The sequence below is a fragment of the Leptolyngbya sp. O-77 genome (assembly GCF_001548395.1).
GTDB lineage: Bacteria > Cyanobacteriota > Cyanobacteriia > Elainellales > Elainellaceae > Thermoleptolyngbya.
Genome location: NZ_AP017367.1, coordinates 57672 through 112952 on the forward strand (window position 1 = coordinate 57672; position 55281 = coordinate 112952).

At 50.1% G+C, this 55281-nt stretch carries 58 protein-coding genes, 4 pseudogenes and 1 riboswitch (1 of these 63 cut by a window edge); of the genes and pseudogenes, 35 read left to right on the forward strand and 27 right to left on the reverse strand.

Features of this window, described 5'->3' with window-relative positions:
* Positions 1-831 carry the 3' portion of an iron-siderophore ABC transporter substrate-binding protein gene (locus O77CONTIG1_RS23105; protein ID WP_084781912.1) on the forward strand. Its footprint begins 171 nt before the window's first position, so 831 of the gene's 1002 nt are visible here — the last part of the coding sequence; its start codon lies off the left edge, out of view; the stop codon is at positions 829-831.
* A 41-nt stretch (positions 832-872) separates the two neighbouring features.
* Here O77CONTIG1_RS23105 and O77CONTIG1_RS00265 read toward each other — a convergent pair.
* Positions 873-1837, reverse strand: a pseudogene (locus tag O77CONTIG1_RS00265) (transposase).
* A 396-nt stretch (positions 1838-2233) separates the two neighbouring features.
* Here O77CONTIG1_RS00265 and O77CONTIG1_RS00270 point away from each other — a divergent pair.
* Positions 2234-3249: pseudogene (locus O77CONTIG1_RS00270) on the forward strand (IS4 family transposase).
* A 354-nt stretch (positions 3250-3603) separates the two neighbouring features.
* Here the strand turns inward: O77CONTIG1_RS00270 and O77CONTIG1_RS00275 are convergent.
* From O77CONTIG1_RS00275 to O77CONTIG1_RS23110, 3 genes are all read right to left on the reverse strand, one after another.
* Entirely contained in the window at positions 3604-4413 is an 810-nt protein-coding gene (locus O77CONTIG1_RS00275) for an ABC transporter ATP-binding protein (protein WP_068507082.1), read from the reverse strand.
* 5 nt (positions 4414-4418) lie between these two features.
* A complete protein-coding gene (locus tag O77CONTIG1_RS00280) occupies positions 4419-5465 on the reverse strand; it encodes a FecCD family ABC transporter permease (RefSeq protein ID WP_068507085.1) in 1047 nt (348 codons plus the stop codon).
* 65 nt (positions 5466-5530) lie between these two features.
* A complete protein-coding gene (locus O77CONTIG1_RS23110) occupies positions 5531-6949 on the reverse strand; it encodes a TonB family protein (RefSeq protein WP_084781914.1) in 1419 nt (472 codons plus the stop codon).
* Between the two features lie 442 nt (positions 6950-7391).
* Between O77CONTIG1_RS23110 and O77CONTIG1_RS00295 the strand changes: the two genes are divergently transcribed.
* The 3 genes from O77CONTIG1_RS00295 to O77CONTIG1_RS00305 all read left to right on the forward strand — a co-directional run bounded on the left by O77CONTIG1_RS00295 (position 7392) and on the right by O77CONTIG1_RS00305 (position 9541).
* Complete coding sequence (locus O77CONTIG1_RS00295) at positions 7392-8018, forward strand: MotA/TolQ/ExbB proton channel family protein (RefSeq protein WP_410503482.1); 627 nt, start codon at positions 7392-7394, stop codon at positions 8016-8018.
* Complete coding sequence (locus O77CONTIG1_RS00300) at positions 8018-8419, forward strand: ExbD/TolR family protein (RefSeq protein ID WP_068507097.1); 402 nt, start codon at positions 8018-8020, stop codon at positions 8417-8419. The genes O77CONTIG1_RS00295 and O77CONTIG1_RS00300 overlap by 1 nt, the downstream gene beginning before the upstream one ends.
* Before the next feature lie 90 nt (positions 8420-8509).
* Positions 8510-9541, forward strand: a complete 1032-nt coding sequence (locus tag O77CONTIG1_RS00305; RefSeq protein ID WP_068507099.1) for a FecCD family ABC transporter permease — start codon at positions 8510-8512, stop codon at positions 9539-9541.
* 224 nt (positions 9542-9765) lie between these two features.
* On the opposite strand, the gene O77CONTIG1_RS23115 is transcribed toward O77CONTIG1_RS00305, so the two are convergent.
* A complete protein-coding gene (locus O77CONTIG1_RS23115) occupies positions 9766-10227 on the reverse strand; it encodes a transposase (RefSeq protein WP_172799611.1) in 462 nt (153 codons plus the stop codon).
* A gap of 667 nt (positions 10228-10894) precedes the next feature.
* Here O77CONTIG1_RS23115 and O77CONTIG1_RS00315 point away from each other — a divergent pair.
* The 5 genes and pseudogenes from O77CONTIG1_RS00315 (at position 10895) to hisI (ending at position 13465) form a co-directional block, all read left to right on the forward strand.
* Positions 10895-11557 carry a hypothetical protein gene (locus tag O77CONTIG1_RS00315; RefSeq protein WP_156434774.1) on the forward strand — a complete coding sequence of 221 codons (663 nt, stop codon included), beginning with the start codon at positions 10895-10897 and terminating at the stop codon, positions 11555-11557.
* Positions 11558-11575: 18 nt separating this feature from the next.
* Positions 11576-12226: a hypothetical protein gene (locus tag O77CONTIG1_RS25085; protein WP_172799612.1), complete on the forward strand. Its 651-nt coding sequence runs from the start codon at positions 11576-11578 to the stop codon at positions 12224-12226.
* Positions 12227-12389: 163 nt separating this feature from the next.
* Positions 12390-12767, forward strand: coding sequence for a transposase family protein (locus O77CONTIG1_RS25850; RefSeq protein ID WP_225894655.1), 378 nt, complete (start codon positions 12390-12392; stop codon positions 12765-12767).
* Positions 12664-13137 (forward strand): annotated as a pseudogene (locus tag O77CONTIG1_RS25855) (transposase). The gene O77CONTIG1_RS25850 and the pseudogene O77CONTIG1_RS25855 overlap by 104 nt, the downstream one beginning before the upstream one ends.
* Entirely contained in the window at positions 13127-13465 is a 339-nt protein-coding gene (gene hisI / locus O77CONTIG1_RS23120) for a phosphoribosyl-AMP cyclohydrolase (protein ID WP_225894656.1), read from the forward strand. Before O77CONTIG1_RS25855 ends, hisI begins: the two are co-directional and overlap by 11 nt.
* Here hisI and O77CONTIG1_RS00330 read toward each other — a convergent pair.
* The 3 genes from O77CONTIG1_RS00330 to O77CONTIG1_RS00340 form a co-directional block, all read right to left on the reverse strand.
* Positions 13434-14024: a TVP38/TMEM64 family protein gene (locus O77CONTIG1_RS00330; protein ID WP_286132472.1), complete on the reverse strand. Its 591-nt coding sequence runs from the start codon at positions 14022-14024 to the stop codon at positions 13434-13436. The genes hisI and O77CONTIG1_RS00330 overlap by 32 nt on opposite strands.
* Before the next feature lie 68 nt (positions 14025-14092).
* Positions 14093-14914, reverse strand: coding sequence for an ABC transporter substrate-binding protein (locus O77CONTIG1_RS00335; protein WP_172799613.1), 822 nt, complete (start codon positions 14912-14914; stop codon positions 14093-14095).
* A gap of 65 nt (positions 14915-14979) precedes the next feature.
* Entirely contained in the window at positions 14980-15729 is a 750-nt protein-coding gene (locus O77CONTIG1_RS00340; RefSeq protein WP_225894657.1) for a class I SAM-dependent methyltransferase, read from the reverse strand.
* A 195-nt stretch (positions 15730-15924) separates the two neighbouring features.
* Between O77CONTIG1_RS00340 and O77CONTIG1_RS00345 the strand changes: the two genes are divergently transcribed.
* The 4 genes from O77CONTIG1_RS00345 (at position 15925) to O77CONTIG1_RS23125 (ending at position 21715) form a co-directional block, all read left to right on the forward strand.
* Positions 15925-16920: a helix-turn-helix domain-containing protein gene (locus tag O77CONTIG1_RS00345; RefSeq protein WP_068507113.1), complete on the forward strand. Its 996-nt coding sequence runs from the start codon at positions 15925-15927 to the stop codon at positions 16918-16920.
* A gap of 111 nt (positions 16921-17031) precedes the next feature.
* Complete coding sequence (locus O77CONTIG1_RS00350) at positions 17032-19614, forward strand: TonB-dependent siderophore receptor (protein ID WP_197673283.1); 2583 nt, start codon at positions 17032-17034, stop codon at positions 19612-19614.
* A 68-nt stretch (positions 19615-19682) separates the two neighbouring features.
* Entirely contained in the window at positions 19683-20732 is a 1050-nt protein-coding gene (locus tag O77CONTIG1_RS00355) for an iron-siderophore ABC transporter substrate-binding protein (RefSeq protein ID WP_084781922.1), read from the forward strand.
* 521 nt (positions 20733-21253) lie between these two features.
* A complete protein-coding gene (locus tag O77CONTIG1_RS23125) occupies positions 21254-21715 on the forward strand; it encodes an REP-associated tyrosine transposase (RefSeq protein WP_197673284.1) in 462 nt (153 codons plus the stop codon).
* A 273-nt stretch (positions 21716-21988) separates the two neighbouring features.
* Here O77CONTIG1_RS23125 and O77CONTIG1_RS00365 read toward each other — a convergent pair whose 3' ends face one another.
* Complete coding sequence (locus O77CONTIG1_RS00365) at positions 21989-22423, reverse strand: type II toxin-antitoxin system VapC family toxin (protein ID WP_068507122.1); 435 nt, start codon at positions 22421-22423, stop codon at positions 21989-21991.
* Positions 22420-22710, reverse strand: a complete 291-nt coding sequence (locus O77CONTIG1_RS00370) for a hypothetical protein (RefSeq protein WP_068507125.1) — start codon at positions 22708-22710, stop codon at positions 22420-22422. The genes O77CONTIG1_RS00365 and O77CONTIG1_RS00370 overlap by 4 nt, the downstream gene beginning before the upstream one ends.
* Positions 22711-22855: 145 nt before the next feature.
* On the opposite strand from O77CONTIG1_RS00370, the gene O77CONTIG1_RS00375 reads away from it, so the two are divergent.
* Complete coding sequence (locus O77CONTIG1_RS00375; protein WP_156434776.1) at positions 22856-24634, forward strand: ABC transporter ATP-binding protein; 1779 nt, start codon at positions 22856-22858, stop codon at positions 24632-24634.
* Positions 24635-24645: 11 nt separating this feature from the next.
* Here O77CONTIG1_RS00375 and O77CONTIG1_RS00380 read toward each other — a convergent pair whose 3' ends face one another.
* Positions 24646-24915 (reverse strand): ribulose bisphosphate carboxylase small subunit, encoded by a 270-nt coding sequence (locus O77CONTIG1_RS00380; RefSeq protein ID WP_068507130.1) that lies wholly within the window; start codon positions 24913-24915, stop codon positions 24646-24648.
* A gap of 11 nt (positions 24916-24926) precedes the next feature.
* Here O77CONTIG1_RS00380 and O77CONTIG1_RS27625 point away from each other — a divergent pair, with 11 nt between their 5' ends.
* From O77CONTIG1_RS27625 to O77CONTIG1_RS00405, 6 genes are all read left to right on the forward strand, one after another.
* Positions 24927-25109, forward strand: a complete 183-nt coding sequence (locus O77CONTIG1_RS27625; RefSeq protein ID WP_068507133.1) for a hypothetical protein — start codon at positions 24927-24929, stop codon at positions 25107-25109.
* Entirely contained in the window at positions 25051-25335 is a 285-nt protein-coding gene (locus O77CONTIG1_RS27630; RefSeq protein WP_317134174.1) for a hypothetical protein, read from the forward strand. The genes O77CONTIG1_RS27625 and O77CONTIG1_RS27630 overlap by 59 nt, the downstream gene beginning before the upstream one ends.
* A complete protein-coding gene (locus O77CONTIG1_RS00390) occupies positions 25332-25994 on the forward strand; it encodes a WD40 repeat domain-containing protein (protein ID WP_068507136.1) in 663 nt (220 codons plus the stop codon). The genes O77CONTIG1_RS27630 and O77CONTIG1_RS00390 overlap by 4 nt, the downstream gene beginning before the upstream one ends.
* A 38-nt stretch (positions 25995-26032) precedes the next feature.
* Positions 26033-26548, forward strand: a complete 516-nt coding sequence (locus tag O77CONTIG1_RS00395; protein WP_068507138.1) for a TIGR02652 family protein — start codon at positions 26033-26035, stop codon at positions 26546-26548.
* A 75-nt stretch (positions 26549-26623) separates the two neighbouring features.
* Positions 26624-26824 carry a hypothetical protein gene (locus O77CONTIG1_RS00400; protein WP_068507141.1) on the forward strand — a complete coding sequence of 67 codons (201 nt, stop codon included), beginning with the start codon at positions 26624-26626 and terminating at the stop codon, positions 26822-26824.
* Between the two features lie 168 nt (positions 26825-26992).
* A complete protein-coding gene (locus O77CONTIG1_RS00405; RefSeq protein ID WP_317134175.1) occupies positions 26993-27685 on the forward strand; it encodes a Uma2 family endonuclease in 693 nt (230 codons plus the stop codon).
* Positions 27686-27742: 57 nt separating this feature from the next.
* Here the strand turns inward: O77CONTIG1_RS00405 and O77CONTIG1_RS00410 are convergent, their stop codons facing one another.
* On the reverse strand, positions 27743-28153 hold the full coding sequence (locus tag O77CONTIG1_RS00410) for a site-specific integrase (protein ID WP_068507143.1): 411 nt from the start codon (positions 28151-28153) through the stop codon (positions 27743-27745).
* Between the two features lie 42 nt (positions 28154-28195).
* A complete protein-coding gene (locus O77CONTIG1_RS00415; protein WP_225894658.1) occupies positions 28196-28717 on the reverse strand; it encodes a hypothetical protein in 522 nt (173 codons plus the stop codon).
* Positions 28718-28955: 238 nt separating this feature from the next.
* Between O77CONTIG1_RS00415 and O77CONTIG1_RS00420 the strand changes: the two genes are divergently transcribed.
* From O77CONTIG1_RS00420 to O77CONTIG1_RS00440, 4 genes are all read left to right on the forward strand, one after another.
* On the forward strand, positions 28956-30086 hold the full coding sequence (locus O77CONTIG1_RS00420) for an NAD(P)/FAD-dependent oxidoreductase (protein WP_286132474.1): 1131 nt from the start codon (positions 28956-28958) through the stop codon (positions 30084-30086).
* The gene (locus tag O77CONTIG1_RS00425; protein ID WP_286132475.1) at positions 30070-30390 is read left to right on the forward strand and encodes a hypothetical protein; all 321 of its coding nucleotides are present in this window, start codon (positions 30070-30072) and stop codon (positions 30388-30390) included. Before O77CONTIG1_RS00420 ends, O77CONTIG1_RS00425 begins: the two co-directional genes overlap by 17 nt.
* A 160-nt stretch (positions 30391-30550) precedes the next feature.
* Positions 30551-31447 carry an alpha/beta fold hydrolase gene (locus O77CONTIG1_RS00430; RefSeq protein ID WP_068507149.1) on the forward strand — a complete coding sequence of 299 codons (897 nt, stop codon included), beginning with the start codon at positions 30551-30553 and terminating at the stop codon, positions 31445-31447.
* Positions 31448-31893: 446 nt separating this feature from the next.
* Entirely contained in the window at positions 31894-32865 is a 972-nt protein-coding gene (locus O77CONTIG1_RS00440) for a CobW family GTP-binding protein (RefSeq protein ID WP_068507156.1), read from the forward strand.
* A gap of 37 nt (positions 32866-32902) precedes the next feature.
* Here the strand turns inward: O77CONTIG1_RS00440 and O77CONTIG1_RS00445 are convergent, their stop codons facing one another.
* From O77CONTIG1_RS00445 to O77CONTIG1_RS27400, 3 genes and pseudogenes are all read right to left on the reverse strand, one after another.
* The gene (locus tag O77CONTIG1_RS00445) at positions 32903-33124 is read right to left on the reverse strand and encodes a four helix bundle protein (RefSeq protein ID WP_286132476.1); all 222 of its coding nucleotides are present in this window, start codon (positions 33122-33124) and stop codon (positions 32903-32905) included.
* Between the two features lie 52 nt (positions 33125-33176).
* Positions 33177-34426 (reverse strand): annotated as a pseudogene (locus tag O77CONTIG1_RS00450) (IS256 family transposase).
* A 36-nt stretch (positions 34427-34462) separates the two neighbouring features.
* Positions 34463-34630: a four helix bundle protein gene (locus tag O77CONTIG1_RS27400; RefSeq protein ID WP_084781936.1), complete on the reverse strand. Its 168-nt coding sequence runs from the start codon at positions 34628-34630 to the stop codon at positions 34463-34465.
* A gap of 82 nt (positions 34631-34712) precedes the next feature.
* Here O77CONTIG1_RS27400 and O77CONTIG1_RS00455 point away from each other — a divergent pair, with 82 nt between their 5' ends.
* The 7 genes from O77CONTIG1_RS00455 to O77CONTIG1_RS00485 all read left to right on the forward strand — a co-directional run bounded on the left by O77CONTIG1_RS00455 (position 34713) and on the right by O77CONTIG1_RS00485 (position 42058).
* On the forward strand, positions 34713-35780 hold the full coding sequence (locus O77CONTIG1_RS00455; protein ID WP_068507162.1) for a WD40 repeat domain-containing protein: 1068 nt from the start codon (positions 34713-34715) through the stop codon (positions 35778-35780).
* A 285-nt stretch (positions 35781-36065) separates the two neighbouring features.
* On the forward strand, positions 36066-37664 hold the full coding sequence (gene nikA / locus O77CONTIG1_RS00460) for a nickel ABC transporter substrate-binding protein (protein ID WP_068515769.1): 1599 nt from the start codon (positions 36066-36068) through the stop codon (positions 37662-37664).
* 244 nt (positions 37665-37908) lie between these two features.
* Positions 37909-38805: a nickel ABC transporter permease gene (gene nikB, locus O77CONTIG1_RS00465; protein ID WP_197673285.1), complete on the forward strand. Its 897-nt coding sequence runs from the start codon at positions 37909-37911 to the stop codon at positions 38803-38805.
* A gap of 2 nt (positions 38806-38807) precedes the next feature.
* On the forward strand, positions 38808-39677 hold the full coding sequence (gene nikC, locus O77CONTIG1_RS00470; protein ID WP_068507165.1) for a nickel ABC transporter permease subunit NikC: 870 nt from the start codon (positions 38808-38810) through the stop codon (positions 39675-39677).
* Positions 39670-40476 (forward strand): ABC transporter ATP-binding protein, encoded by an 807-nt coding sequence (locus O77CONTIG1_RS00475; protein WP_068507167.1) that lies wholly within the window; start codon positions 39670-39672, stop codon positions 40474-40476. The genes nikC and O77CONTIG1_RS00475 overlap by 8 nt, the downstream gene beginning before the upstream one ends.
* On the forward strand, positions 40473-41291 hold the full coding sequence (locus O77CONTIG1_RS00480; protein WP_068507169.1) for a dipeptide/oligopeptide/nickel ABC transporter ATP-binding protein: 819 nt from the start codon (positions 40473-40475) through the stop codon (positions 41289-41291). Before O77CONTIG1_RS00475 ends, O77CONTIG1_RS00480 begins: the two co-directional genes overlap by 4 nt.
* Complete coding sequence (locus tag O77CONTIG1_RS00485) at positions 41288-42058, forward strand: class I SAM-dependent methyltransferase (RefSeq protein WP_068507172.1); 771 nt, start codon at positions 41288-41290, stop codon at positions 42056-42058. Before O77CONTIG1_RS00480 ends, O77CONTIG1_RS00485 begins: the two co-directional genes overlap by 4 nt.
* 67 nt (positions 42059-42125) lie before the next feature.
* Here the strand turns inward: O77CONTIG1_RS00485 and O77CONTIG1_RS00490 are convergent, their stop codons facing one another.
* Entirely contained in the window at positions 42126-42416 is a 291-nt protein-coding gene (locus O77CONTIG1_RS00490; protein WP_068507174.1) for a copper resistance protein, read from the reverse strand.
* A 10-nt stretch (positions 42417-42426) separates the two neighbouring features.
* Complete coding sequence (locus O77CONTIG1_RS00495) at positions 42427-42660, reverse strand: hypothetical protein (RefSeq protein WP_068507175.1); 234 nt, start codon at positions 42658-42660, stop codon at positions 42427-42429.
* A gap of 1378 nt (positions 42661-44038) precedes the next feature.
* On the opposite strand from O77CONTIG1_RS00495, the gene O77CONTIG1_RS00500 reads away from it, so the two are divergent.
* Positions 44039-45100, forward strand: a complete 1062-nt coding sequence (locus O77CONTIG1_RS00500) for a YsnF/AvaK domain-containing protein (RefSeq protein WP_068507179.1) — start codon at positions 44039-44041, stop codon at positions 45098-45100.
* Positions 45101-45276: 176 nt separating this feature from the next.
* Complete coding sequence (locus O77CONTIG1_RS00505) at positions 45277-46245, forward strand: YsnF/AvaK domain-containing protein (RefSeq protein ID WP_068507182.1); 969 nt, start codon at positions 45277-45279, stop codon at positions 46243-46245.
* A 72-nt stretch (positions 46246-46317) separates the two neighbouring features.
* On the opposite strand, the gene O77CONTIG1_RS00510 is transcribed toward O77CONTIG1_RS00505, so the two are convergent.
* From O77CONTIG1_RS00510 to O77CONTIG1_RS00525, 4 genes are all read right to left on the reverse strand, one after another.
* Entirely contained in the window at positions 46318-46908 is a 591-nt protein-coding gene (locus tag O77CONTIG1_RS00510; RefSeq protein ID WP_068507184.1) for a hypothetical protein, read from the reverse strand.
* Positions 46909-47294: 386 nt separating this feature from the next.
* Positions 47295-47690 (reverse strand): DUF4278 domain-containing protein, encoded by a 396-nt coding sequence (locus tag O77CONTIG1_RS23140; RefSeq protein WP_084781940.1) that lies wholly within the window; start codon positions 47688-47690, stop codon positions 47295-47297.
* A 34-nt stretch (positions 47691-47724) separates the two neighbouring features.
* A riboswitch (Glutamine riboswitch) is annotated at positions 47725-47811 on the reverse strand.
* Positions 47812-48071: 260 nt separating this feature from the next.
* On the reverse strand, positions 48072-48695 hold the full coding sequence (locus O77CONTIG1_RS00520; RefSeq protein WP_068507186.1) for a hypothetical protein: 624 nt from the start codon (positions 48693-48695) through the stop codon (positions 48072-48074).
* A 228-nt stretch (positions 48696-48923) separates the two neighbouring features.
* On the reverse strand, positions 48924-49739 hold the full coding sequence (locus tag O77CONTIG1_RS00525; RefSeq protein WP_068507189.1) for a DNA adenine methylase: 816 nt from the start codon (positions 49737-49739) through the stop codon (positions 48924-48926).
* A 133-nt stretch (positions 49740-49872) separates the two neighbouring features.
* Here O77CONTIG1_RS00525 and O77CONTIG1_RS00530 point away from each other — a divergent pair, with 133 nt between their 5' ends.
* Positions 49873-51108 carry an LL-diaminopimelate aminotransferase gene (locus O77CONTIG1_RS00530; RefSeq protein WP_068507193.1) on the forward strand — a complete coding sequence of 412 codons (1236 nt, stop codon included), beginning with the start codon at positions 49873-49875 and terminating at the stop codon, positions 51106-51108.
* A gap of 100 nt (positions 51109-51208) precedes the next feature.
* Here O77CONTIG1_RS00530 and O77CONTIG1_RS00535 read toward each other — a convergent pair whose 3' ends face one another.
* The 5 genes from O77CONTIG1_RS00535 to O77CONTIG1_RS00555 all read right to left on the reverse strand — a co-directional run bounded on the left by O77CONTIG1_RS00535 (position 51209) and on the right by O77CONTIG1_RS00555 (position 55187).
* Positions 51209-52114 carry an MvdC/MvdD family ATP grasp protein gene (locus tag O77CONTIG1_RS00535; RefSeq protein ID WP_068507195.1) on the reverse strand — a complete coding sequence of 302 codons (906 nt, stop codon included), beginning with the start codon at positions 52112-52114 and terminating at the stop codon, positions 51209-51211.
* A 29-nt stretch (positions 52115-52143) separates the two neighbouring features.
* Entirely contained in the window at positions 52144-52476 is a 333-nt protein-coding gene (locus tag O77CONTIG1_RS00540; RefSeq protein WP_068507197.1) for a hypothetical protein, read from the reverse strand.
* A gap of 223 nt (positions 52477-52699) precedes the next feature.
* Positions 52700-53443 carry a peptidylprolyl isomerase gene (locus O77CONTIG1_RS00545; RefSeq protein WP_068507199.1) on the reverse strand — a complete coding sequence of 248 codons (744 nt, stop codon included), beginning with the start codon at positions 53441-53443 and terminating at the stop codon, positions 52700-52702.
* A gap of 294 nt (positions 53444-53737) precedes the next feature.
* Positions 53738-54745: a hypothetical protein gene (locus O77CONTIG1_RS26505; RefSeq protein WP_068507202.1), complete on the reverse strand. Its 1008-nt coding sequence runs from the start codon at positions 54743-54745 to the stop codon at positions 53738-53740.
* Between the two features lie 196 nt (positions 54746-54941).
* Positions 54942-55187 (reverse strand): hypothetical protein, encoded by a 246-nt coding sequence (locus tag O77CONTIG1_RS00555; RefSeq protein ID WP_068507203.1) that lies wholly within the window; start codon positions 55185-55187, stop codon positions 54942-54944.
* Positions 55188-55281: the final 94 nt, after the last annotated feature.

Sequence of the window (55281 nt, forward strand, 5' to 3'; positions counted from 1 at the left end):
CATCCACAGCGGATTGTAGCAATAGATATTTTGAGCCTGAGCAACTTAATTGCTCTAGGGATCAAACCAGCGGCAGGATGGATATGGTCTCCTCTATCAGAACAGATTGATCTTCCTGAACATTTAGCAAGCCGAGTTTCAGATGTTGCTCTGTATGGTTATTCTGCTGACCAGCCTAACTTAGAAAGCATTTTGAAATTCAATCCAGATCTAATCGTTAGTCCGTCAGGTGCGTTAACTCCAGGTGCCTATCAACAATTATCTCAAATTGCTCCTACAGTGTTTGTCCCCTGGCAGGAAATCTCTCGCAGTTGGAAACAAAATCTGATAGAAACAGCAAAAGTTTTTGACAAAGTAGATGTTGCAAATCAGCTTCTGGATGACTACTATCGCAGAGTGGAAACGCTCAAACAAAACTTAGGCAATTTACAGAGCACTTTAAATAGGCGAGACCGACCATTTTATGCAGAATTTATCTTTACAAGGAATGGCTTGATGCTGGCTGGGAAAAATTCTTTCTCAGGTACAATTCTGAATGATCTGGGACTACTATCTCCACAAGCCCCCGAAGGCATACTCCTACCCATGTCTGAAGAAAAACTTCCAGAGATCGATGCCGATGCTCTTTTTGTTGGTGCCCATCTTGAACAGGGACACGCTACTTTAAAGCGGCTGCAAAACAGCCCTTTATGGTCTAGAGTCAATGCTGTTCAGCAAAATCAAGCTCACTTAGTCGATTTTTTCTCCTGGTACGGCTTTGAATTTCTCTCGGCTCATGCTGTCCTAGATGACATTGAAAAACACTTACTTGGCACACATGAATTACGCTAAAACCAGAAGTGTTGAATTCGGACATAAAACTTAACATGCAACTACACGAGTGTCTCCGGCACCCAGTCAAAGCTCCAGTGGACAATTGAACAGCGACGGCTCAATTCGAGTTGCAAATATCGCAGCTTATCTAACAACTGACAGCCATAAAACGCTGGAATTTCTATTAACTGCAAAACGAGATAAGCAATCAATACCATGTAAATTTGTATCGTGACTCCATTCACACTTTTCGTGATCGGTTTGTCCAACTTTAAGTGCATCTTCAAAAACTTCCATAGCACCTCGATCTGCCAACGATGACGATACACTTCGCCGACCTCCTCATTCGTCATCTGTTCTACATTAGTGGCTAGACGAAACTCGGTTTGGCTTTCGAGATCACAAAACCAAATGACCCGATACCGCTGATGGTCAAGTTCGGTCTTCATGTTGTTCTTAATTCGCACCACAAAGAGTGTCTTGGTCTGGCTTAGTTGGTCAAGAAACTCCCAACTCGCAAAGCCTCTATCCATGATGCCGACGCCGTTCTCAGGAATCATACCTGTTACCCACTCGGCAAATCTTGCATCATGTCCTTGTCCAAAATGAATCAAGCACTCGCTCGGATTGCCCTGAGTTAAATTCACTCCGTTCATCAATTTAACCTGATGATAACCCTGCTTCCAGAATAACTTGCTGGTTAATGTAATAACGGTTGAATCAATCGGAAATAGCATTCGCGCTGTTGCTGGATTCTTCCGCTTTAGCTGCTCCATTAGTTCAGCATAGATCCGAAAAAATGCTGGTCTTGTCGTGTCTTGCAAGCTTTAGAAAAGGTGGAAATGTCAACTTCAATACCCGCCTTATTCAGGCGATAGAACAAGTCCCTCATGCTCGTTAAACTCTGGTCTAAAACGAAGGTTAACCAGATTTCAAAAAATAAGCGTGAGTTCAACACGGGATAGTCATGCGCGCAGAGTTGCTGCAATATGGATTTGACAATTTGAGGAAACGTGGCTACCATTGGACGTTATTTTTTCTTTATCTGGGGACAGAATACTGCATTTTGCCCCCATTTTTTCTTTGCTTAACCTAACTTTCAACACTTCTGGCGTAATCCACTGCCATAGAGAACATACTTGCCGCTATCCTGAGCGCCCTTTTGGGGTTTAGATTGATTTGCAAGATGAAAACTATATTCAATGGGATGCTCGCGTTCAGGTAGCTATATTTGGATAGAATCATGCATTTTGTAGTGCATGATCTGTAGATGGATTTCATCTCGCAGCTTTAGCTCTCGACAATATCCCGTCCCAAGATGCTTGGGATCAGAAGTGTTGAATGATAGCAAATATGTTTAAAAAAATAGCCCCTAATCGTGTAAACTAGAGGCTATAAAAAAGAAAATAATGTTAGTATCATGATATCAAACTTTCCTGAGATCGTCAAAAAGCATCTGGGCCACCTCGCCACGGATGACTATCCGGTTCTCAACAGCTTTCTATTTGTTTCTATTTGGCTCTCCTTGGTTCTCGATCAGAGTCAAAGCAGTATGAGGAGCGTCTTCAAGCGCTTAAATATTCGTGGCATCAAGGTCAAGATTTCTACTTTTTCTAAAGCCAGCAAGAACCGTGATCCCCAGATACTTTATGATCTTTTTTGGGTATTGAAGCAGGAACTCCACAAAAGGCATAAGATTGATGCTGCAAAGCTGACTTTATTTCCGCTGGATTCAACCATTGTTAGTTTGACGAGCAAGTTGCTCTGGGCGCAGGGTATTCACCAAGTAAAGCTGTTTAGTGGTTTAGATTTAATGACACATGAGCCGGGGGGTGTTTTCATCCACTTTGGTCAAGGTCATGACAGTAAACATGGGAAGGAAACGATCGATGCTGTGCCTGATAATAGTGTCGGGGTCATGGATCGGGGCTTTTTTAGCCTAGCTCGAATTCGCTATTTACTGAATCAAGAGAATCGCTACTTTATCGTCAGAATCAAGAATAATATTAGTCTCAAGATGCTAGAAAATGGCAACTTCTTGATTGGCACGGGTAAGGAGCAAGTTGAAGCACGGGTTGTCGCCTTTTGTGATTTAGAATCACAAACAGAATATCGCTTGTCAACGAATCTACCGATAGGGGGAGAAAATACCATTTCCAATGAGGAAATTAGCGAATTTTATCGTTTGCGTTGGCAGATAGAGTTATTTGGAAATTTCTGAAGATGCATCTGAAACTAGATCGACTAATTACTAAGAATGTGAACGGGATTGAGATGCAGATTTATGCGTGTTTGGTAGCTTATGTGATTTTGCAATTGGTGACAATTCCGAAAGAATTTGGCAACAAAGTATTAGATAAGCTACGATATTTACAGGCTTTTATGTGTGAAAATATCAGTTATGCCCACTGGCTCCAAAAATTAGTGTTTTGTTGACAAAACCAGCTTGCCACAGGATTAGTGTGTCTATTTTTAGAAAAGAAAATCTTAAGATTCAACACTTTTGGCTTGGGATAGTCCCAAGTTACCTCAAATGAATCAGTGGGATAGGCGCTTGTCTCAGTTGATTCGATCGGATTAAATAGCTCCCAATAGTCAGATTGTGAGATTGCGATCGCCATGTTGATCTGATTAACCTCCAGAATCATGGGGTTGAGTGGTGTGCGGCTGTCTTCAGAGTTAGAATTCTAGGCTTTTAGACCGCCAAGTTAAAGAGCAAAAAATATAGTTGAGAATAGCGTCAATTGTTTTCTGGAATTTAAGCAAGCCTGGATCAGGCAATCGCCTGGGTCAGGTTCGTTCTTGTTTCATCCGCATTTTGGGGCTGATGGGAATACACAGCGGTGTGCCAGATACGGGATCAGAGATGATTCGGCTCTCTAATCCAAAAACTTCGCGCACTATGTCTTCTGTCATCACCTCTGCGGGCGCGCCTTGGGCAAAAATTGCGCCTTGACGCATCACCACTAAATGATCGGCATAACGACAGGCTTGGTTTAAATCGTGCAACACCATGACAATCGTGCGTTTTTGTACCTGGTTTAATTCGTGCAGCAAATCCAGCACTTCCACCTGATGGGCCAAGTCCAGAAAAGTTGTTGGTTCATCCAGCAGCAGAGTCTCTGTATGTTGCGCCAAAGCCATCGCGATCCAGGCGCGCTGGCGCTGTCCACCCGATAGGCTATCGAGGGAGCGATCGCCCAGGTCTGTCATATCGGTAATGCTCAAGGCCTCTTCGACCAGCCGCTCATCTTCTGCGGACCACTGCTGAAACCAGCTTTGGTGGGGATACCGGCCCTGTGCAACCAGCTCGCGCACCGTCAGCCCTTCGGGAGCCGTTGGGCCTTGGGGCAAGAGTCCCAACTGCTGGGCGACGGCTTTAGTAGGTAGTTTGGCGATCGCCAAACCATTCAGATATACGGCTCCGCTCATCGGCTTCAGCAAGCGAGACAGCCCTTTGAGCAGCGTAGACTTGCCACAGCCGTTGGCCCCAACCAGGACAGTGATCTGGCGAACTGGAATTTCAACATGCAAATCCCGAATGATGGCGGCTCGATCGTAGGACAACGTGAGCTGACGAGCAGTGAGTGCGGTATCCATGAAGCCTAAGCATTCCGATTGCGATAGAGCAGATAGAGGAAATAGGGTGCGCCGATGGCGGCTGTGATCACGCCACAGGGCAATTCAATCGGCGCAAAGAGCGATCGCCCTAGCAGATCGGCCAGCATGACGATTAACCCACCAACCAATGCTGCGGTTGGGATCAGGCCTTCATGGGAGGGGCCCACAAGCTGCCGCGCCAGGTGAGGAGCCATCAGCCCCACAAAGCCGATTGTGCCTGCGGTGGCCACACTCGCACCCGCCAGAGCCACACTGGTCAGCAGCAGCATTCCGCGCTGCCATTCCACGCGGCTGCCCAGCCCCCGCGCCACTGCATCGCCCAAGTGTAAGGTGTTCAGCTCACGCGCACCCAAAAGTGATAGAGGAACGAACACGACTAACCAGGGCAGGAGCACTTGCACTTGCTCCCAATTGCGCCCATACACGCTGCCTGCCAACCACACTAGCGCTTGGCTTACGTCATTTATATTGCCAAAGGTGATGAACAGACTGGTGAATGCAGAAGCGACTGCCCCAATTCCGACGCCTACTAAAATTAGACGAATGGGTGAACTACCTTGATCCCATGCGAGAGAATACACCAGCAGCGCAGCCAGGAATGCCCCCACAAAGGCAGACGCAGGCAGCAGCGCAAGGGGAAGCGCAGGCAGCAGCACAATCACCATCACGGCTGCCAACCCTGCGCCAGCCTCGATCCCGACGACTTCGGGCGCTGCCAGTGGATTGCGTGTTAGCCCCTGGAGAATTGTGCCCGCGATCGCCAATCCCATCCCAACTAAAAAGGCTGCTATAACTCTGGGTAAACGCAGCGTGTAAACGACAAACTGATAGTCAGGATTGTCTGTTGCTCGTCCCAGAATAGTCTTCACCACGTCTAACGGTGGAACCGGGTATTCGCCGTAGCTGACGCTGAGGACGAGTGCCCCAAGGGCGATCACGCTCAGCAGAGCAATGACAGCAGGGAGCCGCTGATCCAGTCGAAAGGATAGCGGAACACTGCTAAAACGGATGGCTAACCAACTTTTCGACACGGTTCAACAGCGATAGTTAAGGGCTGGCGGTTTTAGAGAATAGAGATGGGCATGTAGGGCGAGGGCTACTCTGGCGAGTCTGCCGCTGGCGGTGGAGTCGTGGGGGCAACGGGCGCTGCTGGGGTGGGACGGGGTGTCCGCCTGGGCAGCGGCCGAAACCTGGGTCGGGCCGGCGCTTCTGGACGGACATCCACAATTGGCGCATTGTTTCGCTCAATCGCGGGGCGGGGGCGCTCAGCCGGTGCAGAAGGACGGGCGGCAGGGGCGGGTCTGGGCGTGGCGCTGGGACGGGCAGCGGGTGTGGCGCTGGGGCTACGCGCTGGAGCCGGACTGGCGGGTCTGCTTGGGACCGATGCTGGAGTTGGTGCTGGGCTTGATGCTGGGGTTGGCTCTGCCTGGACTGAAGCTGGAGACGAGCTAGGCTCCGTCGGGGAAGCATTCGGGAGCGCAGCGGGTGAGGGGCTGGTTGCAGCGGCGGGAGCGGCAGTAGAAGGCTGGGAGGAGGGGCTAGGGGTTGGAGTGGGCGGCTGTTGGGTGGCAGTGGCGGGAGCTGAGGGAGTGTCTGCCGCTGGGGCTGGATCAGTCACGGTGATGCTGCGGCGATCGCCCCGTTGCCGCGCCTGTGAAGCCGACCTGGAACCCGGCTGCACAAACTCGATATCTAGAGGGTAGCTCTCTCCGGCTCTGGCATTGTTTAAGCGCACCCGCTCTCGGGCCTGGCGCAGCGCGGCTTGATCTAGCTCAGCATTGCCGCTAGAGCGAGAGAGCATCACCGATACCACTCGACCGCTGGCATCAGTTTCCACAACGACTCGGGCAGTGCCCTCTGCGCCATTCGCCTGATCCGGATAATCAAAATCGCAGCCGCGACAGGTGATTTCCCGAGACTGACTGCCACCTCTGGAACGACTGCCCTCGCCAGAATCTGACTCCGGGTTTGCGACAGGGCGGTCGCCTGCACCCGTCGTTCCTGGCGCTGCGGCGACCGTTCCTGCGCCTTCAGGAGAGCCTGACGAAGTGGGAAAGAAGCTTCTAAGCGGCCCCGGCGCAGGATTTTCATCTTCTGCGTCAGCGGTTCCGGTTGGCTCTGCCGCGGGGGTCTGCGGGCTTGCTGAGGGCAATTCACTAGGTGAGGGGGGAGCATCTGGCGATCGCTGGGGAACGGTCGGCGGCTCTACGAGTTCGGCATCGCGACTGGCACCAGGCGCGTCTACAGACCGAGACGCAAGTGGCTGTTCCCGCTCGACCTGTTCTGGTTGTACCGTCTCTGACTGAATCGGACTAGGAACAGGGATTGGCTCGGTCGGCGGCTCCACCACCACCACCAAATCCTCTGCTGCTGGGGGATTTTCGAAGCGGCTGACTCTCATGCCCATGGCAATTCCGTGCAGCAGAAAAGACCCCACAAGGCTATAGCCGACAAAACGCCTTACATATTTTTCTTGCTTGGCTCGCTGCTGAGCAACGGTATGTGAAAAGGTCATCTGCTTCGCTGTTTGATAACTTCTGCTGCAATGGACATTGGCTACAATGTATGCTCTGATACTACCTGCGACTAATTCCTATTTGCCCTAATTATCCTAGAGGGTAACTAGCACGCTGTCAATTTGCGACTCGCTGTGATTTTGGATAGACAGGAACCCCAAGCTCATTTCCTGTCAATTGTTTCAGCGTCTTTGCAACATTCATGTGAATTGAAAATTCTTCGACGTTCTCCCAGGGAATGGAGAGTTTTTGAGTATAGCGTCCAGAAAAATTCTTGCGAACTCTTGACATCAATAATCTAAAGACCTAAGTTTTCTTGAGAAGAACTATCAATAAAGTCTTCCAAGTTACTCTGCTATTCTCATAACCTCATGAGTTGGCCTATTCGCTGTGTGAATTGCAATGTTGATTGTGGAATTATTTCAAGCAGGTGGAATTGTCATGTGGCCCTTGCTGGGGTTTTCGATCGCGGCGATCGCCCTGATTGCCGAGCGCCTCGTGTTCTGGGCAAGGGTCAATCGTCGCCAAAAGCCAGTCGTTCAAGAAGTGCTCCGAATTTACCAGCAAGACTTGGGGACGGCCCTGGTTAAGTTGCGACAAAACGCCGACCTGCCCATTGCTCGCATTTTCCTGGAAGCGCTAGAAGTGGATCACTTTCCGCCCCATGCCTTCCGCCTGACGCTAGAAGGGGCAACCCAAGCAGAACTGCCGATGCTGCGACGGTTCAATTCCATCTTTGACATGATCATTACCTCGTCGCCCCTGTTGGGATTGCTGGGAACAGTGCTGGGTTTGATTCGTTCTTTTGCGTCGCTGAATCTAGGGAGTGTGGGCAGCGAAAGTGCTGTGCAGGTGACGGGCGGCATTAGCGAAGCGCTGGTTTCAACCGCCGCAGGTCTCATCGTGGCTGTGTTCATGCTGCTGTTCGCCAGTATGTTCCGTGGGTTTTATCGACGACAAATTGCGGCCATTCAGGAATATAGTAGCCAGCTAGAAGTGTTGCACCTGAGCCGTCATGAAGGGTTCGCTCCCATGTCTCAAGTTGTCCCCGCGCTGAGCCAATCGTAATGAATATTCCTGACGAAGCGGACGATATTCCGCCAATTAACATCGTGCCGATGATCGATGTCATCTTTGCGATTCTGACCTTCTTCATCATGTCGTCGCTGTTTTTGACGCGCTCCGAGGGATTGCCAGTGAATTTGCCAAAAGCGCAAACGGCTCAATCCCAGCAGCAGACTCGTATTACCGTCACCATTGATCAATCAGGAGAGGTGTTTGTCGATCGCCAGTCTGTATCTGTAGATGATCTGGCCGCGCAAATCAAATCGCAAATGGGAAACCAGTCCGAAGCGCTTGTGGTGATCAATGCTGATGAAAAAGTTGAGTACGGAAGCGTGATAACCGTGATGGATCGACTGCGAACTGTAGAAGGCGTCAAAGTTGGTGTCTCGACGCAGCGGCCGTAATACATCTACCGTATCTGAGCCTCTGCTGCTTGCACGTCTCATAAAAGTTTCTGCGAATCAATGCCTATTTCTGGTTTGTGATGGTTAGTCATGACGCAAGCTCCATTTTTTATGCCTCGATTTCCAAGCTGGCGATCGCCTCTGTTTCGGCGGCTGGGTCTGGGAATTAGCGGATTGTTTTTGCTTGGCTGTATGATGCTGGAGCTAACGCTGGGCGCTGCCGAGATTGACCTATCGACCGTTTGGCTAGCGCTCACTGCGTTTGATGGCTCCACCAATCACCTGATTATCACCACTGTCCGCCTGCCCAGAGTGCTAATTGCCGCTGTGGTTGGTGCGGCGCTGGCGGTGGCAGGTGCGCTAATGCAGGGACTCACCCGCAATTCGCTCGCTGACCCCGGAATCTTGGGCATCAGTGCGGGTGCCACGTTTGCGGTCGTAATCACGACCTTTTTTCTGGGAACAACTTCTATCCAAACCTATACTTGGGTCGCGTTTGCGGGTGGGGCGATCGCCTCTGTAGCAGTGTATACGCTTGGCTCGGTTGGGCGCAGCGGCATCACCCCACTGAAACTTATTCTATCTGGAACCGTCTTAGCATATCTGCTTTCCGCCTTTACAACGGGCACGCTCATCCTGAGCCAGCGCACCCTGGATGAAATCCGGTTTTGGCTAGCAGGGTCAGTCGCGGGACGAGATTTAGGCGTGTTGCTACCCGTATTACCCTACCTGTTGCTGGGGTTGTTCCTTGCCTTTGGGCTGGGAAAACAAATTACCGCGCTGGCGCTGGGCGACGAGGTGGCTCAAGGGCTAGGGCTACAAACTGCATGGGTGAAAGCGATCGCAGCGATCGCCGTTGTGTTGCTAGCTGGCGGTGCAGTTGCTTTGGCGGGGCAAATTGGGTTTATAGGGCTAATTATTCCTCATGTGGTGCGCTTCTGGGTTGGACTCGATTACCGCTGGGTTTTGCCCTATGCCGCCTTATGGGGTGCGATCCTCCTGTCTGTCGCCGATTTGGCAGCACGACTGGTGATTCGCCCGCAGGAGTTACCCGTGGGAATCATGACTGCTCTTATCGGGGGGACATTCTTCATCTATCTAACGCGGTCAAAGGTAAGATAATTAGATGCCGCGTCGCCACACCCTCCAAAACACCCTTAACCAAAACTGACTTTAAAAGACTGTGAGCAGGCTGTTTGAGGGAGTGTGCCAAAGGGGTAAAGATAGAGAAAAGCGATCGCTCTCTGTGGGTCGAGGAGCGATCGCCGGTTTAAGCCACATTGGGGGTTGGCAACGATTCGATACTGTTGGCGAATCGATGAGAGAAAAATCGCATCATCCTATAGTTATCCGATTGCCCTGACTGGTGCCAGTTTTGCGAACTGCGACTGTCGCGCCTTCGCCAGTGGCACACCTTCTAACCAATTGACCGCTCGCACCAGATTCATGGCAGCCGCAGTCAAAATGTGTTGCAGATGAGTCTTTGCCAGTCCAACATATCGACAATGGCGAACGGCAAAACCTCGAACAGCTTGCGAAATGGTGCCTTCTACTCCCGCTCGAATCGCATACTGCTGCTTGAACGCATCCGTTGCTTGTCGGATTCTGGCTTGTTGCAAGGTCTGATACTCATGGGGTAATTTCAGCGTTAATTCCCGTGGCGTTGTTTTGGCGCGAGTGCATTGAGACCGAACCGGACATTTTGTACAATCTCGCTCTCTAAAGCCCACATGGATCACTGAGTTACCGTAATGGTCTTTCCCAACTTTCCAATCTCGACTGCGCTTTCCTTTGGGACACTTTGCCACTTGACGCTTCCAGTCAATCTTGAAATGAGATAGGTCAAAACCCTGCCCCGCCTGGGCTTGCCAACCACTGCCGGTAGAAACAGGGCCGAATAGATCAATCTGATATTCATCTTAACTGTGTTGAATCAATCGAGTAGACATGTATCCTTGATCGACAATATGCTGTTCAGGAACGAGTCCTTTTTGCATCAGCGAAGCGTGTATTTTAGGTGTTGCCAATTGATCTTGGTTCGTTGCTTCTGCTGTTTCTACATTGGTAATGAATCTGGGCAACTTATCATCACAACTTTCACTCAAGTGCACCTTGTAGCCTGTCCAACTTCGGCTGTACTTCGTACTGCGACGTGCCTCAACGTCATAGGGTGAACGAATCCTCAGCGCTCCTGGAGGGCAGTCTTTTGCTTCTCGTAGCTGGATGGTTTCTCCCGGTGCATCCCACGAGATGCGCAACGCGGTGGGGTTAAGAGGGCTAGGAAGCAAGTGTAGAGGGGAATTTGGGATGAGATGATTTGGGGGAAGGGAGAGAGAGGGAGAGTGGTAAATGGGGAGTGTAGAGATTGGAGTAAAAGGTTTAGGGCAGAAGCGAGTGCCAGAGTGGATAGGGGAGGCAGTTTTGTATGGGAAGTATTGGGAAGAGAGCGGATTGGTAGAGCGTCTGAGAGCGCGTGTGAAAGTGAATCGCAGGCGGATGGGGCAGTACGAAGTGAAAGATTACGTGCTGCTGTTGAACAGTTATGCCGTCAGCGGAGAAGGGAGCCTAAAGGAATATTTCAAGAGCTTAGGGCCAGTGAGCGGACTGGTGATGGGACTGTGGGAGAGATCGCGGTGTCCAGTGGCATCGAGTTTAAGCCGATTTTTGAAGGACGTAGACGAGGGAACGGTAGCAGCGCTGCGGGGACTATTTGAAGAAGAGATAGGGCAGAAGGGCATCTGTGTGCGAGAGCAGGTGTGGATGACAGACCGGATAGGGAACCGGTACTTGATGATAGACGTAGACGGGACAGTAAAAGCGGTGCGGCAGCGGTATGTGAGCGAGAGCGATCGCTATCCTGGAGCGCGCCGCCGGAGTGCAGGGGTGAGTTTACCTGGATATCGAGGACGCAAACGAGGAGAAGCGGTACGAACACGCACGACAGTAGCGGTGGCCCATACCAGTGAATGGCTGGGAAGCTATGGGAGTGCGGGGAATGGTGACGTCGCGGGGGATCTAGGGAGAGCGCTTGCGCGGATGCAGGGATACTTGGAGACGCAGGGATTGCGAGTGAGTCATGGGATTGTGCGGTTAGACGGATTGTATGGCAGCCCGAAGCTGGTGAGTCAAGTGCAATAGAACGGGATTGGCTACCTGATGCGGAGCCGAGATTACTCGTTATTGAAACATCCGGTCGTCGTTGCTCGAATGCAAGAGTCCGAGGGATGGGAGTCCGTTGAAGGGCGGGAGTTAGAGCAACGGAAAGACCTTGGATACATTGAAGACGCAGGACGGGGATACAGCAGTCCCTTTCGATTGATCGTAGTGCGGAGTCCAGAAGGGCAGCACAATGGACGGGTCGGGAAACGATACAAAGGGCAGGTGTATGAGCTGTTTATCACCTCGCAATCAGCATCAAGCTTGCAGAGCCAAGATGTTCTGAGCCTGTACTTTGGACGGGGTGGATTTGAGCGGCGGCTAAAAGAGGAAGATGAAGAACAGGAAATGGACCGTTGGTGTAGTTGGAGTGCGAGCGGACAGGAATTCTGGCAGATTTTGAGTCAGTGGGTGTGGAACTGGCGAGTATGGATGGGATGGCAGCAGGCAGAAACTCCGCCGGTACGACAGACATTGTGGTCAGAGGTGAAGGCATTACCAGAAGTGGAGCGGCTAGAGAGAGAGGAAATGCTGCCCAGATCGCTAAGGTTATTGCGGGAGCAACACTGCCGTGTGAAAGAGCCTGCTTGGAAAACGCCGCCTGCGCCGATAACTCCTGTCAGCGCGGGGAACAAAAGACCTCCTGCATGAATAGCAACGTGGTGTGACAGTTGAGGATCGCAGCCAAGCCAGATAGATTCTGAATAAACACCCACTCTAGCAGCAGATATGCGATACAGCGAATTAGCGCATCTATCGAAGCCCGAGTTCAAGCGCTTGTGCGGGGTCGGTCAGCCGTGAGACATTCAGCGAGATGGTTGAGGTGTTGCGCCCCCATCTAGATCGTCAAGGGCAACGGGGCGGACAAGCCAAGCTCAGTGTGGAAGAACAACTGCTGGTGGCGTTGGAGTACTGGAGAGAGTATCGCAGCCAGTTTCATATTGCCGTCAGTTGGGGAATCCACGAGACCACCGTTGGGCGAATTGTACGCAAAGTCGAAGACCTGTTGGTCAAGGGCGGTAGGTTCCGACTGCCGAGTCAGCGTCCGCTCTATCAACCGGGTTGGGAATGGAAAGTCATGATGGTGGATGTGGGGGAGATGGAAATTGAACGTCCCCAAAAAACAAAAGCGCTACTACAGCGGCAAGCAGCAATGCCACACGCTGAAAGCCCAACTGCTAGTGGAGTTTGAAACTGGGCAGGTAATTGGCACCGCTATTGACACCGGCAGAACCCATGACTTCCAGCTGCTCAAGCGCAGTCGCCTGCCGGTTGTCTCCTCCCAGTTATGCTTAGCTGACAGAGGCTAGCAGGGGTTTGCCAAACGCCATGCGGGAGCCTGTACGCCCACCAAGAAGAAGCGCCAGCAACCCTTACCAGACGCAGAGAAGCAGCATAATCGGGTCTTAGCACGACTGCGGGTGCGCGTTGAGCATGTGATTCGTCGCTTCAAGATTTTCCGCATCTTTTCAGGACGTTATCGCAACCGCAGGAAACGCTTTGGCTTGCGGGTGAACCTGATTGCTGGCATCCTCAACCATGAACTGGCACATGCCTCCTGATTCATGCAGGAGGTCTAATGAACAGGGGTTGATTCCAGCGATCGCCCAGGATTACCTGGACAATGCCGTCTTGATGATGGCATGGATGAACCGTGAATCGATTCAGCGAACCTTGGAAACGGGAGAAGCTTGCTACTGGAGTCGATCGCGGGCGGAGTTATGGCATAAAGGTGCAACGTCTGGACACATTCAAAAAGTCAAAGCTTTTTATTACGACTGTGATGCCGATACGCTTCTATTGAGAATTGAGCAGGTGGGTAATGTTGCCTGCCATACGGGAGCCAGAAGTTGTTTCTTTAATCTGATTTTCGTTTCACCCATGCGGTAATCATTGCCAGGATAAACATTCCCAGCAAAGACAGCCCTAACAGAATACGTCCCCCTTCAAACACTCCTGCACCTAATGCCACGAGTGGCGGTTTCGCGATCGCAATACTCAGCACCAATGCAGGTGTAAACTTTCGCCATTCCATTTGCGTTAGCCCAACGGCATAGCAGACAAAATCGAACAATCCAGTCATTAATAGCCCTGTGACTAGAAAAACATTGCGTTCCAGATAGTTTTGCCCCAGTGAATCAACTTTCACCATGAATTTTTGCCCCACCAGCTTCTTCACAAAGCTGCGTCCATAGCGTTTGGCAATGAAGAAGTTTGATGTGCAAGCGATGAAGTCAGCGATCACAATGATTAACAGTCCTTGCGCGAATCCAAACAGACCGCCTGCCAAAATCGAATAAGCGGTTCCTGGCAGTACTGGAATTACGATACTGGTCAAACGCAGTAGCAGGACAATGACAGGTGCCCAAATCCCAAATCGAGCTACATCTGCGCGAAGCTGTTCGGTGCCAACTTGGTTGACAAGGGCGATCGCTAGCCCAATCAGCAAAACGAGCAAGCTGAGTTCCGCAATTTTAACCAGTCGATTTCGCATGAGCAGTCATCCAAGATAGGAACTCACAGGTATTCAGGATAAATGAGCGGCATGAGTTGACTGAGCATGATCTGCATGATGTGTGTGCCGTTTCCGGAATGCCAGAATTGGTCTACCTCATGAACTTGACCCGTTTGCACTGCTTTCAGTCGTTTCCATCGTGGATTGTTTGTGAGTTGCTGGGAGAGTGGTGCGGTTGATGGCGGATAGGTTTGCACAAAGATGACATCGGGGTTACTCTGAACAATCCGATCGAGCGAAACGGTCATCAAGCCCGGTTCCATTCTTTTTCCCGCAGGTTCTATCCAAGGGTAATGAGTAAGCTGTTGCAGTAAGCTACCCATCGTTCCAACGTCAGTTTCAATAATGAATCGACGGGAGAGGAGATTGAGTGTTGAACCACCCATCATCAGCACGGTCTTCTGTAAATTCGCTGGAATAGCAGTACGATAGGTCTCAATTTGGGTTTCCAGTTGTTGAATGGCGGTTTCGGCTACCGTATCGCGTCCGGTTAGCCGAGCTACATCCCGCAATCTGGCTAATGCAATGTCATATCCGCTGCCGCTCATGAGATAGGTTGAAGCAATCTGCCGCAGCCAGTGCTGATAAAGCCGATGGGGAAATCTCCAACCTAGAATCAGGTCGGGTTGAAGGGTGCGGATGGCTTTCAGGTTTGGCAACATCCAGGAACCGACGGAGGTAAATTGTTGGGCGCGATCGCCGAAAAACTCAGGGCGATCGGCAATGCCTTGAGCAAGATAACCCACAGGTTCTAAACCGAGTTCTGCGAGGATATCAATTCCGGTTGCGGTGAGGCAGACGATTCGTTCAGCAGGTTTGCTCAAGTGAAGTTCTGTGTTTGTAGCATCGATCGCCCGATAGGATTCTCCCATTTTCGCTATCCTGGTTTTTACTCGGAGTAGTTTCCGATTTGTAATTGCACAATTCGACCAGAGTTCTTGAAGAGTGCTAATGGAATAAACGGAAGCAGTTGTGCCAGAATACTCCAAGCGATTGGCAACCGTTGTGAATAATTCAAAAATTGACTGAGATAGAACTCCTCATGCTTTAACCAAATGTTTGAACCCCAGGTTTCAAGTTTGCTGGACTGATCAATTCCCCATTTAAATTCAGCATTCGTTTTCGAGACAGTATCGTGATGCTTAGTAGTGCGTGAGCGTTTACGATTCAGCACATCAAACAGAATTTCAACGGGACTGAAACGAGCATTGATCTGCTGCAATAAGGCTTTATTCTCAGCCTCTGACAGATACATGGATACGCCTTCGTAGACAATCATCATCGGCTGATTCGGTTCTCGCTGAATCGCATCCATCCAGGTGAAGTCGAGCATTGATTTGGCAATGAAGTGATGTCGATTGCTCTCCTGGAAGAACTTGTGTCGCAGAGCAATCACCTCAGGGAAATCCACTTCATACCAGCGTACTTGACCGTTATCAATCCGAGAAAAGCGGGTACATAATCCTGCACCCAAATTGACAATTACCGCACTCGGATGGGTTTCCAGGAAGTTCTGCACGATGCGATCGATCGCCCTCGCCCGAATCACGCAGCCCAGCTGCGATGCCCAGCCATTCTCATATTTGCTGAAGTCATAATCCAAGCTTTCTGCAATTTCGACGGCTTTGCGATCGCTCAAATAGGCTCTGGACGCTGAGTTTCAAATGGGCACGGGCACAGAGGGTGATCATCAGCGTTTCTGCAACGCCTGTGAGTTGGCTGGTTGGTTCTCGCAGTTGCATGGTGAGAAGTTTCTAAGGATAAAGGCATTGTGGTAAGATTATTGCAAATTATTCTCATTTGTGTCAATTGTCAATCTGAACTCACCCCTACCATGACGCTCATTTTCAATGAATCCAACTGGGACGAACTGGAACAGCAGGCTCCCGTGCCATGTCCTGCTCATCTGGTTCTGGATGATTTTGAGGAACTAACCGGTGTGCCCACCTGTTTGGGACGAGGCTACAGTCGCGGCATGGCGCTAGTGCCGGGGGTGTGGTTAAACTTCAACGACAAAGAATATTACCAGGACTTCGTCGTAAAAACCCCCGCCCACGAGCATCCAATTCAAATCGGAGTTTTTCTGTCAGGCTATTTTGATTGCAATATTTGTCCCAGATTCGGCGGCACGCGCAGCTATTTCTCGGGCAGTGGCATTTCACCAGGCTATGCCGAAAGCTACCAGGTGGGGCAGCGGTTTACCTGTATTAATGTCGAGATTAAGCCAGAGGTGCTGGACTCGTTTTTAATGGGCAATTGCCAGCAGTCGTCTCATCAGGTACGGCAGTTGTTTAAAGGAGAAGATTGGAAAGTTGCGTTTTATCCCAGTGTCACGCCTGAGATTCGGGCGATCGCCCAGCAGATGTGGGATGCGCCTTATCGTGGGGAGTTGAAGCGGCTCTATCTCCAGGCGAAGGTGCTAGAACTTTTGGTCATCTACCTTGACTTGATTGCTGATAGCTCAGAACAACCTCGTGTACCTGGACTGAAACCACAGACGATCGCGCGTTTGCACTATGCCAGGGAGATTTTGGAGACGCGATTAGAAAATCCACCCTCTGTCCTGGAATTGGCAAAACAGGTAGGCTTGAGCGATCGCACTCTGCTGCGCGGGTTTAAACAGCTATTTGGCACAACGGTGATCGGGTTCTCGATGCAGCAACGCTTGAAAAGGGCTGAACACTTGTTGCGGCAGGGCGATCGAACGGTGTCGGAAGTGGCGCGACTGATGGGATATGGGAATTTATGGTACTTTGCATCGGTGTTTAAGCGGCAGTTTGGCATCACACCAAGCCAGTGTTTGGCTGGAGAAAAGTCGGTTTTGTTGTAGTAAAAAGCGATTTTGTTGATAGACGCAGCCCCTTCTGCTTCCCTATACTGAGCCTCATTGCAATCAGGAATAATTTTCAACAAATCTGATAGTTGCGTGTGAGGCGTTTTCATGAAAGTTGGGCTGCGGTTATTTCAGGTTAGTCTGTGGATTGTTGTCGGAGTATTGGGAAGTGTTGGCGGTGGAGCATTCCCTGCAATGGCTCAAGAAGAACCAGGGAGTGATGAGGGCTTAGCTCTAAGTGATGTTCTAGAGGCTCAACCCGATGATTTGCAACCTGCACTGTCTGCCCCCAGTGCTGAGATTCCTCAGCTGCATGAATTGGAGCAACCTGCGACAACGATCGAAGATTGGGTGGCACAAATCGAAGCGTCGTTGGTGCAAATTACCAATGTGCGGGTTGAAGCCACCGACACAGGATTACAGGTGATTCTGGAAACAGAGAATGGTGTTTTGGAGGTGCCGGAAACGCAATCGGTAGGGAATGCTCTGATTGCCGATATTCCCAATGCCACCATTGCTGAAGAGTTTTCGCAGGCAGAGCCGATCGACGGGATCGCGTTGATGAGTGTGAGCAGGTTACCCGGTGGCAGAGTACGAGTTGCCATTACAGGAACGGATGCACCACCTGTGGCTGAAGTGAGAACAGAAGCTCAGGGCTTGGTATTGGCGGTAACGCTGGGAGATGCAGATGCAGTCACGGAAGAAGACGCGATTCAGGTGGTGGTGATAGGGGAGCAAGATGAGGGCTATAACCCATCGAGTGCCTCAACCGCAACGCGAACGGATACGCCACTCCGGGATATTCCCCAATCGATTCAGGTCATTCCCCAACGGGTGATCGAAGATCAGGGTGTCACTGGATTACAAGATGCTGTACGCAATAATGCACCCGGTGTAACAACGTCAGCAAATTATGCTGGAACCGGGCAAGGTGAATTCATCATTCGCGGCTTTCAACAAAACAACAACTTCCGCAATGGATTTCGTGCTGGTAGGTTTGGCTATATTGCCGATCTTGCTGACGTGGAGCGTATTGAAGTTTTGCGCGGGCCTGCTTCAGTTTTGTTCGGGCAATTACAGCCAGGTGGCATTGTCAACCTTGTAACAGAGCAACCTCTGAGTGAGCCTACTTATAACATCGAGTTCACAGGAGGGCAGTTCAGTTTTTATCGTCCGGAGCTGGATTTTTCTGGACCTTTGACAGAAAACGGAGAATTGCTATACCGCCTCAATGTGGCTTATCAAAACGCTGGCAGCTTTCGAGATGAGGTCAACTCAGAGCGATTCTTTATTGCACCAGTTTTGCAATGGAATATCAGTGAGAATACGACGTTAACCGTTGATTTCTCCTACTTGTACAATGATCCTGTCTTCGATCGCGGACTAGTAGCACTCAGCGATGGTTCTTTAGTTCTGCCAATCAACCGATTTCTGGGCTATCCGTCTCTGGATGATTACATTGAAGAGCAGGTGCGAGCAGGCTATCGCTTCGAACATCGCTTCAATGAAAACTGGGAACTCCGCAATGCCTTCTCCTTCTCTTCCGTTTTACAAACCGGATTTCATTCAGATTTTGCTGGCCGTTTGATTGACGATCGCTTTGTGCCACGAGAGTATCTCGATTCTGAGTTTCTAAATGAAGAATATGGACTACAAACTGATTTGATAGGTCGGTTCAGTACAGGTTCTCTTCAGCATCAATTGCTAGCTGGATTTGATTTAAATCGTTCCACTGATAGCTATGTATCTCGCTTTGCACCGCTACCTCCTCTGGATATTTTTGATCCTAACTATGATGTTTCTACTCCCAGTGAAACAGAATCAGGCTATTTTCAAACAGTATTTAATAATAATCTGGGAATTTATATTCAGGATCAAATTACTGTACTGGAGAATCTGAAACTCCTAGTAGGTGGACGGCTAGACTTCACAGAACAGGAGCAGAACTTTTTCGGAGAGGAAGGTTCTCAGTCTGATACGGCGTTTAGCCCGCGTATTGGCATCGTTTATCAACCGATCGAACCTATTTCACTCTATGCTAGTTTCAGCCAGTCTTTCTTTCCAGTCATTGGGCGATCGCGAACCAATGAAACTTTTCGTCCAGAACGTGGTACTCAATACGAAATTGGTGTTAGAGCAGACATTACAGATAACCTTTCTGCGACTTTAGCCGCTTATGACATCACCAAAACCAATGTCCTTACGACTGATTTAAATGATCCGAATTTCTCAATTCAAGTTGGAGAGCAGCGGAGCCAGGGTATTGAGCTTACCCTGACGGGCGAAATTTTACCGGGATGGAACATCTATGCAGGATATACTTACACGGATGCCCGTGTCACAGAAGATAACGATATTCCTGAAGGAGATATTTTACGGAGTGTTCCTGAACATGGAGCCAATTTGTGGACCACTTACGAAATTCAAACTGGCAATTTCCGAGGATTGGGGTTTGGACTTGGACTCATTTTTGTAGATGAACGGGAAGCAGAATTACCCAATAGTAATTTTCAGGTTCCAGGCTATGTACGTACTGATGTTGCCCTATTCTATCAACGAGAACGCTGGCGGGCTGCTATCAATATTCGCAACTTGTTTGATGTTGAATATTATGAAACAGCCCAAAACCGCAATGCTGTTTATCCGGGCGCGCCGCTAAACGTGACGGCATCCCTCTCCTACACGTTCTAAACTTATTGCTTTTGAAAGCATAGAATGAATGTTGTGTTAAATGATTCTTCGTTTGTTTCAAAAAGAGAATGGGTAAACAACGTAATCATTCTTCTTATCATCTTCGAAGGTGGATAAAATGGTGCTTTCTGCTAGTAGCAACGATCGCACTTATTTCAGGATGTAACTTTGTTTCTTCACAGCGTAATTCTCCACAGAAAAGCGTAGATTCAGTTGCATCATCTGCCGAGTTTCGTACAGTGCATCATGTTTTAGGAGAAACAAAAATTCCTATTCATCCTCAGCGAATTCTAGCGTTGTCAGGAACCACGGATTTAGACACACTCCTAGCACTGGAAACGCCTCCGATGGCAGCAGGCGTTGATCCTAGCTATCACACAAAGAATGGATTTTTCCCGCATTTCAACGGAAAGACCGATGGTATTCAGCCCATTCCAACCTGGCCTAAGCCCAACCTAGAACAAATTCTACAATTGAAGCCAGATTTGATTTTGGGTCAACGCAACTATGTTGAGCCAGTTTATGATCGGCTATCCCAGATTGCGCCAACATTTGTTTACGAAAATGCCATTGGTAATCCAGAATGGCGAGTAGTGTTCCGAGAAATTGCAGCAGCCATAGGTCAATCTGCCAAAGGAGAACAAGTGCTGAATGATTTAGAGCAGCGCCTAAGCCAACTAAAAGAAGCTTTAAGCAAACAAAATCATGAAACAGAAATATCTGTTATTTTCTATTGGACAGAAAACCGTTATGTCTACAGCATTTTTGGTAAACGATCGTTTGGTGGTAGTCTCTTAGAAGAATTGGAATTGCCACGTCCTTCTGCACAAAGATTTGACGCTCTTTCTCAAGATGTAAGCTTAGAACTAACCTCTTATGCCGATGGAGACATTATCTTTTTGCTGAATTATAGTGAGCCTGAAGAGGTTGAGAAATTGATTGAGAATCCACTTTGGAGCCAACTCAAGGCAGTACAAAATAACCGGGTTTATAGAGTTAACAATATTCACTGGTATACTCCAGGTGTTCTTGCTGCCCATGCCGTTTTGGATGACGTAGAGCGATATGTATTAGGACGATCGGGAAGCAGCGATGGAGCGCGATCGCTTGAGAGATGATCAAACGGTCAAAGGGATATCGATGGATAAATAAGTGCGATCGCCGATCTTGCAGGATGCGTAAAGCCTTCGGCATACCAGAAAAGTGCAGCGTAACACATCACCTAAACCTCACTCATCCCCAACATCAACAGGTGAAATCATCGTCTCCTGTAATCCCCAATCAACTGGATAAATCCCCTTTGCTACATACCGATAAAAACTAGAATACTGACAATCCGCAGCCCGACCGCACCTAATAAAATTGGGGCAACTGGGGAAGATTCTACCAATTAACAACCGTTAACACATTCACCTTAGCAAACTCTTGATCAGTGCGATCGCCCTCGCCGTAGGTTGGGTTGAGGCAACGAAACCCAGCATCCCCAAATATCTCAACGGCTGATTGTGAGATTTCCCGCTTCCCTGTCCATTCTAAACTTATCCAGAATAGACCAACCCATACAGTACCGCCGCGCTAACACCCCCGGAGCCACCTACTTCTTCACCGTTGTCACCTATCAACGTCAGCACCTCTTTGATTGCCCAGAAACCTCCAACTCCTGCGTTCTGCCTTTCATCAGGTGCAACAGCGTCATCCTTTCACCATTGATGCCATTGTGGTTCTACCCGATCACCTTCACTGTCTTTGGACATTACCAAAAAGCGATGCCAACTATTCCAGCCGTTGGCGATTGCTCAAAAGCGAATTTAGCCGCCATTGTCCGTCTCGCTACAAACGTCAACGGTCACAATCCCGTCAGCACAAAGGAGAACAAGCAATCTGGCAGCGGCGCTTTTGGGAACATCAAATTCGAGATGAAGCCGATTTGATTCGGCATGTGGACTATATTCATTACAATCCGGTGAGACATGGGTTTGTTGAAGCACCTAAGGATTGGGTCTATTCAAGCTTTCACCGATTCGTGCAAAGAGAAATTTATGAGGAACACTGGAGGGCAAACGAGACAATGAATTTTTCTGCTGAAGTGGGTCAAGAGTGAGTCAGATGTTGACTGAATCGAACGTTTCGATAAGTGTTGTAATCTCTGTGAACGCTGGGTTGAGGAACGAAACCCAACCTACTACTGAGTAATTCTCTACGAGACAGTAAAGCCGAACGAGGGTTGTGGGAAGGGGGTGATCGAAAAATGGGGAGGAGCGATCGAACGGTGTCTTGTGGGGAGGCGATTCTCTACGAGACGGCAAAGCTGAACGGGGTTTGTGGGAAGGGGGCGATCGCGTAAAGCGTTGAGAAAGAGCGATCGCCTCAATTCTTACTCAAGAAACTGCACTAAAGCCGCAACCTTGTCTCCCAACCGAATAAAGTCTTTAGGATTCAACGTTAGCAAATGGTCAACTTCAGCTTTCAGGGCTGCTTGAGCAATGACCGTATCAAATATTCCTCCACCAACCAGTTTGAATGTCCGCATCAACGCAATTGCTTTCCGATAATCTTCTGCCAACAGAGGTACAGGTTCCAGGTATTTTAACAGATCCGCGATCGCCGCTTCTGCCTCATCTGGCAAAACTTTTAGCGGTTGAGATAAACGAGTAATTACAGCATAAATTTCTGCCAAACTATGCGTTGAAAGATAACCCTCAACCTCTCCTCGTTGTGCTAACTCCAGTTTAGGAAATGCTAAATCATGACTGCGATGTTCAACCAGCAAAGCTGCAATCAAAACAGAGGTATCATACAAAACCTTCATGACTTAAATTGCCCAATCTGATTCTGAATTCGCTCCTCTCTTACATCGCTAATGAATGTATTGATATCAAGCTCATCCAATTTATCAGTTTCAATGACTAGAATTCCCTGCTTACGATGTAATCGGCTTGCCGCTTTTGGCTCTGTTTCTTCCTGCAATGGCATAGTCATTTCAACAGGAGATTGCTGCCGTTGCATCACTCGCAGCAGTTCCAGAAGTGCCCGAACCAGCTCATCGGGAGACTGCTCGATCGCTTCGATTAATTCCTCTTTAGGAGTCATTGCCATTTTGCCCCTTGTCAATAAAGTTAAGCCGATCAGTCTTCAGCAATAGCCTTTCCAGAGTGGTGAGTATCCACCGAGATAGGAGAGAGATTGCGATCGCCCGACCGCGCTTTTACAACTCATTATAATGTTCCTTAAAACAGCATCGATGTCACCTTCTCAGCCACTCCTGCGTCTACTTCGCTACGGCAAGCCCTACCAGGTGCAAATTTGGGGGGCAACGCTCTTCTCCATCCTTCGCACCCTATTTGACCTGGCTCCCCCCTATTTGATTGGCGTTGCAGTGGATGTAGTCGTTGAGCAAGAAGCCTCTTTAATCGCACGATTTGGCATTCAAGATCCGCTGACGCAGTTGTTAGTCCTGTCCATTCTGACGATCGCCACCTGGGGTTTGGAATCTCTCAGTCAATATGGGGCAGATAAGTTGTGGCGTAATCTCGCCCAAACCTTGCAGCATGAACTGCGGATCGACACCTACAATCACCTGCAAGAACTCGAACTGGCTTTCTTTGAAGACCGTAGCACCGGAACGCTCCTGTCGATTCTGAATGATGACATCAATCAACTTGAGCGCTTCCTCAACTTTGGGGCGCAAGATCTGATCAGCTTTTTTACACGAGTCTTTGCCGTTGGCATTAGCTTTGTGCTGCTGGCTCCTGGGCTTGCCTGGTTTGCAATGGTGCCGATTCCCTTCATTCTGTGGGGAACATTTCTGTTTCAATCGCGGTTGGCTCCCCGCTATGATACGGTGCGAGATCAGGCAGGATTGATTAGCGATCGCCTCTCCAATAACCTCTCTGGCATTGCCACGATCAAAAGCTTTACCGCCGAAGCTTATGAGAGTGATCGCGTTTATCAGGAAAGTGAAGCCTATCGTCGGGGGAGTCAGCGGGCGATCGCCCTGAGTGTTGCATTTCAGCCCCTGATTCGGTTTCTCATCCTGCTGGGATTCGTGATGACGTTATATCTGGGTGGTCGAGAAGTCCTTCAGGGTCAGCTCACGGTCGGCACTTATGGCTTCATGGTGTTCATCGTGCAAGACCTGCTGTGGCCCTTCACTGAACTGAGCGAAATTATGGATGAATATCAGCGAGCAATGTCATCCGTGCGTCGCGTTATGAGCTTGCTCGATACACCGATTGCTATTCCTCACGGCGATCGCGCTCTACTGCTCAACGCTGTTCGAGGAGAAGTACAGTTCGATGACATCACCTTTGCCTACAACGATCGCAATCCAGTTCTCAAACATCTTTCTCTTCAAGTTCCTGCGGGTGCAACTATTGGTATTGTTGGCGTAACAGGTTCAGGTAAAAGTACACTCGTCAAACTGCTGCTGCGATTCTATGAAGTGCAAAGTGGACGCATTTTGATTGACGGTATCGATATCCGAGATCTCAACCTACTTGATTTACGGCAGTGCATTGGCTGGGTGAGTCAGGATGTGTTTTTGTTTCACGGCACAGTAGCAGAAAACATTCGCTACGGTAGTTTTGATGCAACTCATGAGCAGATTGTTTATGCGGCAAAATTAGCTGAAGCCCATGAGTTTATTAAACAACTGCCGCAAGGCTATGACACCATTGTGGGAGAGCGAGGACAGAAACTTTCAGGAGGACAGCGACAACGACTTGCGATCGCCCGTGCCATCCTCAAAGACCCACCGATTCTGATTCTCGATGAAGCCACGTCAGCAGTCGATAACGAGACTGAAGCGGCAATTCAGAAATCATTGACAAAAATTACGCAGAATCGGACAACCATTGCGATCGCCCATCGCCTCTCTACCATTCGCCATGCAGATTGTATTTATGTGATGGATCAGGGACAGATTATAGAACAAGGAACCCATGAAGAACTGCTATCTCTGAATGGAAGCTATAGCAACCTTTGGGCTGTACAGTCAGGACTTTCACCAACGCTGCATTAACGCTGCATTCACTAAAGCACGTCAGGCTGTTGAATCACTAAACCACTACCTCGCTGCCGAGTTCCAGGATTGATGCTAAATAGACGCACATATTGATGTGGATAACGTTGTAGAAGTTGTGCTACTGCGGCGATCGCCTCCTCTTCCTGCGTTGCTCTAATCACGCCACAATCTGACCAGGAATTTGCCCGAAACCGTCGCGTATCCGCCTGTTCCACGCCAATATAAAATTTCTGGCTCAACACTTCTCGAATCCAGGCGATCGTTAAGGAGCCGTTCATCCCCTCATCAATTGATTCAGGCACTTGAGGATAAGGGATACGCTTACGCGATCGATGGCGATGTTTACTACAGCGTGCGGCAGTTTGCAGAGTACGGCAAACTTTCGGGACGGCAGTTAGAGCAGAGGCAAGCTGGTGCTGGGGGGCGAGTTGACCCCAACGATCCAGAGTTCAAAAAACCAATACCCGTTTGATTTTGCTCTATGGAAAGCAGCAAAGCCAGGTGAGCCTGCCTGGGAATCTCCCTGGGGACAAGGGCGACCGGGCTGGCATATTGAATGTTCTGCCATGATCCGAGCCAGGTTAGGAGAGGCGATCGATGCCTGGTCTGGCATCCCACCTGTAATCACCTGGCATTTAATCAAGGAAAAACTGTATAGATCTGGGATGCGGATCAAGCGGAAACTGCGACCTGTTTGATCGGAATTGCCAGTCCGCAAGATATTCGCTGGTCACCGGATGGGAAACATTTGGCGATCGCCATCAAAAGCAACATCCTCATTTGGAACAGCCAGGACTGGAGCGCACCTCGCTACCAGTGGGAATTGACTTCGCCCGCCAGTGCGATCGCCTGGTCGCCCGATGGTTCCTTGCTGGCTTGTGCCATTCATGACCACAGTATCGGAGTGCTGGACTGGTCAAAAGTACAACACCTCCAGCGTGAGCCAACTGACGAAAACGACCTGCCTACGCTCATGCGTGGCTTCCCTGGAAAAATTCGCCAGTTGGCATGGGCAGATTTACCGCCATCGCCTGACCTGCCACCGATTCTAGCCGCTGCCACTCGCGAACTGGTGACGATGTGGATGCAATTCCCCGAAGGTTGGGACAGTTGGGTGTTAGACCTGCACAGTGATACGGTCTTGGACGTGGCATTTCAACCCCAAACGGGATGGCTTGCCTCACTGTCCGAAGATGGCTGGATTATTCTGTGGCAAGCAGCCCTGGAAGCGGCTCAAGTACTGGAAGGAGCGGAAGCGGGGTTTTCCTGTCTGGCATGGCACCCAACGGGACACCATTTAGCCGCAGGCGGACAACAAGGCGAATTGTTGGTCTGGTCTACGGGTAGCAATAGATGAGTAACCGTTGGTTTACGATATTTAATCGGGCATTTGATATGGCTCAAATTCTTGGAGACTATCCGATCTTCGGTTCAGAAATTCACTGTCCCCAGTGTCACCGGACAATTCCAGCGTTGTTCCTGACAGATACCTATATTTGTCCCAAGCATGGTGCCTTTGAAGCAAATCCACATACACAGGAGTTAATTCATATTCAGTCGGGGCAAAGTTGGCGGCAATGGGAGAATCAATGGCATCGACAGCATCCTTGTCCCGATGGCTTGCGATTTGAAATTGCGGAAGCCCTCGATCGCCTTTACCGACAAGGTTACCGGGCAACACAGATCATCATTGCCCACCGCTACCAGGAGCTTCTTGCCTCCAGCTTAACGAACCATTCAGACTGGTTTCAGCCTTTCTATTTTATTCAATACCAGCTTTATGGAGTGCCTGTGGCATTCAGTCCAGATTCCTCAGCAGAACCACGCTGGCAAATCATCAATTTTGAGTTGGAAACTGAACCGGGTGAACCCAAGAACTATACCTATCCGTTTTTACGGGCATGGCGGTAGTTAGAAATCATGATATTGACCTGCTGCTGAGTACCTTGAGAAACAACCTTAAATGTTTAGTAGGAGATTAAGACGATGACAACCATTCAGCACTATGCAACGAACTACATCGAAAACGCTAAAGTAACTTTGACCACTTCATCACAAATAATTGAGGCAAAATCAGTGGAATACTATGTGGAATACTATATTGCCAGTGGGTATGTCAAAGTAATCACTCAAGATGACAAGACGTTGATTACCCACATCAGTAATGTCGTGATTGAAGTGACCTGATGTGACAAGTGTTTTGTGCTCCGGATGATGCAGAGGATGGACATGATGACTTAGGATTTCGAGTGGTTTGTCAAGATGTAGGCACTCCGGAACAGCCAGAAATTGGGGCATCATTCCGGCGCTACGTTGACTAAAATGGATACTATCTCCTTCATTCTCTAGAGCTTGATGATGGTGTTGCAGCAGCCTGCCGGTCCCACTCCGATTCCACCCTTAGAGAGTGGCGATCGCCTGACTCGTGCCGAGTTTGAGCGCCGCTATGAGGCAACCCCAGAAAACTTCAAAGCGGAATTGATTGAAGGAGTGGTTTACGTGGCATCCCCAGTCAGAACGTTTCATGGTACGCCTCATGCTGCCTTAGTCACCTGGTTAGGGGTATATTGGACGGCTACTCCTGGTGTCAGCGTGGCTGATAACACCACAACCCGGTTGGACTTAGACAATGAACCCCAACCAGATGCGCTGCTGCGAATTGAAGTTGGCGGTAGCTCAACGATTAGTGAAGATGGCTATATCGAGGGGGCACCGGAATTAGTGGCGGAAATTGCCACGAGTAGTGCAGCGATCGATTTAGGAGCCAAGCAGAATGCCTATCGCCGCAATGGGGTACAGGAATATTTGGTATGGCAAACCTTTGAGAATCGCTTCAGTTGGTTTCGGCTGCAAGCAGAGGAATTTGTTGTCATTGAACCAGATGCCGATGGCATGATTCGCAGTAGCGTGTTTCCCGGATTATGGCTGAATGTACCAGCCTTATTGGAGGGTAGGATGATGGAGGTGCTGAATGGGCTGCAAACTGGAATTGCTGACTCCATGCATCAAGCGTTTGTGCAACTCTTGGCAGAGCGTGCTGCTTTGTAGATACCGCAAGGGTCGCGCAATCTTGAATGAGCTTGTCAATCAGATGCTGCGTGATGGCTACTTCAAGGTGTCTAGCACTTTTTGATAAGTCATGGCTTTTTCGGTAGCCAAAAACTGAAAAAACTTTCTCAGTGCAACCCGTAAGTCACTCTCCGTTGCCGAATCCATTACCTTCCGCTTGTACCAACTGCGAAAGTGGCTGTTCACCATGCCTTTGGTAATGTCTTCAAGCTGCTCGACATCAGTGTAACCACAAATAAAGTGGATAAACAAATCCACAATACCCGTATGCTTCCGCACCGTTTTAGGAACGTATTTGGTGGCTAAATACTCACCAAATTCCTGATTCAACTGCTCCAAGGATTCACGAAACGGTGCCCTGGCAGCCTCCGCCTGTTTCAGTGCCTCGAAGTACTCATTGATTTTGTCGCCTGGAATCACGACCCGACCAGTAAAAACCTTTGCCATAATGTTTCTGCTCCATCGCAGGAACTCATTCGGTCAATCAGTCTAATTTGCAACGAGGGGATTTGATAAGGTGGATGCAACCGAAAGGTGAAATTGTTTGCCTGCATCTTGCAGTTGAAAATCAACAATATACCGCTTATTCTTGGCAAAGAATTTCTGTTTTCGAGCAATGAGTTCGTCAATAATCTCCCGCGTATCTTGTTGAGCCAACGGGTCATTCCCTTTCAAGCCCACTTTGATCAACTGGTCAATCATGGGTTGTCGCTCATTCTCTGGCATAATAGCCAGGTTCCAGGCAATCACGGCAATGCTGAACAGCTTCTCCCGTTGACTCCGATTCCGGGCAAAGTCTAGATAAGGTTCAACAAATTCCTCCAAAACCTCAGACATCTTGACTTCACCCTTCGGATTTGTCACGATATCCGCAAATTTGTCACCCAAAGGTCCTTTCTGAACCTTCTGCTGCAACTTCTCCAGTCCTTTTTGATGGGTTTTATCCGCCCGTTGTTGGTTGAGAATTTCACCGAAGCCTTTAGATTTTCTCGCCATAAAAATCTGCTCCATCGCTTGACGCTAAGTTTAACATTTGAATCTGTTTGGGAATCAGGCGATCGGATCTGAATGGTGATCGCTGAATTTCCTTTCAAGCCAGGAGTCAGGAAAAGCACTAACGATTCTCGGTCTCCATACCTTACAATGAGAATGATTATCATTCTAATCATCTTTTAGCCTCATGGAAAAGCCGGAAGCGTTTGATGTGATTGTGGTGGGTGCGGGTGCATCGGGCATCGGGGTTGGGGTAGTGCTGAAGGATTTGGGATTGGAGAATTTTGCAATCCTGGAGCGGCATCAAATTGGCGAGTCCTTTCGACGCTGGCCGCAAGAGATGAATTTCATTACCCCATCCTTCCCCAGTCATGGCTTTGGACACCTCGACTTGAATGCGATCGCCCGCAAAACCTCTCCTGCCATTAGCTTTCGGCGAGAACATCTGACGGGTAAAGCAATATGCTCAGTACCTAGAGAGGTTGCAGATTACTTTCAGATCCCGGTTTATACCGGCGTTGAAGTTCAAAAGATTGAACCTTTACCGCAATGCGGAGGATTTCTGGTTCATGTTCCGGATGGTATCCTCAAAACCCAATTTCTGATTTGGGCGGCTGGGGAATTTCAATATCCCAACTTAACTCCTTTTCCGGGTGCAGATTTATGTTTACATAATTCTCAGATTCAATCCTGGACTCATTTGAAAGGAGATGAATTTATCATCATCGGTGGCTATGAAAGTGGCATGGATGCGGCATCCAATTTAGTTGCATTAGGCAAACGAGTCAAAGTTTTAGATCGCACTGGCATTTGGGCAAATCCCGATACTGACCCCAGTATTTCCTTATCTCCCTACACCCTTCAGCGGATTGAGTTTTGCTACTCGACTGGGCGATTAGAACTGATTGGCAATGCCGCGATCGAAGAGGTGAAAACTGTTCCTGGTGGCTACGCGGTCTATAGCGAATACAACAAATGGGTGTCACCCACCCAGCCCATTCTCTGTACAGGATTTGAGGGCAGTTTAAAGCAAATTGCTCATTTGTTTAACTGGTCTGAAGGCTATGCCAGGTTAACTGAAGAGGACGAATCAACCATCACTCCTGGATTATTCGTAGTGGGTCCTTCCGTGCGTCACGGCAACGTCATCTTCTGCTTTATCTACAAGTTTCGCCAGCGGTTTGCCGTCGTTGCCAATGCGATCGCCCAACGTCTCGACATTGACCCCACACCCCTTAAAGTTTACCGACAGGAAGGGATGTTTCTGGACGAAGGGAACACTGAGCCAGTTCTTTACCAACGCCATTCCCATCTTTCTGGTGATCACGTTAATTGCTTCTGTCCTGGACTGGCTGCGTGTTTTGAATCGTTTGAGTCAGTTGATTAATCCAGCAATGGGGTTGTTTCGCCTACCACCGGAAGCGGCATTGCCTGTGATTCTGGCATCGATCCGTAAAGATGGACTCCTGCTGTTTGCTGAACCTAATACAGTTAGCCTGTTGTCTCCTGTGCAAATCCTCACAGGTGTTTATCTAGCCGGAGTGTTGTTACCCTGTCTGGTGACGGCACTAACGATCGCCCGTGAACAGTCCTTCAAGTTTGCTCTGGGGTTGATGGTGAGGCAGGCGACTGCGGCGATCTGCTTTGCCTTAGTTCTAGCTTGGGGCGGTCGTTTACTCTGGGCAGTGTGAAGCAAAGTTTGATTTCAATGAGTCATTTTGCCTCACGCGATGCCTTGCTAGAGTGATTTTCAGAGACTTAGCTCTGTCGTAAAGCGGCATCCCATAGAATGAGAACTATTATCAGTTTTAGGTGATAGTTTCTTGTCCAGAATCCAGAGGGTAAGTTGTGATGACTGCATCAATTTACAATCCTGCCACTCAAATTGGTGGAGAGACTCAATTCTTTGAATGGGTCTGGCAAAATCAAACCTATTCAGTTGCTTATGAAACACGAGGCAGCGGCACTCCAGTTCTGCTTCTGCCTGCTTTTAGCACCGTTTCCACTCGTGGCGAAATGCAGGGAATTGCCGAACAGCTAGCCCCGCATTTTCAAGTGGTTGCAATGGACTGGTTAGGATTTGGACAGAGCGATCGCCCCCCATTAAACTATTGCCCAGCCCTCTACCGCCAACTTCTCCAGGATTTTGTTCGTGCCCACTTCCAACAACCGATCGCCGTTGTCGCTGCCGGACATGCCGCCGGATACGCGATGCAAGCCGCTCAACAGCCCAACCTTTTCTCAAAACTGGCGTTGGTGGCTCCTACCTGGAAGGGACCATTGTGCGCGATGGGTGCGCCAACACCTGTACGGGATGGGGTGCGGGAACTGGTGCGATCGCCCGGTCTGGGACAATTTCTCTACGGGTTGAATACGACTCCTGGTTTTCTCAAATTCATGTATCGTCGCCATGTGTTTGTGAATGAGGCACGGCTTACCCCAGACTTTATAGCAGCCAAGCACCAGATTACCCAGCAACCGGGGGCACGGTTCGCACCAGCCGCCTTTGTGACGGGAACCCTGGACCCGGTAGCTAATCGAGACGAGTTTTTGACGGTGGGGCGATCGCTCACCATCCCTACCCTGGTTGTCATAGGCGAACAATCACCACCTCAATCAAAGGCTGAAATGGAAGCCCTGGCAACATTACCCAACGTCCAATCTGTTCGGCTGCCGGGAACATTGGGTATGCATGAGGAAGAGGCGAGTGAAGTGGCAGCGATCGTATCACCGTTCCTACGAGCTTAATTTGCACCCATCATCAAGCTTAAAACCAGGGAATGGAGTCGAAGAAACGACCCATTTGCTGGAGATTGCTAAATACGCCTACGATCCCTCCTGCTACTCCCAAGGCAACAAGGGTATAGATCTGGGATGCCGTAATATCCGAAAGAAAATACCACCCATAGGAGAGTGGGATTAAAGCCAGGAAGCAGCCAATAAAAGCACCCCAGAAAAATCGGATCGCTGCATCGGTTAGCTTTTTGGCTGGCGGCTCGGATGGTGTCGGTGGCATTGGAAATTACCGCATTAATGAGTTGTGGATATTCTGACACACCTCCTCACCGGCTAACGTTCGGTTTCCTCAACCCAAAACTGCCAGAATTCCGCCTCAACCCAAAACACTTGTTGAATCTTAGCTTTTATCTATAATTTGAGAATGATTATCGTTCTTTAGTAAAGAGGCGTGACCGATGGTAGCTGCCGATATTCCAAGTTCTGTCCCTGTAACCGTTCTCACAGGCTATCTGGGTGCCGGGAAGACGACACTTCTCAATCGCATCCTCACCCACGAACACGGTAAGAAAGTTGCTGTCATCATTAACGAATTTGGCGAGGTGGGCATCGATAATCAGTTGGTAATTGATGCCGATGAAGAAATCTTTGAGATGAACAATGGCTGCATCTGCTGTACGGTGCGGGGCGACTTGATTCGCATCATTGGCAACCTGATGAAGCGGCGCAACAAGTTTGACCATCTCGTGATTGAAACGACAGGATTGGCAGATCCCGCTCCTGTGATCCAGACCTTCTTTATGGACGAAGATGTGCGATCGCAAACTAGCCTGGATGCCGTTGTCACCGTTGTGGATGCCAAACATATTCACCAACACTGGGATGCCGATGAAGCGATCGAGCAATTGGCGTTTGCCGATGTGATTTTGCTGAATAAAATCGATCTGGTAACGCCTGCTGAACTGGATGAATTAGAGCAGCGCATCCGCTCCATGAATGCAATGGCGAAAATCTACCGCACCAAGGATGCTCAAGTGGAAATGGACAGCATCCTGGGCGTGGGTGCCTTCGATCTGAGTCGTGCCCTGGAAATTGACCCCAATTTCTTAGGTGAGGCCGCTCACGAACATGATGAGACCGTGGGATCAGTGGCGATCGCAGAATCCGGTGTGTTGAACTTTGAGCGGCTGAATACCTGGATGGGCGAACTGTTACGCAATCAAGGACCGGATATTTTCCGAATGAAAGGCATTCTCAACATTGAAGGCGAAGATAATCGATTTGTGTTTCAGGGAGTTCACATGCTGTTTGACGGCAGAGCCGATCGCCCCTGGAAGCCCAACGAAACCCGCAAGAATGAACTGGTCTTCATCGGTCGCAATTTGGATGAGCGGGAGTTGAAGGAGGGGTTTCGGGGATGTTTGGTGTAGGGAGTGGATGGGGGGTGGGGTGGATGGGTGGATGGGGTTAGTCGATCAGCCAGTTGGGTGCGTTTTTGGTCATTGATACGAGTTGTCCGAGGACGAGATCGTAGGTTTTGTAGAGGTTTCTGCCGCTTTCAGGATCGAGATATTGGCATTTAACAGCGAACTCTATCCAAATTTGAGTTTCGGTTGCCTCTGCCTGACAATCGGTCAACTTAGCGATGAATGCGGCTTTATACCTGCGTTTTCGCCATGCCTCACCCAAGTTGGCACACACCGATCGAGACAAGGAGAGTGTCAATTTTTTTGTGTAAGGCTTAGAACTGAGGAAAGCGATCGGGGAACTCAATGGCAAAACGCATGAGTGCTGCTTTCCAATCGCGGATCGGCATCGTCCACTTTTTGGCAATATTGTTAAGCGCCAAGTAGAGCAGCTTGTAGACCGATTCCTCATTGGGGAAGCATCCCTTTGTCTTGAGCACCTTACGCAACGAGCGATTGAGCGACTCGATTGCATTGGTGGTGTAAATCACTTTGCGAATGTCTGGTGGATAGTCAAAGAAGGGGATGATGTTGTTCCAGTGACGCAACCAGATCTGGGAAATCGTGGGATAGAGCCTGTCCCACTTATCAGCGAAGTTTTCTAGTGCGGTCTCAGCCTCCTCTACCGTGGCCGCTTGATAAATCGGCTTGAGGTCGGCAATGACTTCGGCTTGGCTGCCCCAGGGCACATAGCGCAAAGAGTTGCGAATCAGATGCACGATACACAACTGCACTCGTGTTTTGGGAAAGACCGCTGCAATCGCATCGGGGAAGCCTTTGAGTCCATCTACACAGGCGATGAAAATGTCTTCTACGCCGCGATTCTTGAGGTCGGTCAGCACTTTGAGCCAAAACTTTGCCCCTTCATTGGCAGACATCCATAGCCCTAGGACTTCCTTAATCCCGTCAAGCGTTACACCTAAGACAACGTAAACGGCATGATTGCTCACCCGCCCGTCTTCTCGCACATGAACGTGAATGGCATCGAGGTAAACAATCGGATACAGCTTAGCCAGCGGGCGGTTCTGCCACTGACGCACCTCGTCACTGACCGCATCGGTGACTTGGCTAATCAACGTGGGAGAAACCTCCACCCCATAGAGTTCCTCCAGTTGCGCTTGAATATCTCGAGTGCTCAAGCCTCGGGCATACATTGCCATGATTTTGTCATCCAGCCCACTCAAGCGTCGCTCTCCTTTGGGCACCAAAATCGGCTCAAAGGTGCTGTTACGGTCGCGGGGAATCGAGAGTGCCAATTCTCCACAGTCTGCTTTGACGGTTTTAGAGGAGTACCCGTTACGACTATTGCGATGCTTGCTGGAACTGGTTTCTTCAGGAGGCGGAGCTTGGACTTCGGTTTCCAGGTGATGGCTCAATTCTGCTTGCAGTGCTCGTTCCACCAGTCGTTTGGTCAGTTGTTTGAGCAGTCCTTGTTCTCCCAGGATTTGCTCGGGGTGGAGTAATCGGCAAGCAGCTCATCCAGCAGGTGGTCTACTTTATCTTGGGGGCGACGACGGCGAGGCATGGGCGGTCTCCTGATGTTTGAACTAATTTTGACCGCTTACACAAAATAATTTACAGTCTCAGACGAGCGACGGATTTGATCCGTTAATGAGTAACGTTCTTCAACCGGAAACTTTTTAGAAGCCTCAAAAATCTCCATTGCAGCCCTGAATGCTGCCTGGTAAACCTCCAACTCACGATAACTCTTCACCAACCCCGTTGCCATATTCACACCCCCTTGCCCATCCCCCCCTATAATTCCCACCTATCCCCTCATCCACCCCTCCACCCTTCCCCTCATCCACCCCATGAAATCCCAAACCCTCCTCCAACCGCACTGGCAAACCAAACTGTCTGACTATATCACCGCGATCGCCTGGTCGCCCGATGGTCGCTGCTTGGCGGCTTGTTCGGCGGCTGGGGAGGTGGTGTTGATCCGTCTGCCAGGTTTTCAATCTACTCTTCTCCAGAGTGAAACGGGGTACTCCATCGATTGCCTTGCGTTTTCCCATGATGGGCAGTTTTTGGCGATCGGAGGGCAAGATGGGCAGGTCAAGATCTGGTCACTTCAAGCGGTCGCGCCAGAACTCGTCACTACCCTAGAAAACAAATCGGTTTGGGTCGATCGCCTGTGCTGGAATCCCACGAAGCATGAGCTTGCTTTTAGCTTGGGCAAGTATGTGCAGGTTTGGGATGCTGATACGCAGGACGTTGTGACGACGCTTAACTTTGAGGCTTCCACGGTTCTGGATCTGGATTGGCGCAGAGATGGGAAATATCTGGCGCTGGCGGGCTATCAAGGGGCAAGAGTCTGGAATACAAACGATTGGGATGCAGAGGAGGAGGCGTTAGACATTCCTTCGGCAACGGTGGCGATCGCCTGGTCGCCCGATAACCAGTTTATTGCTGAGGGCAATCTGGATAATACTTTAAGCGTGTTGGAGTGGGGCAATCCGGCACCCTGGTTGATGCGGGGCTTTCCGGGTAAAGTGCGACAACTGGCATGGTCTGAGGTTCCCACAAATATTGGTGTACCGATGCTGGCATCCTGTAGTGGTGCGGCAGTGGTGGTGTGGGAGCGCGATCGTGATGAACGAGTTGGTTGGGCAAGCCGAATTTTGGGCAACCATGAAGGGGTGGTGCAGGCGATCGCTTTTCAGCCGAATTCCCTTTTACTGGCATCCGCAGCAGAGGATGGGTGGGTCGCCCTTTGGCACCGGGGTAGCCGACTGATTCAATCTTTGACAGGTGCATCCAATGGCTTCTCCTGCCTCACCTGGCATCCCCAGGGACATCAACTGGCGGCGGGTGGACTGGATGGTGAGTTGTTGGTCTGGTCACAGGCTTTGCGTGGTCGTGGGTTTGGTGGACGGTGAACGCATCATTCTCCGCTGTAACTTTTTATTTTTGACACAGCTCTTTGCAGCATACTCACAGAACCGACAATGTAGAAGAGATGCCTTAAAAAAGGATAAAACTTTGCTCTAATTCACCGTTTTATCCCTCCCCTCCGCATTGTTTCATCCCTGATTCAAGTAGTAATGTTTGACTCCGACAAGGTTGATGTTCAACTGCTGAAGTAAAACGAATTTAACTTTTAGAGTCAATTGCTTCGTGATTCCCAGACGAGAGTGAACCAACCCTTTAGCAATACTTTTCTGATGAGAAAAACCTTTTTTCGTGCGCTACTGGCGATCGCAGTTGCTGCTGTGATCATCCTGCCAAGCTGTGCCCAGCCCAATACTCAATCCCAAACCTCTACAGATTCAACGCTGACGTTTTCCTGGTCGCAGGATGTTGGACCGCTCAATCCACATATGTATGGTCCCAGCCAGATGTTTGCTCAGGATTTAATTTATGAGCCACTGGTGAGCTACGATCGCGGCGGTGAGATTCAGCCTGCACTGGCGGAAAGTTGGGAGGTGTCGCCCGACGGTAAGTTAATTACATTCCAATTGCGTGAAGGCGTGCAGTTTTCTGATGGCACACCGTTTGATGCAGCGGCGGCTAAAGCTAACTTTGATCAGGTCTTACAAAACCGCAAAGAGCATGACTGGCTGGGATTGATTGAGGCGATCGATCGCGTGGAAGCGCAGGGCGATCGCACCTTGCAGATGTACCTGAAAACCCCCTATTACCCCGCCCTGCAAGAATTAACGCTAATTCGCCCGGTTCGTTTTCTGTCGCCCAAAGCGTTTCCTGATAGCGGCACGACCGCAGAAGGTATTAAAGCCCCAATTGGCACAGGGCCGTGGGTACTAGCCGAGTACCAGAAGGACACTCAGGCGGTTTTCAAGCGCAACGAGAACTATTGGGGCAACAAACCTGCCATTGAACAGGTGACGGTCAAAATTATTCCCGATGGCGAAACGCGAGTCCTGGCATTTGAGAACAACGAAATTGATTTGATCTACGGCAACGGCGAAATTAGTCTTGACTCGTTTAAGCGACTGCGCGATTCAGGGGACTATACGGCTGAGGTGTCGCCACCGTTGAACACGCGAGCGATCGCCATTAACTCCAATCGGGGAGCCACCGCAGACCTGAAGGTGCGGCAGGCGATTCAGCACAGTGTTAATAAAGATGCGATTATTTCTGGCATTTTCTACGACACGGAACAAAGAGCCGACACCTATTTTTCAACCGAAGTGCCCTATGCTGATGTTGGCTTGCAACCCTACGCCTACGACCTGGATCAAGCCAAAGCCTTACTCGATGAAGCTGGATGGCAACAGCCCGCAGGACAGGCGATCCGCCAGAAAGACGGTCAGCCCTTGACGCTCGATCTTTCGTTTAGCGGGGAAAACAATGTGGACAGGGCGATCGCTGAAGCGGTTCAGGCTGATCTGAAAGCCGTCGGGATGGATGTCCGACTGTTGGGAGAAGAAGAGCAATCCTGGTACGATCGCCAGGCAAACGGCGAATTTAACCTGATCTTCAATGACACCTGGGGACCTCCGTATGAGCCGCAGGCAATGGTGTCTTCGATGCGCGTTCCGTCTCATGCGGACTACGCGGCTCAGCAAGGACTGCCGATGAAAGCGGAGATCGATCGCAAAATTGGTGAAGTGCTGCTAACGACTGACGAAACACCCCGTCAGCAGCTTTACCGCGACATTCTCACCACGCTGCATGAGCAGGCAGTTTATCTGCCGATTTCCTATTCAACTAATGTTGCCGTGATGCACAAGGAGTTATCTGGGTTTGAGTTTATGCCGCAGGCAAATCAAGTGCCGTTGAGTAAGCTCAGCAAGTCCTAAAGCTGATTGACTGACAAACGTCTTAAACCCTCACCCTAAATCCATCTCCCGCTCTGGGAGAGGGACTTTGAGGATTAGACTCTGGCTCCCCTTCCCCTCTTGTGGGAGAAAGGGGGAAGGGGATGAGAGCAGCAAGATTTGTCGGTTGGGCAGACAACTTCAACACACCCCAAACCTTTTACTACAACCCGTGAAACTGACTGACCATTATGTTTTCAGGCGCATCTTTCAACTTATTCCCGTATTGCTGGGAATCTCGATCATCACGTTCTTGCTGATTCAACTGATGCCCAGCGATCCGGCGGCGGTGGTGCTGCGTGTGGCAAATACTCCGGCAACTCCAGAAGCGATCGCAGAAATGCGAGAAAAACTCGGACTCGATCGCCCCCTGCCCGTGCAGTATCTCGACTGGCTCTGGCACGTTTTGCGGCTAGATTTTGGGCAATCCTTTGTGACCGGAAAACCCGTTTTGCAAGAAGTGATGCACTATGTGCCGACAACGCTGATTTTAACCGCCTGTGCCACCCTGCTGATTTTTGCGATCGGCTTGCCAATGGGAATTATGGCGGCATTGTACCGCGATACTGTTTTCGACCAGGTAAGTCGCTTGTTTGCTTACATTGGCGTGGCAATGCCAAGTTTCTGGCTGGGATTTTTGCTGATCTATGTGTTTAGCTTCAAGCTAGGCTGGTTTTCGGTGATTCATCGCGGTTCGATCGCCGATTGGATTTTGCCTTCGCTCACCTTAGCCTGGGCACCTGCGGCGGTTTATGCCCGTTTGTTGCGCGGCAGTATGCTAGAAAGCCTCAGTCAAAATTATGTGCTGTACGCCAGAGCCAGAGGTTTGCTAGAGCGGCTGGTGATTCTGCAATATGCGTTAAAAAATGCACTGTTGCCCGTTGTGACGGTGTTTGGATTGAGTTTTGCGAATCTACTTTCTGGTGCGGTGATTGTGGAAAGTGTGTTTGCGCTGCCAGGGCTGGGACGATTTGCAGTTCAATCCATTCTCAATCGCGATTATCCGGTTGTACAGTGTTATGTCTGCCTAACGGCGGTGCTATTTGTCGTCGTCAATCTGATGGTTGACCTGACCTACAGCTATTTCGATCCGCGTATTCGTTTTGGGAAGCAAGAAGTTTAATCATGGCAATTTTGCAAAAACTTTTGGATCACAAACTGGCGTGGTTGGGTCTGAGCCTGATTGCGATCGTCGTTCTCACTGCCCTCATTGCCCCACTGATCGCCCCCCACGATCCTTTAGCAGTCGATTTGATGCAGAAGCTTCAGCCATCCAGTGCTGCTTTTCCCTTGGGAACCGATCATCTCGGTCGCTGCATCTTGTCTCGCTTGATCTATGGGTCGCGGGTGTCGCTGTCGATTTCCCTGGTGGTTATTGCGCTGACAACGACGATTAGCCTGATTGTCGGTCTGGTGGCGGGCTATGTGGGCGGCAAAGCGGATAGCTGGTTGATGCGACTGTGCGATGTGTTTCTCGCTTTTCCGGCACTGATTTTGTCACTGGCGATCGTGGGTATTTTAGGAGCCGGAGTTGGAAATTTAATTTTCGCCCTGGCAATAACGCATTGGGCAGGCTACGCGCGAATTGTTCGCAGTCGCGTTTTAAGCGTCAAGGAAAGCGATTTTATCCAGGCGGCAATCGTCTCCGGTGCCAGCAGTTTGCCGATCATGCTCCGGCATATATTGCCATTTACGATCGCGGAACTTGCCATTCTCATGTCGCTCGATATCAGCCACATGATTTTGCACATTGCAGGATTGTCGTTTCTAGGATTAGGCATTCAACCTCCTACACCCGAATGGGGAGCCATGATCAACGACGGGCGCGAGTATTTCCGCCGTCAGCCAGAACTGATGATTTATCCAGGACTGATGATTTTTATCACTACCCTGGCTTTTAATCTGGTCGGAGATGCAGTGCGAGATGTCCTTGATCCGCGCATGGAAAAGCAAGTGCGATCTGAAACGTTGAAAGCGAAGTTACAAAATGGTTGAACCTGTTCTGACTGTTGATAATTTGCAGGTTGATTTTCCAGTTCAACGTGATTCTGGAACAATCCCGATCGTCCGCAATGTCAGTTTTCAACTGCAACCGGGCAGAGTTTTGGGCATCATTGGCGAAAGCGGCAGCGGCAAAAGTGTCACCTGTCTATCGATTCTGGGGTTGTTGAAAGGCGCAACCGTTCGCGGCAGCGCTCAGCTTGCAGGACAGGAATTAATTGGGTTAAATCAGGTTGAGTTGCGCCAAATTCGCGGACCCAAAATTGGCATGATTCTGCAAAATCCAGTCAGTTTCTTCAACCCAGTCACCACGATTCAGCGGCAATTTATCGAAACCCTGCGATCGCACCGTTCACTAACGGATGCTGAGGCTCGATCAATCGCCGCTGACCATCTAAACGCCGTTGGCTTAACCGATCCCCAGCGAGTGCTGCGTCAATTTCCATTTCAACTCAGTGGTGGAATGCTGCAACGGGTCATGATTGCGATCGCCCTCTCGTTACAACCGCAAGTCTTAATTGCCGATGAACCGACCACCGCATTGGATGTGATTACCCAAATGCAAATTCTGGGACTGATTAAACAACTGCAACAGCAAACTAATTGTGCCCTGCTGTTAATCACCCATGACCTGGGAGTGATTGCTCAACTTGCCGATCGGGTTGCCGTGATGCGAAACGGTGAGTTTGTCGAACAAACCAGCGTTGAGCAGTTATTTGATCATCCCCAACATCCTTACACGCGATCGCTGCTTGCGTCTCGGCTCACCCCTCACCTGGGAGCAAGACGATGACCTTACTATCGGTGCAGCAGGTTTCTAAAACCTATCAGTTGCGGTTGGGCTGGAGCGGCAAAACGCAGCTTATTCACGCGCTGCAAGATGTTTCCATCGATCTTGTACCTGGAAGCTGTTTGGGTGTGGTGGGGGAAAGCGGTGCCGGAAAAAGCACGTTAGGACGGATGGTGCTGGGTTTAGAGAAGCCCGATCGCGGTCAGATCTGGTTTCAGGATAAAGAACTGAGCCAACTAACCCCCCCGCAACTGCGATCGCTGCGGCGCGACATTCAGGTGGTGTTTCAAGATAGCTTTAATGCCGTGAATCCGCGATTTAAAGTGAGGGAGATTATCAGTGAACCCATTCGCAACTACCTAAATTTGACGGCTGTTGAGGTAACGAATCGCACCGTTCAACTTCTCGAAACAGTAGGTTTAACGGCAGCAGATGCAGATAAATATCCGCATCAGTTTAGCGGGGGACAGTTGCAGCGCGTCACCATTGCACGAGCGATCGCCCTCAAGCCAAAACTCGTTGTGTTAGATGAACCCGTTTCCAGTCTTGACATGACCATTCAGGCGCAAATTCTCAATCTACTGCTCGAACTGAAGCAACAATTTCACCTGTCGTATTTATTTATCACCCATGATCTGGCTGCCGTTGCTTACCTTGCCGATCGGTTTGTCATCATGCACAAAGGTGCGATCGTTGAATCGAGCGATTCCCTGGATTTGAGCAACCTACAGCATCCTTATTCCCGACAGTTAATTGCGGCTCAGTTACCTGCCCATCCCCGCGATCGCAAATCCTTCCTCTACGCTGCAAAACCATGACTCACAATCTGCTTAAAATCAACTGGCACCACTGGCTTGAGCGTTGGGATGCCCAGCAAAGCGGCTATCTTCCCTATCGAGAAGAGCGGTTTCAGATCATGCTGGACGCGATCGCTCATCTGTTACCTGAATCGTTCACTGCGATCGATCTGGCTTGTGGTCCCGGTGCCATCAGCCAGCGTTTGTTGAATCGCTTTCCACAAGCCAACTGTATTGCCATTGATTACGATCCGGTTTTGCTGGCGATCGGTCAGGGCGTGTTAGGGGCAATGGGCGATCGACTACGTTGGATCGAAGCAGATTTAACGCAAGATGATTGGCTAGAACAAATGGGTGACACTCAGGTGGATGCCGTTTTAACCACAACTGCATTACACTGGTTGCCGATCGATCGCCTGGTGTATCTCTATCAAAAACTTGGTCAAGTTCTGCGTCCGAGTGGTGTGTTTCTCAACGGTGATCATCTCTACTTTCCGCCACACTTAGCCACCATTCAACGGTTAGCAAAAGCGGTGCAGGCACAGCAGGAAGAGCAAGCATTTTCAGAGAGAAACCAGGAAGACTGGCAGCAGTGGTGGCAGGCGATCGAGCAAGAAGCAGACCTCAAAGCGTTGCTAACCGAGAGACACCGACGCTTTCAACCTCGATTTACCGAGCATGAGCCAACGCTAGTCATTCATGAGGCAGCCCTGCAAGAGGCAGGATTTCGAGAGGTGAGTACCATCTGGCAACGATTTGACGATCGGATTTTGATGGCAGTGCGTTAGTTAACACAGTTCAGGCAAGAAACTTACGAATTGCCATTCCAATGCTTAACTTTCTTGCCTGGTACATTCATGGCGAATGGTGATGATGAGTATCGTGCTGGTTCTGAGCGGGTTGCACCAATTCCATACTGTGTTGACCAAACGCCGCCAACCCCATCGTCACCAATCCTGAGCTTAGAAGCCCCATCGAGACCAAGCCAAAGGAGAATATCCCCATTGAGACAAGCCCGATCGAGACAATGCCATGTGTGACAACCCCGATCGCCACAACTCCGTGTGCAGACACCCCGATCGCAACTACTCCATGAGCGCCAATTCCCACCGATACTTTTTTCCGTTTCTTTAACGTTTCATTCATTGAACTCAACTCAGTTAAAAATTCGCTTGAGGGCGGGAATGCGGGACAACACAAAATAGTCGAGCAATAGCACAATCACTAATGAAAGACCGACTAATGGAAATGCCAGCCCCATGACAGCCACGATCGCCAACGGTACTCGCCAGCTTTGCACATAGGGGGGCATTGCTGGAGCACCAATCAGTCCTGATTCTTTGGGGCGACGCTGCCACCACATGACGGCTCCACTGATGGAGAGCAACATGACGATCAGTGCTGCAATCAGGCCATTCAGTCTCAGATCATCACAATCATCTCACCCTGTTCTCGGTTCTCCGGTTCCGACTATGCGATCTCTCGTTGAACTTGATTTTTATCCACCTTTATGCACCTGTCTGAAAGACTTTGATCTCAGGCAAGTTTAGTTTGCTACAGAGCGAGAAATGCTAGCTGCTGCACAAGTTTGCTCAAAATGTGCAGGTGCATACTCACAAATTGTGCGCCACCAAACCTTGCTTTTTTGCCGTAATAGGCTAGCCTCAAATAGGGTTTGGAGTCCTTAAGAGAACACCGTGGTTTGCTTCATTCTCAGGGTGTCTTTGCATTGCGTACTTGCAGCGCTGAAATGTAGTGCAGTCGAGGTGTTCCGCTGTCGAGTCTGATCCTTGATTGTTCTTAAGTAGCCTGGAAAACATACCACTTGAGGATAAGTATGGTTTTAATATTCAAAGCTTCAGTAACTCTGGTTTCGCTAGATTTCATGAACGGTTCTTAAGTCCTGATGTTGTTTAGAATGTTTGAGCCAGGAGCCTGGTTCCTTCTGGAAACTTCAGGGGTTTAGTATTACGGCTTGGTCTGGGGCTGATATCGAGATTCCTTCAACTGATTAGCCTGCATGTTCCATAGACATATCCCATAGAGCAGCGGGTTGACTATTAACCAGTGATGCTTTTTGGGGTTGTGTTGTGTGACAAGAGTGTGCGTGGACAGTCGGAGCTGTAATCTCTTTCTACTGCCAGTGTTTCTACCAGCTTTGATAGGCATCTTTGATAAGCATTTATGGTTTTGCTACCGCGATCGCCCATTACAAAGACAATGTGGCTGCAATGCTTACATCTGCAAATGTGCGTCTTGGCTCCGCTGGGCTAGAAGTTGTGATTGCGACGACCTATCCATTCGTATTCCAGAATCAGGCTACAGCATTTTTGAAGCTAGTGAGGCACACGGATGGTCAATAAGCCCTTGCCTCGTGAGGGCAGCGTGTGCCTCACCCCGCAAGAAAATGCTGTAAGCATCAAACTGTTCTTCAAAGGAAAGCTTTCCTCCTAAACGCTTCTGTGGCGCAGATAGCTCCCTGGGCGATCGCAAATTTATCAGCGACGGACGGCGTATCAGTTTCTATGGAACCAGGAAATAGTCCACGGAGCAGGTTTTTACCCGCAGACCCCAGCAATCAGCTACTTGTGGGTTTCCCCTTTTGGCTATGGCTACTGTTACCTTTTCTAGGGTTATTGCTACTCATTCTGCTACGGTCTCGACGGCAATCTATGCAGCAAAGAAGCTCCTCAGCCGAGACTCCCTATTCCAGCCATCAGCCTGCCAGTCAGCAGTCCGCAGCAAGCGATTCTACGATCAACTCTCTCATGGAAGAAACATCTAACTTGCCCGATTTAACTCCTACACCACCTGACTCTACCTCTAGTACTCCTGCTGAGCGAGAAGTTTTTCCTGCTGAGCAGGAAGTTCTTTCGGTTATTCAAGAAGAGGTGTCTGTTAGCAAGCAGCAGGTTGAGCGGGGCAAAATTCGAGTTAATAAGCGAGTAGAAAGTCGCGAGGAGATAGTCAATGCACCCCTTGTGCATGAACAAGTCGTTGTAGAGCGGGTTCCATTCAATCGAGTGATCGAGGGAGAAATCCCTACAGAAAGGGATGAAAACGACGTTCATATTATTCCCATTTTTGAGGAAGTTGCTGTTGCCGAAAGGCAGCTTATTTTACGGGAAGAAGTGCGGATCTCTAAAAGGCTGGTTACAACGGTGGTCCAGCAAGTAGTAGCAGTTCAAAGAGGCTCTGTTGAAGTTGAACGTACCGCGTTTGAGAATGAGCCACCCAACTATGTTCAGCCCGCAGTAGACTTTCAAGTAGCGCCTCAAACGAATGCCTCAATCAATCACGAAGCACGGTCAGCAGGAGCAGCAACCCAAGTAGAGACTCAAGTTCGTACAACACCTGAAGAGACTTTAGCCGTTGCTTCAAGCGTACCATTTCAGTCCAATCAGCCTCCAATTTCTAGTGCCGTTTCTAATCGTGAGGCTATTCCTGATGAAGAGATTGTCATACCGATAATGGCCGAAGAAGCGGCTTTAACTGTTCAACAAGTCACTCGCGGCAAGGTACAGGTACGCACAAGATTTGACACAGTAGAGCAAGTCCTTGAATCACCAGTGATGCGTGAGGAATTGATCGTTGAACATATTCCTAGAAACCAGCCCATCCAAGGTGACCCACCGCAAGTTCGCGAAGAAAACGGTGTACAAATTATCCCCATCTTGGAAGAAGTATTGGTGAGCAGAAAGCAGCTTTTGCTTCGAGAAGAGGTGCGAATTTCAAAGCGCCGAGTCACAGAGAGTATTCCTCAGGCAATCACTTTGCGCTATGAGGTTGCAGATATTGAGCAGATCAGCTTTGAGGATAGTAGCGAATAGTTCGTTCTTTAAGCTTTTCCTTGAGAGTAAAGGTTTTTTCAAAAGATTTATAGTACGAGCTTTCTCCTCGGTTGAGATAGGTGTTATCCAGCCTATCTAAAGGTAGCCCTTGTAGCGAGAACAGGGGATTCGGTTACGTTTTGACCCCATATCGTTAGTCACGAAAGGACGAATTCATGAAAACTGTTATTGGTTTGTTTGATGATCGCGAAGAAGGGATGCGTGCTTATACCGCTCTGCATGATGAAGGATTTGCCTTGGCAGACCTGGACATTCTGACCAACGACGACGAAGATGACGTGCCCAAGCTGGAGAATCTTCGCAGAAATCTGCCCGCTTCCGATGCCGAAGTGTATTTGGAAGGGGTTCGTCAAGGCGGCACGATTATCACTGCAAACGTGACCGACAGTACCGCTACTCGCGCAGCCGAAATCATGTCCAACTTCAACATGGTTGTGATTGCTGATCGAGTTGCCGAACTCAGGAAAGTAAATCCGAACCTGACCCTCAGCGATCCTGCACGGGATGAAAACGTTCTAGAAGTGATCGAAGAAGATCTGCAAGTCGGCAAGACCGCCGTTGAGCGGGGCCGGATGCGGATTTATTCCGTTGTCACTGAGCGTGAAGTCTCTCAGAATGTGGCTCTGCGCGATGAGACCCTGCGCGTCAGCCGTCGCCCTGTGAACCGCCAGGTCGAAATTCGCCCTGATTTGTTCCAGGAGCGCTCCTTCGAGATGGTGGAGATGGATGAAATCGCCCTAGTTGGCAAAACTGCTCGGGTGGTTGAAGAGATTGTTCTGGGTAAGGAAGTTGCCGAGAAGATTGAAACCATCAAGGAAACCCTCCGTCGTCAGGATGTAGAGATTGAGGAAATCCCGGCAGCCCGTCCTTTTGCTGACTATGATGCCGATTTCCGCGCTTTCTACAACGAGAAGCTGTCCAACAAGGGCGTTCAGTATGATGAACTTCGCCCGGCCCTGAACTATGGCTACAGCCTGGCTACTCGCGAACCCTTCCGCAGCAGCCCTTGGTCTGCCGTGGAGCAAGACGCTCGCCGCATTTGGGAAGAGAAGAACCCCGGCACCTGGGATCAGAACAAAGCGGTAATTCACTACGCCTGGGAAAAAGTTCGTAGCGCTCGCTAGACCCGGAAACGTCTCCTCTAGAGTGAATCGTTGTGCGGCATTGTCGTACAACGATTCGTGCTTTCTGCCACGCTACTGCTCTGAACGACATCGAATCCGGGCGCTATCACCAATCGTGTTTATCTGATGCTTTGCCAGGATGCGGTCAACGGCGTTTGGGTAGGAGAGGCGAGTGTAGTGAGGGAATGTTTTTAGCAAAGCCTCCACAAAGGAGCGAGACAGAAAAGAACCGAGGGCAAATTGCCGCACAGCTCTCACTCGATTGGTTTCCAAATCAGTCAGCACCACCGCCAGGGGCAGTTGAAAGTTGGGATTGTGCAAGACAGGGTCAAAGTTAGGCAGTTGCTCTGGATGGAGTTGACAGAGGTGAAAGGGGCACTCCTGCCAGGGGAGAATCAGGGTTGCGGGCTTTGTTTGTCCGGGCCCGGCGTACTTGTCAACCTGGAAAATCCGAAAGCAGAGAAAGGGGACTTGTTCGACGACGTTAAGGGCAACCTCAAAAACGCCAGACTCGACGGCCCATTGTTCAGCCAGGGAGGGATTGCGAAAGGTTAGGGTCAGTTCTACCCAGTCGGAACGCCAGGTAAACTCGGCTCCCTCTGCATCTAGCGATCGGGTGTGGCGTTGTCCTACGGTAATCAGACCAAAGTCTTGATACTTCATCGTTGCAACAGTTAAGTCAGTCCGGTCAGGTGAACGACCTCCAAAATGCAGTCCTCCTTGGCTAAGGCACTGCTGTATATAGGAGGGTTAACCGTATGTTAACTAACATTATGCCCGTCATTGTTGTCTGGATCACATTATTAAGGCTAAAGATTAATTTTTTCTAAAAAATTAGCAGCAGAAGCACGGCGAGGATTTGGGGAACTTTGCAAAAATCTACAAAAAATCTACAAATTGTGACGATGTTTACCCTATTTCATTCGATACCGAGGAATCGGCATAAGAAAAGGCACCCCCGATGGGAGTGCCTGCAACCAGCTAACTTTTAGGAAATGCGAAGGGCTGGTGGAGCGGAGATGAGAAGCAGATGAGAACCTGCTATGACCCTAGCTAATGCTGGCGTGGCTGCGGTCGTAGCTGTCCCAGAAACCGGGCTGCACCTTGCCTTGAATGTGTCCCCAGTATTGGCTCGTGGTTCCGGCATCTAGCCCGACGTTGGCAGCCAAACGGGTCAGCATCGCTTGTTGACGGCGCTTCACCGTTTTGTGGTGATTCATCATCAGCTCCCGCGCTCTCTCTTCGATGGAAACGGGGGCTGCGGGCTGGGTCATAGGTGCCGGTGCAACAGCAGGAACAGTCGCCGCAGGATCAGTTGCAACAGGTTGATTGGTCTGGTATTCGTTGCCCCGGAACTTCAGTTCAGTAGTAGTCGGGTGGCTATTGTTCAGGTTCAGGGGTTGGGGATTGTAGTCGTAAGTGATGCCACGATAGGTGAGTTTCATAGGATTCGCCTCTCTTGTTGAAGGGTAAGGGTGAGGCGCGTTCCTTCGGGATTGCTCCCTACTTCCGTCTCTTTCAGCGGATCGGGCTGGTTGAAGCTGACAGCGGAAAGAGATGAACGATTTCTTTTCTGTATCTATTGTTACTGTTTTGAGTTTTTCTGTCAAGGGTTCCTGGCTTGATTGGGGCGAGTTTTTTGAGAAATCACCCGATGGGGCGATCGCCCACGCCGATGACTCGACCTGGTTCGCTAGACGACAGGGCCGGAGCCAGCAGCGCAAACTCTTGGTAAATCTGCCCCGATCAATCTGCCATTGGCACACCACGAAAGCTCGATGGATAACGCCTGATGGAAGCTCAGCCAGCACCTTACAGTTAGCTCATTAATTATTCGTCTCGCGCAAAGACACCAGCAATTCGCCCACCGTCAGGTTCAGCTTTTGGGCATGGGGATTGCTGGACTCAAATAGTTCATCGCCAATCAGCGCCTGATAGTCAGCAGCGGACTGGGTGCGGGCTGTGTCATCCATGTGTAGCCGCATCACCAACAGCCCATAGTAGTCCCGCAGTTCGGTTCCTTCTAGCAACACTGTACCGCCATAGTCCCAGTCAAAGCCATAGAACTTGAAGGGGCCCAGCTTTTGCTGTAGCTCTGCAAACGAGGTTCCCACCCCAATGCCTTCTGGTGTGCGCCAGGCTGGGCCAGGGTTCATGACGGCGGCGGCTTCGGTGCGTTCTGGGTTGCCCCAAATAATGGTGAAGGAACGGTCTGGGCCGAGGTTTACAACGGTTCCCAGTTCGGTTTCGCCTTCGCCCATGCCAATTTCTTTATCTTCTAGGTTGGCTTCGCCAAATTGGGCTGCCAAATCCTGCCGCGTTGTATTTTCCGTCACGGGGCCAAAGCGTTCGCCAGGAACGATCGTGGTGTCTAGGGTTACAGCAGGAGATTGGGCGATCGCCCCGCCACTGGGTTCCGAGGGACTGGGTGATGCTGTGGGTGACTCCACGGGCGCAGGAGACAGCCAAGGTGTAGAACCACATCCCGCCAGCAGCGCTACGGAAAGTAAGGTAGATGCTATAGCAACGCGCGTCCGGGATTTACAAACCAGGGATGTGAACATGGAACTCCAGCCTTTCGCCAATCTGCGACTATAGTAATAGATCTATCGCCGTAGGCTGATGCTCCGTCCGGATAGTTTGCCCATCCCTCAGTCGAGTGATTTTTTAGGTTTCGTTCAGTAATTTTTGATGAATAGCTCTTTACCTTTGGCGGCGATCGCCTGTTTGTAATTGTTCATGCCGTATTGCAGTTCCCATTCCACAATCGTGGCAAACCGAAATAGAGAACGAACCTCCGGCGAGTCGTCATAGGTAATCAGCCAGCGATGGGGGCAGCGCTGCATCGCTTTGGCAAATCGCACATGGTCGAAAGCCGTGTGCAAGTTGCCTTTTACTCCATAGAGTTTAGAGTGCGTAGCAGATAAGTAAGGCGGATCGAGGAAGATAAATACGTCTTTACCCGGCTTTTGCAGTAGCTCTGCATAATCACCCTGCGTAATCTGTACGCCTGAAAGTAAGCCAGGCAGTTTGGCAAGGCGGGCGATCGCCGATTCGGTAAAGCGCCGCTCGTAAGCCTGCTGCGAATAGCCGCCAGAATCCATCACACCCGAAAACGTAATGCGGTTCATCACAAAAAAGCGAACAGCGCGATCAAAATCTGTGGAACTGTTTCGTTCATCCAGCAGGAATGTATACAGTTCACGCCCGGTCGGGAAACTGGAACGCAGCCAGGACACTTTTTTGACCAGTGCCTCGTTCTGATCGCGGGCAGTCTTCCAAAAGCAAACCAGGTCGCGGTTCAGGTCGTTGATCCAAAACAGGCGCGGCGTTTGATCTGACCAAAACGGTAGCTGCTGTTTTGCGGCGAGAAACACCGACCCGCCACCCACAAATGGTTCGCGAAATTCGGCAATGCACTCTGGCAGCAGGGGCAAAATCTGGGCGATCGCCCTCGACTTGCCGCCCGGATAGCGCAACGGACTCTTGATCATGCTTCTCCGCACACCGAACCTTTACAGAAATTTCCTTAGCACAGGTTAGCGCACCAGGGTTTGCCGTAAGCTGGATTGAGGCTTAAATTATTGAGACGATTCTCCAGACGCAAGCGACTAGACGCAAAAGACTATGGCGACCATCAACGATAATTACTTGAAGCTCAAAGCGGGCTATCTGTTTCCCGAAATCGGGCGGCGGGTGAATGCCTTTGCGGCGGCGAATCCTGACGCACCGATCATCCGGCTGGGCATTGGCGACGTGACCGAACCCTTGCCCGAAGCCTGCCGCGCCGCCATGATCAAAGCCGTGGAAGACATGGGCGACCGCGCCACGTTCAAAGGCTATGGGCCAGAGCAGGGCTATGGCTGGTTGCGAGAGGCGATCGCCACCCACGACTTCCAAGCACGCGGCTGCGACATCAGCGCCGACGAAATCTTTGTTTCCGACGGCTCCAAGTGCGACTGCGGCAACATTTTGGACATCTTTGGCAGCAACAACACAATTGCCGTCACTGACCCCGTGTATCCGGTCTATGTCGATACCAACGTGATGGCAGGGCACACGGGCGATGCCAACGAGCGCGGCGAATATGGCGGTCTCGTCTACCTACCCATCAGCGCGGAAAATAATTTCACTGCCAAAATCCCCAGCCAAAAAGTAGACCTGATCTACCTTTGCTTCCCCAACAATCCGACGGGAGCAACCGCAACGAAAGAACACTTGGCGGATTGGGTGAACTACGCCCGCGCCCACGGCTCCATCATCTTCTTTGACGCTGCCTACGAAGCCTTTATCACCGATCCGTCGCTGCCCCACTCCATTTACGAAATCGAAGGAGCGCGGGAGTGTGCCATCGAGTTTCGCTCCTTTTCCAAAAATGCGGGCTTCACGGGCACTCGCTGTGCCTTCACTGTCGTTCCCAAATCCCTCAAGGGCAAGGCGGCTGATGGTTCTGACGTGGAGTTATGGAGCCTGTGGAACCGTCGCCAGTCCACTAAGTTCAACGGCGTGTCCTACATCGTGCAGCGCGGCGCAGAGGCGGTCTACTCACCCGAAGGTAAGGCTCAAACCCGCGCTCTAATCGACTTTTATATGGAAAACGCCCGCATTATTCGGGAACAGTTAACAAATGCTGGAATTCAGGTCTACGGCGGCGTGAACGCGCCCTACGTCTGGGTGAAAACGCCGCACGGTTTGTCAAGCTGGGATTTCTTTGACAAGCTGCTGCACACCTGCAACGTCGTCGGCACGCCGGGTTCGGGCTTTGGTGCGGCAGGCGAGGGCTACTTCCGCATTTCCGCCTTCAATAGCCGCGAAAACGTGAACGAGGCGATGCGCCGCATTGTGGAGAAGTTTCAGGGATAAATCCTGCTGAGACATCCGCAAACTGAACAGAATCCCGGTGGCTAAGCTCGCCGGGTTCTGTCGTGGGGTTTAATGTTTATTTACGCTCATTATCTGATGCTCAACCGATCAGTCGCTCTACCAGCAGTTGCGTAATTGGAAATCCGGTTTGCCGTTCGAAGTGGAGAAACATGGGGCTAGGGTTTGCTTCTAAGAAGACATATTGCCCATCGGGTGTCAACCGCCAGTCAATTGCTGTCCATTCCAGATATAAGCAGTGGGCGATCGCCACACACTGCTGCTGCACGGCTTCTGGCAAGATAGCAGGGATTAGCGTGGCGGCGGCATCTTCTCGGAAGTCTACTGCGTCGCTGCGGATTTCTGCCGTGTAGACCTCAGCACCAATCACGTAGCTGCGGACATTTGTACCTGGAACATATTCTTGAAGCGTGACGGGGGCGATCTTACTGGCTAGTTCCAGCCGATCTAAGTTCAGGTGGTCGGGCGTGATTCGTTGGGTGTATGCGCCGCCGTACACTGGCTTAAAAATCAGGTCTGGATAAGACTCGTAGAATTGCAAAATCGCCTGCGGATCATTGCTAATCAGTGTCGGCGGAATCGGCACGCCCAGTTGGGCAATTCGATGCAGTTGTAAAGGCTTTTCTTGATGAAACTGGTACGCTTGCCATGAATTGATCCAGTAGGCCGGGCAAGCCTGCATCAGCGATCGCAGCGCACTCAGCGCATCTTTGTGGGCAATGCTGGCCTGCTGGGCATCTTGCAGTGGCGGCACCTGCACGCCATAGAAACTGCGCCAAAAAATGCTGTGAATTTGGTGTAAATCGAGGCGATCGCCCTCAGGCAACATAATCGTCCCAGTATGGGCAGACGGACTCCAGGAAAGCTGGATGCGCGTCGGAAAGTGCTGAGTATTGCAGTAGTAAACCGATGCCCCCGCCTGGGCAACGGCCTGACCCACATGGGCCGCATGAGGGTCAGTGCGATCGCCCAAAATCAGAACATTCATGCACACCTCAACGGGCCGTCCAGGCTTACCTACCACTCAGTCCAGCCGCCTTCTTCACCCAGCGCCAAGGTCGTCGCCCAGCCCCCTTCCTCGCCTAGCGCTAGAGTGGTAACTTCGGGCGGCTGCCACCCCCCTTCCTCGCCAATCGCCTTAGTCGTAACGGGAGGATGTGGGATCACCGGATCGATAGGAACTGGTTTGGGAGGACGAACCGAGGGCACACCGCCCTGTTCTCCCCCTCGCCGCGTGATATATCGGAGGCCACCGCTGAGATCCGATGCCATTGCAGAAGCTAAGTCATCTTCAAACTCAAGATCGAGCGTCTTCAGGGTTGAGAGGCTCAAATTAAACGGATGTTCCATCTCTAGCTACTCCCTTTAAAGATCAGTTGAAATAGTCAGACACGAGCGATCAGAGATGACAATCAGTCCGACAAAATATCCCATCCCTAAACTTATAAAACAATCATTTTTTAGGCTTGCCAATCTGGCAGATTTTTGCAAAACTCTATTTTCTATTGGGCGATCGCCAACCCATTTTGAAAAAGCTTCTGTATTAGCCCTGAGATGATTGAAAGATTCAGGCTTAGGAGTGATTTTGGTAGTACGAGAAGTGAATAAATTCACTCTCTAGCCACTCTTGAAACATGCGATCTAGAATCGCACCACGAGTTTCATCATTGAGTTCAGCCGACAAGAAACCGCCTACCATTAACAGGTCATAGCTTTGCCCCACAGGAAAGGGGCCCAACAACTCATTGGGCGCTGCCCCAAATACAGCAGAGCCGATATCGGGTGGAAAATCCCAGCGACCCAGTCGCCCATCATAGCCACATCGCAACCGTCTTTCTTCGTCTACATCATACAAGTGCGCCGCTTCATAAAAACTCAGTTCGCCCTCTTCAATTTGATACAACAGTTCTTGGGCAAGGGGGCGATAGGGCACCTGAATTCTGTAGATAAAAACTTGCTCATAATCCAACCGATTCGGGGCAAATACCCGATCTACGTCCTTTGAAAAAAGGGAGTTTTGCAGTTTTTTTAGCAAGAGGCGATCGCGAATTCCTTGTTCCCAATGCTGGGGAGAAATAAGCTGTTCCGACAGCCATTCTAAAGTCTGAGCCGCACTTTCCAACCGCATCTCATAACGCATTTGATCTGCGGCAGACTGGATCTCCTCCGGAGCAATTTCAATTTGATATTCTATGGCTGCTTGCTCGATGATAGAGCGATAAATAATCTGTTGGCAGACATCCCGAATCTGTAGATTACGTCTGAGACAATCTACAATATCTTCAGCACTCAAGGATGTACCCGCAAAATCTATCATATCCAAACTTGACAGCATAACTAAGCCATATCGTGAAACAACTTTCGTCTAAGCTACTCCTGCTCAGCACAAACGCACTGATTTTCTGCTTAAAAAAGCACACTTCAAAATCTGAATCTGAAATTAGTGAGATTTTATAGTTTTTCTGAATCATTGCGATGAAAATTTAAACTTCTTCTTGTGAACACCGGTCTTGCATGAACTACTCCCTAAAGGGGTCAATAAATTTGACGCAAGAACACAGGAAATAGACAGGTAAAAAATATCAGGATTCAGGTCAAAAAGCAGCCCATTTTAAGTTGATGCCAGAAAATCAGCGCTCGTCAGAGTCGTTGTCACTCCGTGGCTCGAGCCATCATTGATGACAGTATTCAGCACCACTGCCAAAAGCGTTGTCTCTGCCCCCATTCCAACCGTAATTAGCGTGGCACTACGGATACTTTGATCCGTAAAAGTGATAGGCACAAGGTTCAAGTCTCGAAGCAAAAGACCAGTCAGCAGTTGAATTTTGTCACTCTCAGATGCATTGAAATCAGCAATTATACTGGGTTGAGAGTCTTTGATTTTAGCGGCTGTTCCGCTCAATCTAAAAGTGTCTGCCCCTCTACCGCCAATCAGCAGATTAATGCCGCCGCCACCATCTAGCAAATCGTCTCCACTGCCTCCCAGCAGCACATCCATTCCCAGTCCGCCCAGCAGGACATCGGGGCCAGCACCGCCTTGCAACACATCGTTGCCCCATTTGCCGAAGAGGCGATCGCCCCCTCCCTTTCCTCCCAGCCAATCTTGCTCGGATGTGCCAGATAACTGATTGCCTTCTGAATTGCCAACGGCCTTCTTGACCGACGCGCCGTCTTGGGCATAGTCCCAATCACCTGTACCCATCGCCACAACTAACTCTGGCAGCAGTGGAGCAACATCTGCAAAATCTAGATCAGCCCAATTCAGCGATGCCGGAACCGTCGCCACTGCGATTGTTTCCAGCGGCTCTCCAGGAACGGCAGCAGGAACCGTCACGACTGCCGTTGTTTCGGGTGGCTTCCCAGGAGTCGTATTGGCAGATGCACCAGCGCTGATAGAGGTTGCGCCAGGGACAAACACGCTATCGCTGCTGCTGCTTGTGCCCAAGGGAGATGTCGCAGAGGAACTGCTACTGCCGCCAGCCCCGTTGGCATTCACGTAGGCAACAGCGCTACTGCTTGAGGTGCTGATCACGGAACCGTCCAGAATAGAGCTGTCTGTAGAAGCGGCACCGAACAGCGAGTCTAGATCGGGTAAACCAGAATAAAATACAAGGCTCATGATGTCACTGCCTGTAACGCCTGCAATCTGTCCATCAAGTCTGAATTGCCGCATCTCAACAGGTCGCTGGATGGATGCTGCATTTCTTGCGCGTCGAATTACGCTTGGATCACGCACTGCTCCTCACAAGGGAGGCTGGTCACCCGCGTCCCTCGCGAGCTTCAAAAGCAATGGCTTCAAAAACGCTATTGCCCAGTTAGGAAACATATACCGAAACAGAACGAGAGCGGCTGAAGCTGCGATCGATTCCGTCTGGAGTAACCGAGATGGCTACGGCCGTAGCCGAAGCGCGGCTAATCGTCACTCGCGGCATCTGTCGAACCACTGCAACCGTGCGAGTTTTGGTTAGAGCATACTCTCCAGACGCAAAGGCGATCGCCCCCGCTGAGGCATATCCTAGTCCAGTTTCAGCAAACGTATCGGTGGCTGCATATCCACCCACACAATCGCTTGGGCCCAGACAACCGTCTAGATCGGGTATTGCTTTAAGGTGAGGTAAGTCTTGAATCTTGAGCAATCCTGGAGGAGAAAGACCC

What these genes read in the sequence shown, in the direction of transcription:
- O77CONTIG1_RS00350 (WP_197673283.1), top strand. Translation starts at nt 17,032, where the DNA reads ATGAAAGTTGGGCTGCGGTTATTTCAGGTTAGTCTGTGGATTGTTGTC.
- O77CONTIG1_RS00495 (WP_068507175.1), bottom strand. Translation starts at nt 42,660, where the DNA reads ATGTTGCTCTCCATCAGTGGAGCCGTCATGTGGTGGCAGCGTCGCCCC.
- O77CONTIG1_RS00410 (WP_068507143.1), bottom strand. Translation starts at nt 28,153, where the DNA reads ATGGCAAAGGTTTTTACTGGTCGGGTCGTGATTCCAGGCGACAAAATC.
- O77CONTIG1_RS00355 (WP_084781922.1), top strand. Translation starts at nt 19,683, where the DNA reads ATGGGTAAACAACGTAATCATTCTTCTTATCATCTTCGAAGGTGGATA.
- O77CONTIG1_RS00510 (WP_068507184.1), bottom strand. Translation starts at nt 46,908, where the DNA reads ATGAAGTATCAAGACTTTGGTCTGATTACCGTAGGACAACGCCACACC.
- O77CONTIG1_RS00490 (WP_068507174.1), bottom strand. Translation starts at nt 42,416, where the DNA reads ATGAATGAAACGTTAAAGAAACGGAAAAAAGTATCGGTGGGAATTGGC.
- hisI (WP_225894656.1), top strand. Translation starts at nt 13,127, where the DNA reads ATGCCTCCTGATTCATGCAGGAGGTCTAATGAACAGGGGTTGATTCCA.
- O77CONTIG1_RS00545 (WP_068507199.1), bottom strand. Translation starts at nt 53,443, where the DNA reads ATGATAGATTTTGCGGGTACATCCTTGAGTGCTGAAGATATTGTAGAT.
- O77CONTIG1_RS00295 (WP_410503482.1), top strand. Translation starts at nt 7,392, where the DNA reads ATGTGGCCCTTGCTGGGGTTTTCGATCGCGGCGATCGCCCTGATTGCC.
- O77CONTIG1_RS00475 (WP_068507167.1), top strand. Translation starts at nt 39,670, where the DNA reads ATGGTTGAACCTGTTCTGACTGTTGATAATTTGCAGGTTGATTTTCCA.
- O77CONTIG1_RS00480 (WP_068507169.1), top strand. Translation starts at nt 40,473, where the DNA reads ATGACCTTACTATCGGTGCAGCAGGTTTCTAAAACCTATCAGTTGCGG.
- O77CONTIG1_RS00540 (WP_068507197.1), bottom strand. Translation starts at nt 52,476, where the DNA reads ATGGAACATCCGTTTAATTTGAGCCTCTCAACCCTGAAGACGCTCGAT.
- nikC (WP_068507165.1), top strand. Translation starts at nt 38,808, where the DNA reads ATGGCAATTTTGCAAAAACTTTTGGATCACAAACTGGCGTGGTTGGGT.
- O77CONTIG1_RS00375 (WP_156434776.1), top strand. Translation starts at nt 22,856, where the DNA reads ATGTCACCTTCTCAGCCACTCCTGCGTCTACTTCGCTACGGCAAGCCC.
- O77CONTIG1_RS00530 (WP_068507193.1), top strand. Translation starts at nt 49,873, where the DNA reads ATGGCGACCATCAACGATAATTACTTGAAGCTCAAAGCGGGCTATCTG.
- O77CONTIG1_RS00430 (WP_068507149.1), top strand. Translation starts at nt 30,551, where the DNA reads ATGACTGCATCAATTTACAATCCTGCCACTCAAATTGGTGGAGAGACT.
- O77CONTIG1_RS00400 (WP_068507141.1), top strand. Translation starts at nt 26,624, where the DNA reads ATGACAACCATTCAGCACTATGCAACGAACTACATCGAAAACGCTAAA.
- nikA (WP_068515769.1), top strand. Translation starts at nt 36,066, where the DNA reads ATGAGAAAAACCTTTTTTCGTGCGCTACTGGCGATCGCAGTTGCTGCT.
- O77CONTIG1_RS00500 (WP_068507179.1), top strand. Translation starts at nt 44,039, where the DNA reads ATGGAAGAAACATCTAACTTGCCCGATTTAACTCCTACACCACCTGAC.
- O77CONTIG1_RS00345 (WP_068507113.1), top strand. Translation starts at nt 15,925, where the DNA reads ATGACGCTCATTTTCAATGAATCCAACTGGGACGAACTGGAACAGCAG.
- O77CONTIG1_RS00535 (WP_068507195.1), bottom strand. Translation starts at nt 52,114, where the DNA reads ATGAATGTTCTGATTTTGGGCGATCGCACTGACCCTCATGCGGCCCAT.
- O77CONTIG1_RS27400 (WP_084781936.1), bottom strand. Translation starts at nt 34,630, where the DNA reads ATGGCAACGGGGTTGGTGAAGAGTTATCGTGAGTTGGAGGTTTACCAG.
- O77CONTIG1_RS25085 (WP_172799612.1), top strand. Translation starts at nt 11,576, where the DNA reads ATGCGGAGCCGAGATTACTCGTTATTGAAACATCCGGTCGTCGTTGCT.
- O77CONTIG1_RS00455 (WP_068507162.1), top strand. Translation starts at nt 34,713, where the DNA reads ATGAAATCCCAAACCCTCCTCCAACCGCACTGGCAAACCAAACTGTCT.
- O77CONTIG1_RS00275 (WP_068507082.1), bottom strand. Translation starts at nt 4,413, where the DNA reads ATGGATACCGCACTCACTGCTCGTCAGCTCACGTTGTCCTACGATCGA.
- O77CONTIG1_RS00395 (WP_068507138.1), top strand. Translation starts at nt 26,033, where the DNA reads ATGGCTCAAATTCTTGGAGACTATCCGATCTTCGGTTCAGAAATTCAC.
- O77CONTIG1_RS00305 (WP_068507099.1), top strand. Translation starts at nt 8,510, where the DNA reads ATGACGCAAGCTCCATTTTTTATGCCTCGATTTCCAAGCTGGCGATCG.
- O77CONTIG1_RS00525 (WP_068507189.1), bottom strand. Translation starts at nt 49,739, where the DNA reads ATGATCAAGAGTCCGTTGCGCTATCCGGGCGGCAAGTCGAGGGCGATC.
- O77CONTIG1_RS00415 (WP_225894658.1), bottom strand. Translation starts at nt 28,717, where the DNA reads ATGGAGCAGATTTTTATGGCGAGAAAATCTAAAGGCTTCGGTGAAATT.
- O77CONTIG1_RS00380 (WP_068507130.1), bottom strand. Translation starts at nt 24,915, where the DNA reads ATGAACGGCTCCTTAACGATCGCCTGGATTCGAGAAGTGTTGAGCCAG.
- O77CONTIG1_RS00485 (WP_068507172.1), top strand. Translation starts at nt 41,288, where the DNA reads ATGACTCACAATCTGCTTAAAATCAACTGGCACCACTGGCTTGAGCGT.
- O77CONTIG1_RS00370 (WP_068507125.1), bottom strand. Translation starts at nt 22,710, where the DNA reads ATGGCAATGACTCCTAAAGAGGAATTAATCGAAGCGATCGAGCAGTCT.
- O77CONTIG1_RS00440 (WP_068507156.1), top strand. Translation starts at nt 31,894, where the DNA reads ATGGTAGCTGCCGATATTCCAAGTTCTGTCCCTGTAACCGTTCTCACA.
- O77CONTIG1_RS00505 (WP_068507182.1), top strand. Translation starts at nt 45,277, where the DNA reads ATGAAAACTGTTATTGGTTTGTTTGATGATCGCGAAGAAGGGATGCGT.
- O77CONTIG1_RS23140 (WP_084781940.1), bottom strand. Translation starts at nt 47,690, where the DNA reads ATGAAACTCACCTATCGTGGCATCACTTACGACTACAATCCCCAACCC.
- O77CONTIG1_RS25850 (WP_225894655.1), top strand. Translation starts at nt 12,390, where the DNA reads ATGGTTGAGGTGTTGCGCCCCCATCTAGATCGTCAAGGGCAACGGGGC.
- O77CONTIG1_RS23110 (WP_084781914.1), bottom strand. Translation starts at nt 6,949, where the DNA reads ATGACCTTTTCACATACCGTTGCTCAGCAGCGAGCCAAGCAAGAAAAA.
- O77CONTIG1_RS00405 (WP_317134175.1), top strand. Translation starts at nt 26,993, where the DNA reads ATGATGGTGTTGCAGCAGCCTGCCGGTCCCACTCCGATTCCACCCTTA.
- O77CONTIG1_RS00365 (WP_068507122.1), bottom strand. Translation starts at nt 22,423, where the DNA reads ATGAAGGTTTTGTATGATACCTCTGTTTTGATTGCAGCTTTGCTGGTT.
- O77CONTIG1_RS26505 (WP_068507202.1), bottom strand. Translation starts at nt 54,745, where the DNA reads ATGAGCCTTGTATTTTATTCTGGTTTACCCGATCTAGACTCGCTGTTC.
- O77CONTIG1_RS00300 (WP_068507097.1), top strand. Translation starts at nt 8,018, where the DNA reads ATGAATATTCCTGACGAAGCGGACGATATTCCGCCAATTAACATCGTG.